Genomic DNA, 56076 nt, shown 5'->3' with positions numbered 1-56076 from the left:
GGTCACCTTCTACACGGCTCCGATCAAGGCGCTGGTCTCGGAGAAGTTCTTCGAGCTGTGCAAGATCTTCGGCACGGAGAACGTCGGCATGCTGACCGGTGACGCCTCGGTCAACTCCGACGCGCCCGTCATCTGCTGCACCGCCGAGGTGCTCGCGTCGATCGCGCTGCGCGACGGCAAGGGCGCGGACGTCGGGCAGGTCGTCATGGACGAGTTCCACTTCTACGCGGAGGGGGACCGCGGCTGGGCCTGGCAGATCCCGATCCTGGAGCTGCCCCAGGCGCAGTTCATCCTGATGTCCGCCACGCTCGGCGACGTCTCGATGTTCGAGGAGGACCTCACCCGGCGCACCGGTCGCCCGACCTCGGTGGTCCGCTCGGCGACCCGTCCCGTACCGCTGTCCTACGAGTACCGGCTCACCCCTCTCACCGACACCCTCACCGAGCTGCTGGAGACCCGGCAGGCCCCGGTCTACATCGTCCACTTCACCCAGGCGCAGGCCGTGGAGCGGGCGCAGGCGCTGATGAGCATCAACATGTGCACGCGCGAGGAGAAGGACCAGATCGCCGAGCTGATCGGCAACTTCCGCTTCACCACCAAGTTCGGCCGCAACCTCTCCCGCTATGTCCGGCACGGCATCGGCGTCCACCACGCCGGCATGCTGCCCAAGTACCGGCGTCTGGTGGAGAAGCTCGCGCAGGCCGGTCTCCTCAAGGTCATCTGCGGTACGGACACGCTCGGCGTGGGCGTCAACGTCCCCATCCGCACAGTGCTGTTCACCGCCCTGGCCAAGTACGACGGCAATCGCGTCCGCACCCTGCGTGCCCGGGAGTTCCACCAGATCGCGGGACGCGCCGGACGCGCCGGCTTCGACACGGCGGGCTTCGTCGTCGCCCAGGCCCCCGAGCACGTCATCGAGAACGAGAAGGCGCTCGCCAAGGCGGGCGACGACCCGAAGAAGCGCCGCAAGGTGGTCCGCAAGAAGGCGCCGGAGGGCTTCGTCGGGTGGACGGACAGCACCTTCGAGAAGCTCATCGCCTCCGAGCCGGAGCCGCTGACGTCCCGTTTCCGGGTGACGCACACGATGCTGCTGTCGGTGATCGCCCGTCCGGGCAACGCCTTCGACGCGATGCGCCACCTGCTGGAGGACAACCACGAGCCGCGCAAGCAGCAGCTGCGGCACATCCGGCGCGCGATCGCCATCTACCGCTCGCTGCTGGACGGCGGCATCGTCGAGAAGCTCGACAAGCCGGACGCCTCCGGCCGCATCGTCCGCCTCACCGTGGACCTCCAGCAGGACTTCGCCCTCAACCAGCCGCTGTCCACGTTCGCGCTCGCCGCGTTCGAGCTCCTGGACCCCGAGTCGCCGTCCTACGCCCTGGACATGGTGTCCGTCGTCGAGTCGACCCTGGACGACCCGCGGCAGATCCTCGCCGCCCAGCAGAACAAGGCGAAGGGCGAGGCCGTCGCCGCGATGAAGGCGGACGGCGTCGAGTACGAGGAGCGCATGGAGCGCCTCCAGGACATCTCGTACCCGAAGCCCCTGGAGGAGCTGCTCTTCCACGCGTACGACACCTACCGCAAGAGCCACCCGTGGGTGGGCGACCATCCGCTGTCGCCGAAGTCCGTCATCCGTGACATGTACGAACGGGCCATGTCCTTCACGGAGTTGGTGTCCCACTACGAGCTGGCCCGCACCGAGGGGATCGTGCTGCGCTACCTCGCCAGCGCGTACAAGGCGCTGGACCACAACATCCCGGACGACCTCAAGTCCGAGGATCTGCAGGACCTGATCGAGTGGCTCGGCGAGATGGTCCGCCAGGTCGACTCCAGCCTGCTGGACGAGTGGGAGCAGCTCGCCAATCCGGAGGTGATGACCGCGGAGGAGGCCCAGGAGAAGGCCGACGAGGTCAAGCCCGTCACCGCCAACGCGCGTGCCTTCCGCGTCCTGGTCCGCAACGCCATGTTCCGCCGCGTCGAGCTCGCCGCCCTCGACCACGTCGACGAACTGGGCGAGTTGGACGCCGAGCACGGCTGGGACGCGGACGCCTGGGGCGAGGCGATGGACAAGTACTGGGACGAGTACGACGACCTCGGCACCGGTCCCGACGCCCGCGGCCCCAAGCTCCTCGTGATCAAGGAGGAGCCGCAGAACGGCATCTGGCGCGTCCGCCAGATCTTCGACGACCCGAACGACGACCACGACTGGGGCATCAGCGCGGAGATCGACCTCGCGGCCTCCGACGCGGAGGGCCAAGCGGTCGTCCGGGTCACCGACGTCGGTCAGCTGTGAGTCGTCGGACAGCCGTGAACCAAGGAGAACTCCACGCATGACGAACCCGGCCGAGAGACTGGTCGACCTGCTCGACCTGGAGCAGATCGAGGTCAACATCTTCCGTGGCCGCAGCCCGCAGGAGTCCCTGCAGCGGGTCTTCGGCGGCCAGGTGGCGGGCCAGGCCATGGTCGCCGCCGGCCGCACCACGGAGGGCGACCGTCCGGTGCACTCGCTGCACGCGTACTTCCTGCGCCCGGGCCGGCCGGGCGTGCCGATCGTGTACGAGGTCGAACGGGTGCGGGACGGCAGGTCGTTCACGACCCGCCGGGTCACCGCCGTGCAGCAGGGCCGCACGATCTTCAATCTCACCGCCTCCTTTCACAAGCCTGAGGAAGGACCCTTCGAGCACCAGCTGCCGCCCGCCCGCAAGGTTCCGGACCCGGAGTCCCTGCCGACCGTCGCGGAGGAGGTACGGGCCCATCTGGGCGCGCTGCCCGAGCAGTTGGAGCGGATGGCGCGCCGCCAGCCCTTCGACATCCGCTATGTGGACCGGCTGCGCTGGAGCGCCGAGGACCTGAAGGGCGCCGAGGCGCGCAGTGCCGTGTGGATGCGCGCGGTCGGGCCGCTGGGCGACGACCCGCTCGTGCACACCTGCGCGCTCACCTACGCCAGCGACATGACTCTCCTGGACGCCGTCCGCATCCCGGTCGAGCCCCTGTGGGGTCCGCGGAGCTTCGACATGGCGTCGCTGGACCACGCCATGTGGTTCCACCGGCCGTTCCGCGCGGACGAGTGGTTCCTGTACGACCAGGAGTCGCCGATCGCCACGGGTGGCCGGGGTCTGGCCCGTGGGCGGATCTACGACACCGAGGGACGGCTGCTGGTGTCCGTGGTCCAGGAAGGGCTGTTCAGGGCGCTGTAGTTCACGGGTTTCTGCGCAACAGGCGACTCAGCAGGCCACGGGATCGCTCCGATTCCGGGTGGGCCGGGTCGTCGTGATGCGCAGGGACATCGTGATGTGCGGCTGGTGTCGGTGCCGTCGGATTCGCTGTCGGTCGCGGTGCCGGGTGGTCGAGGCGGGCCTCGCTCACCGCCTGTGCGAGGTCGGCGCGCAGCCAGCCGATCTCGTCCGGGTGGTCCGCCGTCATGATCCGCTCGGCGAGCTGCGCGGAGGGCGAGCCGGGGGTTCCGTGGGCCACCGGCCTGGGTCGGAAGCGGCTCAGATGGGAGCGCTCGTAGGGGTCGTGGACGATCTCCGCGACCTGGACGGGATCGAGCAGTGAAGCCACGGCCGCCGCGCGGGCCCAGGGGTGGCCGTCGGCCTGCCGGAGCAGGAACCCGAGGTGCCGTCCCCGCCAGTTCCGTGCCCGCAGATCCAGCCCCGCCTCCAACTGCTCGCGCAGTCCGGACGGTGTCGTGCCACTGAGCAGACCCGTGCTGTCCCCGTCGGCGGCGAACTGCCGCAGCTCCTCGGCGAGATACAGCCAGACCACGGCTCGGTAGCGGTTGAGGTAGAAGTTCACGGGCACGACCACGCCGAGCCTGGCCAGTCGGGTGAACCTGGCGGGTGTCACCTCCAGCAGGTCCGCCCCCTGCTTCGTGCCCACCGTTTCGACGCGCTTCCGCAGCGCCTCGGGATAGCCCTTCTCGGTGCGCAACCGGTCGATCTCGGTGCGGGTGACCCGCCGGCCTCCGCCCCCTTCGTCGGGCACGGTCCTGACACAGCCGAGGTGTACGGCGAGGTCGAACTCCCCTCGCCTGAGCTCCAGTTCCCTGGCCGCGCGACTCGGCGCGAAGGACAGGGACTGCGGTTTCGTGACGGTGTTGCCTGACATGCTCGTCTCCCCCGTGGAGTGAGGGGCCCGCGCCGTCCGCGTGGCCTCGGAAAAAACCGTAGCCAATTCGGCGAATCTCGTGGCGAGCCTGTGGATAACTCCGCGGGAGGGGACGAAATCGCAGGTCAGGCCTCTGCGACCGGTGATCGCTCGGGCTGCCTGACTTCCACGCCGAGATGCTCGCCGACTCGATTGACGAGCAGGGTCATCTCGTACGCGATCTGGCCGATGTCGGCGTCGGCCCCGCTGAGCACGCACAGGCAGCTGCCGGAGCCGGCCGCGGTGACGAACAGCACCGCGTCGTCGAACTCGACCATGGTCTGGCGTACCCCGCCCGCGCTGAAGTGGCGCCCCGAGCCCTTGGCGAGGCTGTGCAGTCCGGACGATACGGCGGCGAGATGCTCCGCGTCCTCGCGGCGCAGTCCCGTACTCGCGCCTGTCACCAGGCCGTCGTTGGACAGGACCAACGCGTGGCGTACGTGCTCGACCCGCTCGGTGAGGTCGTCCAGCAGCCAGCCGAGTCCCTCGTTCTGCACCATGTCTCCGACTCCCCGTGTGCCGACTCCCCCTCTTGGGAGGATCCCTCGCCAGCCTTCCCCACCACCGGCGCGCGAGCAAGGAGGATGGGCGCATGGCACAGAAGATGACCGATGAGGAATGGCGGGCCTTCGTCTCGCACGGCACCCGCACCGCGAAACTCTCCACCGTCCGGGCCGACGGCAGCCCGCATGTGACGCCGATCTGGTTCCTGCTCGACGGGGACGACATCGTGTTCAACACCGCGAAGACCAGCGTGAAGGGCCGGAATCTGGCCCGTGACGGACGGGCCGCGCTGTGTATTGACGACGATCGGCCGCCGTTCGACTACGTGGTGCTGCAGGGCCGCGCCCGGATCTCGGAGGATCTCGACGAGTTGCGGCACTGGGCCGGCCGTATCGGCGCGCGGTACATGGGTGAGGAGCGCGCCGCGGAGTTCGGGGAGCGCAACGGCGTGCCCGGGGAGCTCCTCGTCCGGATCGCGGTCGACAAGATCCTGGCGGAGAAGGCCGTCGCGAGCTGACTTCACGGCCGCATCGCGGCCGCGTCAGCCGACCGAGTCGAGCAGCCGGGCGGTGTGCATCCGCCCGGCGTACTCGACGAGCCGGATCAGCACCTCCTTCCCGGAGTCGCGGTCGCGGGCGTCGCAGAGCACCACCGGAGTTCCCCGGTCGAGGTCGAGGGCGCGCGAGACGTCCTGGGGGCCGTACCTGCGGGAGCCCATGAAGCAGTTGACGGCCACCACGAACGGGATGTGCCGGTGCTCGAAGTAGTCCACGGCCGGGAAGCAGTCCTCAAGGCGCCTGGTGTCCGCCAGGACGACGGCGCCGAGCGCTCCCTGTGACAGTTCGTCCCACAGGAACCAGAAGCGGTCCTGGCCGGGGGTGCCGAAGAGGTAGAGGGACAGGCCGGACCGGATGGTGATGCGGCCGAAGTCCATGGCGACGGTGGTCGTGACCTTGTGGTCGACGCCGTCGGTGTCGTCCACCAACTGGCCCGCCTCGCTGAGCAGTTCCTCGGTGCGCAGCGGCTTGATCTCGCTGACCGCGCCCACCAGGGTGGTCTTGCCCACGCCGAATCCGCCGGCGACCAGAATCTTCAACGCCAGTGCGGTCGTCTCGCCGCCCGCGGCATCGGAGTGCTCGGAGTCCATTGATCACTTCTCTCGGGAGTACGGGAGTACGGGCAACGTCGGATGAGGCTGAACTCGCCGTCGGATGGTCGTGAACTTCGGCTACAGCGCCCGCAGCCCCTCGATCACCTCGCGCAGAATCCGTTCGTCAGGAAGCTGCGCCGGTGGCACCGGGCGGCTGACGGTGACGCAGCCGCGCTCCAGCAGGTCGCCCAGGAGCACCCTGATCACGCCGACGGGCAGATCGGCGCCCGCGCCGAGTTCCGCGACCGACTGCGTCTCCGTGCGGCACAGGTCGATCAGGGCCCGGTGCTCGGGCCCGAGCGTGGGGTCGTCGTCGATACCGCGAGCGCTCGCGTCCAGGGTGACGAGGGCGATCAGGTCGAAGCGGACCCCGGCGGGTCCCGACCTGGTGCGTCCGCCCGTCATGGCGTACGGACGGACCAGCGGCCCGGCCTCACCGTCGTACCACTGGCTGCCCGGCTCGTGCGGGGCGCCTGTCCTGTCCAGGTTCATGTGCGCGGACCGCCCTCGGCCTATCCGGCGGCCGGGGGCCGCGCGGCGACGCGTGGTGCCGTGTACAGATGCTCGCCGACGCGCTTGACCAGCCGTGCCATCTCGTACGCGACCAGGCCGATGTCGGCGGTCACGTCGGTGATGAGGGCGAGGCAGGAGCCGTCGCCGGCGGCGGCGACGAACAGGAAGCCGTCGTCCATCTCCACCATGGTCTGGCGCACGCCTCCGGCGCCGAAGTGGCGGCCGGCTCCCTTGGCCAGACTGTTGAAGCCGGAGGCGACCGCGGCAAGGTGTTCGGCGTCCTCGCGGTGCAGGTCGGTCGAGGCGCCCACGGCGAGGCCGTCGTTGGACAGCACCACGGCGTGCCGTACCTCGCGCACGCGCAGCACCATGTCGTCCAGCAGCCAGTCGAGTTCACCCGACTGCGGGGCGGCCCTCATGCTCGGGTCCTTGATCATGCGGGATCTCCTTCACTGTCCCTGCGCGCTGTGGAATCCGGAGTGGCGCCACGCCCTGGCTGCCTGCCGCCGCCGCGGGCCCAGCCGTCGCGGTACGCCGCCATGCGTTCCCGTACGACTTCGGGGGTGCGGCCATCGTCGTGGTGGGGCGCGGCGGCCCGGTCGGGCTCTTCGGGGCGCTGCCTGCGCAGTTGCGGGGCGAGGTTCGCCTGGCGTACGCGGCGGGGCAGGTCGTCGGACTCCTCGACGTCGTCCGGGGGACGGTGCAGGCGCAAGGTGGTGACTCCGGGTGGTGGGGTTTCGGGCGCCGTCTCCTCCACCGCGGCCTGCGCGGTGGGCACCAGCGCGGGCCGTTCGGCCGGTGCCGGGACGGACTCCTGGCGGGAGGCGGCGCCCGGCACGCGCGCGTACTCGCGTTCCGCGAACCGCTCCCTGCCGGCGGCCTTCTCGGATGAACGTTCCGCCGCCGACCGTTCCGCCGCGCCACCGTGCAGCAGCGGGGTGGGCAGCAGGACGACCGCGGTGGTGCCGCCGTAGGGCGAGGTGCGCAGATGCACCTTGATGTCGTGCCGGGCGGCGAGCCTGCTGACGACGAAGAGGCCGAGCCGGTCGCTGTCGAAGAGGTCCAGTGCCTCGGACTGCTCGATGCGGCGGTTGGCCTCCGCGAGCGTCTCGCTGCCCATGCCGAGGCCGCGGTCCTCGACCTCGATCGCGTAGCCGTTGCCGACGGGCTCCCCGCTGACACGTACGCGTGTGTGGGGCGGCGAGAACTGGGCGGCGTTCTCGACGATCTCGGCCAGGAGGTGCGTGAGGTCGGCGACGGCCGTGCCGAGGACGGACGCCTCGGGGAGCTGTCGTACCTCCACGCGTGCGTAGTCCTCGACCTCGGAGACGGCCGCGCGCACCACGTTGGTCAGCGAGACCGGCATGCGCCAGGCCCGGCCCGGCGCGGCTCCGGAGAGGATGATCAGGCTCTCGGCGTGGCGCCGCATACGGGTGGTGAGGTGGTCGAGCCGGAACAGGTCGCTCAGTTCGTTCGGGTCGTCGGAGCGGCGTTCCATGCTGTCCAGCAGGCTCAGTTGGCGGTGCACGAGGACCTGGCTGCGGCGGGCGAGGTTGACGAACACTCCGGAGATGCCGCTGGCGAGTTCGGCGCGTTCGACGGCCGCGCGCAGGGCGGCACGGTGCACGGTGCCGAGGGCTTCTGCGACCTGGCCCGCCTCGTCCTCGGCGGGCGGTCCCGGCGGGGCCTCCACGTGGACGTCGATATCCTCGCCCGCGCGCAGCCGCCGCATCGCTTCGGGGAGCTTGCGCCGGGCGATCTCCAGGGCGCTGTTGCGCAGCCCGACCAACTCGACGACGAGGCCGCGGCCGATGCGTACGGAGATGACGAGCGAGGCGGCGACGGCGGCGAGGCCGAAGAGGACCGCGGCACCGGCCGGGGTGAGCAGACCGCGGGTGAACGGGTCGGCCCGGTTCGCGACGCCCTGCCCCGCCCGGTCCTCGATCGTCCGCATGCCGTTCTGCACGCGCGCGTGCGGTGTGTCCCAGCTGTTCGAGGGTGCCGCGGTGAGCGGGCCGGGGGTGCCGGCGAGGGCCTTGTCCTCCGCGGTGCCCAGGGCCGTGTAGGCGCTGCCCGCGGCAAGGTTCCGCCAGGCGCTGCGTTCCGGGCCGCGCAGGTCGGCGACGGCTGCGTCGGTGAGGGCGCGGCGCGTGTCGACGGCGCCGGTGAACAGCCGCAGCCGCTCGCCGTGCAGGCCGCCGGCGAGCCGCGCGCTGGCCACGAGTGCGTCCTCCTGGGCCAACGCCTCTCCCGCGCGGGAGAATTCGAGCAGTACGCGTGCGTCGGAGCCGAGGTCGGCGTCCTGGATGCTGGTGAGCGCGCCGCCCACCGCGAAGGCCGTGGCGATGGTGTCGGTGTACTGCTTGTAGGTCTCGTCCCAGCCCGTGCGTCGGTCGAGCACCGTCTTGCGCAGCGTGCGCAGTCGTTCGGCGCCGGTGACGAACGTGTCGAGCCGTCGGGCCACTCCTGGGGGCAGTTCTTCGCTGTCGGCGACGGTGTTGTCGTCGCCGAGCCGGAGTTCGGCCACGGCCCGGTCGGTGCGCTCCGCGAGCTTCTTGTAGTCGCTGCTCTGCCCGGTCGTCGGGTGGGTGGCGTACCGCATGGCGGCCGTGCGCTCGGCCTGGAGGGCGGTGACGGCCGTCGCGACGGGTGTGCGGATCTCGGAGTCCACGCGCTGCAACTGCCGCAGCCTGGCGATGTCCTGAGCGGTGCTGACGGTGGCGAAGGCCCACAGGGCCAGCAGTGAGACGACCGGCACCATCAGCAGGCAGACGATCTTGGCCCGAACGGTCCGCGGCCTTATTCGCCAGCCACTGGAACGCTCGGGTGCCTCCTCCGGCGGCGCACCCACGGGGTCCTCCGGGCCTTCTTCGGCCGGCGGTCCCGCGTGCGCGCGACGACCGCGCGCCGGAGGTGTGTTCGACGTCTCGGCGCCAAGTGCGGGCGTCCTACGGGGTGTACGCATGGCCTCCTCGCTCGGAAGTGGTTCGGGGGCGGGCCGTCGGGCCGCGGCCGCCGGGGTCGGCGACGCGCTCGCGACGGTGCCTCGGGGCGTGCCGTCGATCCGGTGGTGGCTAGCCGAAGGCGCTCTCGACCGGCCGCTGGGCGGAGGCGGACGCCTCGCGCTCCCCACTGGTCGGCGACAGTGCGACGAAGGCCGAGGTCAGGAAGAGGTAGGACCCGAGGCCGACGGCGAGGGGGAAGATGAACTGCATCGCCGTGGCCCCGGGCAGGGCCGCGCCGGAAGGGGTGACGTGGACGCGCACCGCGAACATGCCGGTGTAGTGCATGCTGGCGACCGCGGCCCCCATGATGAGCGAGGCGCCGAAGACGGCGACGGGCGACTTGATGTTGAGCCCCGCCCACAGGGCCGCCGTCGCGGCGACGACGGCGATCAGGACGGACAGGCCGACGAGCGCGGGGTCGTAGTCGACGTCGCCGTGCAGCCGGACCGCCGCCATGCCCAGGTAGTGCATGCTCGCGACCCCGAGCCCGGTGGTGAGGCCGCCTAGGAGGAGCGCGCGGGTGCGGTCCTTGCCGTAGCCCACGGCGAAGACGCCGGCACAGACGACGATCATGGCGACGAGCAGGCTGGCGATGGTGAGCGGCACGTCGTAGCGGATGTCGGTGCCGCTGACGCCGAAGCCGAGCATGGCCACGAAGTGCATGGTCCAGATGCCGGTGCCGATCGCCGAGGCCGCGGTGATGAGCCAGTTGCGGCGCGACCGTCCGGTGGCGCCGAGCGCGCGGACGGTGCAGCGCAGCCCGAGGGCTGAGCCGATGCAGGCCATCACGTACGACAGCACGGGGGTCAGCCAACCGAAGGTCGCGTGGTCCAGGTGTCCCATGACCCCGGGACGCTAGGAGGACAGGGGCGCACAAAGAGGGCGCATTTCGAAAGGTATTGAAATATGACACAGCGGTACCCCTGAACGATCGCGTCCAGCTCGAACGTGCGCACTGGGGCGTCATCCGTGTCGGTGAGGGATCATGCGGAGCATGAGCGACGACCACACGCATGTCCGGGAGTTCTTCACCGCGCGCGCCGCGGACTGGGACCGCCGGTTCCCCGACGACGGTCCCGCCTACGCGGCGGCGGTCGCCGAGCTGGGGCTGCGCGCGGGCGACCGTGTGCTGGACGCGGGCTGCGGCACCGGGCGGGCCCTGCCGCCGCTCCGGACGGCCGTGGGGCCCTCCGGAGCGGTCATGGGCGCCGATCTGACGCCTGCCATGCTCCAGGCCGCCGTAGCCGCCGGCAGGGACCGTCAGGGGCAGTTGCTGCTCGCCGACGTGTCCGCGCTGCCGGTGCGGTCGGGGTCGCTCGACGCGGTGTTCGCGGCCGGGCTCATCGCACACCTTCCGCATCCCACCGAGAATCTGCGGGAGTTGGCACGCGTCGTGCGCCCCGGCGGCACGCTCGCGCTGTTCCATCCGATCGGCAGGGCCGCGCTCGCGGCGCGCCAGGGCCGGCAGATCACCCCGGAGGACCTGCGCGCCGAACCCAACCTTCGCTCCCTGCTTGCCGGTTCGGGCTGGCGCATGACCTTCTACGTCGACGAGGACACCCGTTTCCTGGCGCTGGCCGTGCGGGAAGGCTGACGTAACGGCGGTTAGCCTTGGACCCTTCTTCTGCGGGAACTCCAACTCTACGTTGAGTAGCAGGAGATGAACGTTCAGTGAATGTCAACCACGTAGGGGGAAGGTGGTTCGCATGTGGGGCAAGGTGCGCAAGTCCGGTTCCAGAGTCCGCAACGCGTTGCGCGTGGAGGTGGACCCTGGCCGGGACAAACATCCGCACAATCTTTTCGAGGCCGCGGCCACTTACGTGTCGGCCCGCGCGGAGGACGACCAGGACCGGCAGGACGAGGCGTCGGGCTGGGTGTCACCGGAGGCACTGTCCTTCGGCGTGAGCGAGCTCGCGTGCAGGGCCGTCATCGCGCTGGCGCGGGAACGCGACGAGTCCCCTCAGACCGTGGCCCGCGCCCTCCTCGGGCTCCCCGCGGCCTGACACGCGGGGCATCGCGCGGTCGATTCGCCCCGTGCACCCGGAAAACTGCAGGTCCGCGTCGCTGGGCAGTCGTGACAAGCTGCTTCCGGTCGCATTAGGGTGCGCGCCGTTGGACGAACCGATGGGGAGGCTGGGATGGCCGGGACGGACGAGGACGCCGTCGCCGCCGAGGACGACGCGCTCTATGTGCTCACGGCGGTACTGCTGACGCCGGCGAAGTTCCCGAGCGTGCTGGGCGACGACTATCCGGAGGCCTGCGCGGCGCTCGGCCTCGCGCCGCTCGCCGACGGATACGGCCTGGTGCTCGGCCAGGACGGCGACGGCGCCCGGTGGACCGTCGTCGTCGACGACGTCTCCCTGGTCGCCGTGGCCATCGCGTCCTGGGACTGCGGCATGGAGTACGACCTGTCGCCCACCGAGCGCACGGTCGTCGCCGCCCTGCCCGGCTGGCCCCTGGCGGTCGCCGTCGCGGCTCCCGGAGTGCCGGAACCGCACGACCCGGGTCCCGACGTCGTGGACGGTCCCGCGCTGGCGCCGCCGGACACGACGACGTGGGGGCCGGCCCAACGGCGGCTCGGAGCCGACGAGATCGCCCTCCAGTGGGCCGTGTGGCGCGAGCAGATCGACGACGCCGACTTCCGGGTCCCCGAGGCCACCACGGACCCCGACGGGGCCGAGAAGGCCGATCAGGACCTGGACGAGGGCGCCGAGAAGAAGCCCGGCCACAGCGGCATCCGACGCGTCCTGTCGGAGGCACGGGGATACGTGGACTCCCCGCCGCCGCTGGGCCGGGTGCGGTCGTCCTTCGCCCCGGGCGAGGCGCGGACGCTGCGTGCCGACGGTCCCGGCTGGTCGCTCGTGGCCAGGACCGACGACATCGCGTTCGTACTGCTCGACGAGGAACCGGGCGAGGTCCTGCCGGTGGGCCGCGGGCCGGAACTGCCGGGCCTGCTGGAGGCGCTCGACAAGATGGCCGTACGACCCAGTTGAACGGCTGCGTCACGCGCGCGGGGAGCTCACGCGAGCAGGGGCGGGGACCCGGCATCGGCGAACCCGCTCACGCGTGCGTGCAACCTGACGCGGCTCGGCGTCACAGGTCCGTGTCGACGAGGAGAGCGCCCATCGCCGTGTCCGGGTCCTGGTGGGCTCGTAGCGCCTCGAGTTCGGCTCTCCAGGGTTCCTCCCAGCTCGCGGCCTGACCGCCTCCCCGGACGAACACAAGGGCCAACTGGCCGGAGTGGGCCGTGCCGTGGGAACCCAGAGCGCGTGCCGCGGCGAGGGCCGCCTCGCGCACGCGTGACCGCCCGAAGTCCATGGGCAGGTACGTGGGCACCGACAGGCGCGTCGGTGCGGCTTCGCACAACCGAGCCAGCCGCGCCCAGCGATCCGCCCGGTGTCTGCCGTGGCTCATGTCGCGCAGGGCCGCGTCCCAGGTGAGACGTGCGGCATCAGTCGCCAACCCGACCTCCTCCAAGATGTCGATCAGCGTGTCCAGAGCAGGGAGCACCAGCCGGTCGCCACCACCCGGCCGCACGTCGCCCGCCACCGCGTGCAGCCTGCGCAGGGCGTCGGTACGCACCAGAGGGTCCCGCGCGCGGGCCCGCTCCCCCAGCAGATCGAACGCGCGCCGGACAGCGGCCTCCGAGACCGGTCCGGGTGGCAGCCGCACCAGTTGGCGGGCCGCCGCGTGCCACACCCGGCCGGCTCGCTCCGGGTCCGCCACGGCGTTCGTGAGCACATGGATCCCGTCCGGCGTGTCCGCCCCGAGCCAGGACGGCAGGATGCCGCACGTGGCCACCGCGGACTCGTCGTCGCCCTCTTCGAGGATCCGCACCAGGAGCGCCGTGTATGCCAGCCTCTTGGGGGTGGGCACCGCACGTACGCGTGCGTGCACGACGGCTTCGCGTACGGCGCGTTCGTGAACCGAGCCCAGGAGGCGGTCGGTCACGCCGGGCCGGTCGATCGCGGGCAGCAGCGCGCGGGCCAGCTCGGCCCGGACATCAGGGTGCCCGCCAGGCTGGTCCCAGGCCGCGACGAGGGCCTCGAAAGCGTCGTCGCCCGACAGGGATCCCAGCACCCGTGCGACCTCCTTGCGGGTGCCGACCGGGGCGTCGGCGGCGCGGGCCACTGGGGCGAGCAGGCGCACCGTCTCGTCGTCGGGCAGTCGCGCGAGAAGCCGCCGGATCGCGGCCATCGCGGCCCGCCCCCGCACGCCTCCGGTCGCCGCGTGTCGCAACAGAAGATCCCGGAGGGCCACCGCGTCAGGCGCCTCCTCGGCCATCCGTACGGCGAGTTCACCGAGTGCGGTGAGGGCTGCCGCTGCCACAGGCTGCGGCGCCTCCGCGGCGAGCGCGGTCAACAGGGCGGGGTCCCTCAGGAGTTGTGCCGCGTCCGTGCGGACGTGCAGGGGAGCCGCCTCGTCGGCGGCCACGCGCGCGTGGTGCTCGCTCCACGCGTCCCGCTGCCGCGGCAGCCACCTGCCGACCACCCCGGGGTGCAGCCGCGGCGTCCAGGGCGTGGCGCGGGGGCGCAGGTGGCCTCTGAACTCCCCGCTCGCGGCCGCCAGTACGGGATCGAGGAGGACGGTCCGGCGTGTTGTGACGGTTCGCAGGACGAGAGGCACGGTGGCGAAGGTGGCGTCCAGGGAGATCAGTTCGGCACAGCGCTGTTCCCGCAGCCGCGGCGGCCACACCCAGGCAGTGGCGGCCCGGGCCGCGAGCACCGGGTCGTCGCACTCGACGGCGATGCCCCGCGCCTGCGCGTCGAGGTCCGGCAACTCGGTCAGATGCGTCCTGAGGAGTTCGGCGAGGGCCGTGCCCACCTCGGGCCGCTGGGGTGCGCTCTGCTCCGTGGCCGCCCAGATGGCGCGGGCGGCCACCTCGTCGACGCGCACAGGAGTCAGCGGGCCGGTGTGCCGGGGCGCGGACGCGACCTCGCCCAGGAGCGCGACGGCGATGACCGCGCGTTCGATGTCGCCGACTGCCGCCGCTCGTTCGACGACGCGGTGGAGCAGTGTTCGGGCCGCGTCGAGGGTGTCCGCCGTCGAGTCGCGCGACTGGACGGTGGTGCGGACGGCGTCGTGCAGGACCTGTTTGGGCAGGGCGGCGAGCAAGTGGGGTGCGGTGCCGGCGAGTTGCTGCAGTGCCGGGCGGCGGACCTCGTCCCGGTCGTGCCAGGCCCGTTCGCAGTCGAGGGCGACACGGGCGAACTCCGCCGGGTCGCCCTGGAGTTCCACACAGGCCAGCAGGGCGGGCCAGGCCTGGGCGCGATGGTGGACCCGGTGATTCTCGGCAAGTTCACGCAGGAGCGGCTCGCCCTGGGCCAGGGGCAGGGTCACCGCCCATCGGGCCGAGTACCAGGGCCTGCGGGAGTTCTTCAGTCGAGGCTTGATCAACGCCACACGGTCGGCGGGGTCCAGCGCGGCGAGCGCCGGACCGAGGGAGGCACTGTATCGATGGCGCGCGATCCGGCTCTCCACGACCCGCCTCCGTTCGACGGGCGCAAGGAGTTGCAACAGGGTGTCGGGAGCCACCTCTTGACGGCCTGGCCCCCTGTACCTGCTGTCGATGGCGGGGCAGTGCTCGGCGAGCACCAGGAGATCCGCCGCGGACAGCCCGACCAGGATCCGCCGTAGAGATGACGGCAACGGCCCTGCGGGAACGGCGTATTCGCGACGCCGGCCGTCCTCGCACGGCGGCGCCGCTCTCAGGACGGCCACCGCCTGCGCGGGCCGGTAGAGCGCGGAAAGGACTCCGCGCGAGGTGAGCAGGTCGGGGGCCCGCTCCAGGAGCAGGAGGGCCGCGTCGGGGTCACGGCGAGCGGCGACCGTCGCGGCCCCGCGATGACCCCGGTGGAAGGCGTACGACTCCTCCGCCGCCTGGTGCTCGCTCTGTGCCGCCAGATACGCGGCGAGGGCCTGGGGTGCCGTGCGGGCAAGGGAGTTGATCGTGCCGGCGGACGGTTCGACGCGGGGCAGCCAGGCCGCCACGGTCTCCGGAGGACAGGCGGGCAGCAGCTCGGCCGCTTCCCTGAGGCCGTGGCGTTCGAAGACGCCGGGCAGCAGTGCGGCGGCGAGGGCGTGGCGACGGCTGCGTCTGAGCAGCCGGTAGGTGTCGAGTCGAATAGCCCTGATGTCGCTCGACGCCAGTCGTTCCAGGGCCTGTTCGGGTATCGGGAGTCGGACGGCCGCCGCACGCGCGCGGCGGCCCAGCAGCGGGTCGGCCAAGGCCTCGGTCACCCGTTCCAGATCCCGGCGGACGACCGCCAGGAAGAGAGCGGTGTGCCGCTCGTCCCCGTCGCCGGTGTCGAGGGCGTGGTGCAGGGTCTCGTACGCGTGTGGAGTGAGCGTGCGGGCATAGCGAGCCAGGGCGCTCATGCGTGCCGGGAACGGCAAGGGGTCGAAGTGGGCCCTGAGCCAGGCCGGCGTCAAGGGCGCCGGCGACGTGTGGTTCTGGGGCTGTTCGGACGGCGTCCGGGACGCCTCGTATCGGGCCATCAGCGCTCACCGAGGAGTCGCTGGGCCTCCTTTCCATGCTTCATGCGGCCATGGTGATGTGCCGCCCGTCCGGCAGGCAAACGATTTTGGCACCGGACGCCGGACTGGGCGCCACCCGTCGTCCGGGGCCGTACGTCGCACGGTCCCCGGACGGCGATGTGACCAACTCCTGTGCGCACGCCGACCTCGCCGCCCGAGCGCGTCGGTGTGTCTCTGTGCCGGGGTACCTCCGTGTCCGTGCGGTCAGCGACCCAGCTCCTTGCGGCTGACCCGGCGCAGCCTGCGCCGCTGGGAAGGGTCCAACGTGAGGTACGCGGCGGTCGGGACTCCCAGGATGATCAGGAGCGTCGCCCACCACGGCAGCCAGATCAACAGGATGAGCCCGACCGCCACACCCCCTGCGGCGATCTTCGCCTTCTTCGACATGTACGTCGCCTCCTTCGCGGCCGGGGCCGCTCTCTGTCCTGAAAACGGGTCCGCGCCGCGCACAGTTCCGAACGGCGACCCTGAGACATCCCTGAGGCGCGACCCCTACTCGTCCCTGAGACCCTCCTACCCAATCCCGGACCCGGCCAGGTCACGGATCGGCCGCTCCGGTGGATCGTTCCCATGCTGTACCCTCGGCGACCTCAGGGCCTGGTAGTCAAATTTGAGGAGTTCGGTATCGCTGTGCAGAGCGTCCCTGCGGCAACGCCGTCCGAGACGGCAACACCGTCCGAGATCTCCGAACTTGCCCGCTGCTGCGCCGTCTTCGTCCCGGGCGATCCGGCCCGTAGCGGCAGAGTCGCCTTCTGGCGGCCCGACGGCACCGCTCCGCCCCTCGTCACGGCCGGGTCCGTCGAGGACCTGACCGTCATCGTGCCGGACGACGACGGCGTCCTGCCGACGAGTGTGCCCGCCGTCGTCCTGCCCGTACGGACGGCGCTGCCGGTGCTCACGCGTGCGCGTGCCGACGTGAACGGACACCGCGCGAGCGTGTTCTGGGGCGCGGCCTCCGTACTGGCCCTGCAGTTCGTGGCGCGGGGGTTGCTGCTCCCTGGTCTGTCCTCCGGCGACCACGACGCGTGGCGGGTGGGCCCACTGTCGACGGAGGACATCGACCGCGTCCGCCAGCTGGCCGCCACGATGCCGCCTGAGGCCCATGCCGTGGCGCTCGACGGCTCGGAGCCGCCACGGCTGCCCGACCCTGAGCCGCTGCTGCGCGCCTTCCTCGACGCGGTGGCCGACACGTTGCCCCGCTCCCCCGCCGCCCCGCTCGTGACGGGCGGGCCCGCCTACGCGGCGCGCGAGCCGAGGCACATGCCCGAGCAGCGCGCCTGGGCCGCCGATGTCTCCGCCGGTCACGACGCCGGCGTACGGATCTCGCTGCGGATCGAGGTGCACGGCCTCGCGGACCCTGCCCTGGACGAGGGGACGCTGTCCTTCCGGGCCGTTCCCCAGGTGCACGGCGTGACCGATCCGGGTCTCGTGGCCGACGCCACCGAGGTGTGGGGCGGGTCCGGCGTCTTCGGTCCACGCGCGCGTATGGACGCCCTGCTCGCGCTCCGTCGCGCCGCGCGGGCCTGGCCGCCGCTCGCCCCGCTGCTCTCGGCGAGCGTGCCGGACGCGGTCGAACTGGCCGACGAAGAGATCACCGAACTTCTCGGAACAGGCGCCCAGGCGCTCGCCACGGCCGGTGTCGACGTGCACTGGCCGAGGGAGCTCGCCCGTGAGCTGACCACTCGTGCCGTGATCGGTCCGCCGGACGACGCGCCGAAGTCCGGACGGTTGGCCTCGGACACGCCGTCGTTCCTGTCCGCCGACGCGCTGCTCGCCTTCGACTGGTCGTTCGCGCTGGGCGATCAGCGGCTCACGCGCGAGGAGCTGGACCGGCTCGCCGAGGCCAACCGTCCCGTGGTGCGGCTGCGCGATCAGTGGGTGCTCGTGGACCCGCGTGAGGTCCGTCGCGCCCGTGGTCGGCAGGAGCGCAAGATCACGCCCGTGGAGGCGCTGGGCGCCGCTTTGACGGGCTCCGCGGAGGCGGACGGCCAGTTGGTCGACGTACAGCCCACGGGGTGGCTGGCGGCCCTGCGGGAGCGGCTCGCGGATCCCGAGGCGCAGGATCCCGTGGCGCAACCCGCCGCGCTCGCGGCCACGCTGCGCGACTACCAGAGGCGAGGGCTGAGCTGGCTGGCCCGGATGACGTCCCTGGGGCTCGGCTGTTGTCTGGCGGACGACATGGGGCTCGGCAAGACGATCACGCTGATCGCGCTCCATCTGCACCGGCAGACGGAGGAGCCGTCGGCCGGTCCCACGCTCGTGGTGTGCCCGACGTCCCTGCTGGGCAACTGGCAGCGCGAGATCGAGAGGTTCGCCCCGGGTACGCCCGTGCGTCGCTTCCACGGGGCGCGGCGCGGTCTGGAGGGCGTGGCCGACAGGGAGTTCGTGCTCACCACGTACGGGACGATGCGCCTGGACGCGGCCCGGCTGGCCGAGGTGCCGTGGGGCATGGTCGTGGCGGACGAGGCGCAGCACGTGAAGAACCCGTACTCGTCGACCGCGCGGCAGCTGCGTTCCATCGGCGCACGCGCACGCGTGGCGCTCACCGGCACCCCGGTGGAGAACAACCTGTCGGAACTGTGGGCGATCCTCGACTGGACGACCCCGGGGCTGCTGGGCCGGCTCGGGACCTTCCGCACCCGGTACGCGCAGGCGGTCGAGGGCGGACAGGACCCGGCGGCCGGCGAGCGGCTCGCACGCCTCGTCCAGCCGTTCCTGCTGCGGCGCCGCAAGTCGGACCCGGGGATCGCCCCCGAGCTCCCTCCGAAGACCGAGACCGACCGTGCCGTGTCGCTGACCACGGAACAGGCGGGACTGTACGAGGCCGTGGTGCGCGAGACGCTCGCGGAGATCGCGGCCGCCGACAGCATGGTGCGGCGCGGACTCGTGGTGAAGCTGCTGACCGGGCTGAAGCAAATCTGCAACCACCCGGCACAGTTCCTCAAGGAGGAGCGGCCGAAGATCGCCGGGCGCTCCGGAAAGCTGGAGCTGCTCGACGAGTTGCTCGACACCATCCTCTCCGAGGGGGCGTCGGTTCTCGTGTTCACCCAGTACGTGCGCATGGCACGTCTCCTGGAGCGGCATCTGGCGGCCCGTGGCGTCGACACCCAGTTCCTGCACGGCGGGACGCCCGTCGCCGAGCGCGAGTCGATGGTGCGGCGCTTCCAGGACGGTGAAGTGCCAGTCTTCCTGCTGTCGTTGAAGGCCGCGGGCACCGGGCTGAACCTCACCCGGGCCGAGCACGTCGTGCACTACGACCGCTGGTGGAACCCGGCCGTCGAAGCGCAGGCCACGGATCGCGCGTACCGGATCGGCCAGACCAGGCCCGTGCAGGTGCACCGCCTGATCGCCGAGGGAACCATCGAGGACCGCATCGCCGAGATGCTCGACCGCAAGAGGGAGTTGGCCGACGCGGTGCTGGGCTCCGGCGAGGCGGCGCTCACCGAACTGACGGACACGGAGCTGGCCGCTCTGGTCGAGCTGCGAGGGGGCGGGCGATGAACGCGTACGACGGTGATGCCTACGACGACGGCACGGAGCGGACGTTCGCCGCGCTGCCGCCCGCGCAGGGGCGAGGCTTCGCACGGACCTGGTGGGGCCAGGCGTGGCTGAAGGCGCTGGAGGACACGGCGCTGGACTCGCAGCAGCTCAAGACGGGCCGCAGGCTCGCGCGCACCGGAGCGGTGGGTGCCGTGTCCGTGCGGCCGGGGCGGATCACGGCCGTGGTCCAGGGCCGGGACCGGACGGCTCACCGGGCCGATGTCCTCCTGGCGGAGCTCTCCGAGGAGCAGTGGGACCGCCTGCTGGAGATGACCGTCGAGCGGGCCGGGCACGTGGCGGCCCTCCTTGACCGCGAGATGCCCCCGCACCTGGTCGAGGACGCTTCGGCCGCGGGCGTCGAACTGCTGCCGGGCATGGGCGAGTTGGAGCCGGAGTGCGACTGCGGCGCCTGGGACCACTGCGGGCACACGGCAGCCCTCTGCTACCAGTTGGCGCGGCTCTTGGACGAGGACCCCTTCGTCCTGCTGCTGATACGCGGACGGGCCGAACGCGCCCTCCTGGACGACCTCCAGGCCCGTAGCGCCGCCCCCGCCGAGACGCCCGCCGGGCCACCGGGAGTGGACGCGGCCGAGGCCTACGCGGCCGGCGACATCCTGCCGACGTTGCCCACCCCGCCCGGACTGCCCGTGTCACCCGCCGTGGTGCCCTCTCTGGACACCGATGTCCCACCCGGACCGGGCGTCGATCCGGCCGCCCTGCGTCACTTGATCGCCCGGACGGCGGTCGAGGCACGGCGGCTGCTCGCCGACGCCCTCCGCGCCGGATCGGAACAGCCGGGCGGCGAACCGGAGTTGACGGTCGCCCAGGATGCCGTCCGGTTGGCCGTCGATGCCCCGGACGACGTGATCGTGGACCGGCTCGCCGTCGGATCGGAGCGCGGCCGGGAGGAATTGGCGCTTGGCGTTGAGGCCTGGCGCGTAGGTGGTGCCGCCTCGCTGTCCGTGCTGGAGGAGGAGTGGCCCGTCGCCGACGAAACGCTCGCACGCGCGCGTGCGGCTCTGGATTCGGCCTGGGACGAGGACGAGCGTCCGGCACTGCGGATGCGGGGCAACCGATGGACCGTCGTCGGTGCGCCGAACCAACTCCGCCTGGGACGGGACGGTCGCTGGTGGCCGTATCGCAGCGAACGGGGGCGCTGGGTGCCCGTCTCGGGCACGTCCAGGGATCCGGCGACCGCCTTGGCCGCTTTGGAGCCGACAGCCGCGGAGGAGGGCTCCTGAGACGGGCGCCACTCCGACGCAGACGGACGCCACCCCGGCACACATGGGCGGCACTCGATCCGTACCGGATGTGCCCGCCAGGGCCCCCACCAGCCTTACGGGCGGCCCGTGTGCTTGGGCAGCCGACGCCCCCAGTTCACCTCTTGGTAGCGGCGCGTTCGCCGGAGGGCCGAAATCTGGCCGCTGTCAACCAAGTTGTCACTCAGGAGGCCCGATGTCCCCGCACGCCACCGGCCCGCACCTCGTCAGACGTTCCGTCGCGGCAGGTGTTCCGCTCGCCGTGATCGCGGCCCTCGTGGCGGCTGGTCCGGCCACCGGCGCTCCGTCGCGGACCGCGCACGTCGTACAGACGGCCACGCTCGGCGACATCCCGCTCGGGACGTTCAGCAACTCCCTGCTGCCCGGCACCGTGGCCAATGACCGGGGCGTCGACCTCGGCGGCATCGGCAGCGACATCTACCCGGCGGGCCGCAAGGGCGAGTTCTGGACGGTCACGGACCGCGGGCCCAACGGCCAGATCAAGGTGTCCGGAAAGAAGCGCCGTACGTTCCCGGTGCCCGGGTTCGATCCGGCGATCGTGAAGATCCGGGTGTCCGGCAGCTCCGCGAAGGTGCTCGACGCGCTCCCGATCACCACGTCCTCCGGGAAGGCCGTCACCGGGCTGTCGAACCAGGAGGGCCGCGACGAGGCGCCGTACTCCTACGACGCCCAGACCCCGTTGTCGTACAACCCGAACGGGCTGGACACCGAGGGCATCGTGCGTGCCGCGGACGGGACCTTCTGGCTCGTCGACGAGTACGGGCCCTCGATCGTCCACGTCTCCGCGCGCGGGAAGGTGCTCACACGGTACGTCCCCAAGGGGCTGCACCTCACCGGCGCCGACTACCCGGTGGTGGAGGCCCTGCCGGCCATCTACCTGAACCGGCAGGTCAACCGCGGCTTCGAGGGACTCGCCCAACTCCCGGGCGGCGACCTGGTGATCGCCCTGCAGAGCCCGCTGTCGGTGCCGGACGGCGACACCGCCGAGGGCTCGCTCAACACCCGTCTGCTGCGCTTCTCGCCCAAGAAGAAGGCGGTCACCGCCGAGTACGCGTACCGCTTCGACCCGGTGAACATCGTGGACCCGAGTGAGGACGACACCTCCGAGCTGAAGATCTCCTCCGTCGTCGCCCTGGACGGTGACCGTCTCCTGGTCGAGGAGCGCACCGACAAGGCCGCGCGACTGCAGGTCGTCAAGCTCGGGCGGAGTGCGAACATCCTGGGCGGCGCCTACGACGACGCCTCGACGTCGCCCTCTTATGAGGAGCTCGCCGACCCGGCGGCCGCCGGTGTCCCGGTGCTCGCCAAGAAGCTGGTCGTCGACCTGGGCACGGTCGCCGGTGTGCCCCAGAAGATCGAGGGCGTCGCGCGCGTGGACTGCGACACGATCGCCCTCATCAATGACAACGACTTCGGCATGACGGACGGCGCGGAGGCCTTCGACGCGCAGGGCCGGCTGGTCGACAGCGGGATCGAGACGAAGGTCACCTACGTGCGGCTGCCGCACGGCATCTGAGCCGACGTCACGGCAGGTCGATGTCCCCCAGGGACGGGATCAGCGACTCGATCTCGCTCGGGATGCCGCTCGGCAGCTCGGTGGGCAGCTTCGAAGGGAGCCCGCTGGGCAACTCGCTCGGCAACGTGGTCGGAAGGCTGAAGGACGGCGAGGGCGAGCTGCTTGAGGGCGCGCCGCTCTCGGCGGGTGACTTCTTGTCGGACGAGTCGTCGTTGCCGGAGGCCATCCACAGGACGACGGCGACGACGGCCCCGACCGCCGCGATCCCGATCAGGAGGAGGAAGAGCGGGTTCCGTCGCCTTCTGGGCGGTTCCTGCGGCGGCTGCCAACTCACCTGGGTCGGCGGCTCGTAACCCCCTCCGTTCCCATAAGCCCCGTAGCCGGGGCCGAAGTCGTCCGAGGGCGGTCCGAAACCACCGCCCGAAGGCGGCGTACCACCCGGCGGTCCGGGCGGCTGAGGCGGTACGGGCGGCATGGCCATACCGTCCAGAGTCGCCTCGCAACGGACATGAGGCGACCCCCACGCGGAAGTTGATACGGGCCCATGCCGTGGACCGCACGATTCCGCAGCAAACGCGCACGCACGCGTGTGTGCATCACCTCAAGCACACACGCGTGCGTATGCGGCACGGGCCGACAGCGTCAGCCGCGGGCGCCCAGAAGGTGGTCCATCGCCAGCTGGTCGAGGTGCTCGAAGGCCATCCCGCGCGCGGCGGTCGCCTCGACGTCGAACTCCTCGAAGGCGCCACGGTCCGCGAGCAGAGCCTGCAGCCCGTCCGCGGCGGTCGGCTGCGCGAGCTCGTCCAGACGCGAGGCCTTCAGGGCCTCCTGGACCTCCGGGTCGGCGCGGAAGGCGGCGGCGCGGTCCTTGAGGATGAGGTAGTTGCGCATGCAGCCCGCCGCCGAGGCCCACACGCCGTCGAGGTCCTCGGTCCGCGGCGGCTTGAAGTCGAAGTGGCGGGGACCGGCGTAACCGGCGGTCTCCAGGAGGTCGACGAGCCAGAAGGCGGCGCGCAGGTCGCCGGCGCCGAAGCGCAGGTCCTGGTCGTACTTGATGCCGGACTGGCCGTTGAGGTCGATGTGGAAGAGCTTGCCCGCCCACAGGGCCTGCGCGATGCCGTGCGGGAAGTTCAGCCCGGCCATCTGCTCGTGCCCGACCTCGGGGTTGACCCCGTAGAGCTCGGGGCGCTCCAGGCGCTCGATGAACGCGAGGGCGTGGCCGACGGTCGGCAGGAGGATGTCGCCGCGCGGCTCGTTCGGCTTGGGCTCGATCGCGAAGCGCAGGTCGTAGCCCTGGGAGACGACGTACTCGCCTAGGAGGTCGAAGGCCTCCTTCATGCGGTCGAGGGCCACGCGTACGTCCTTGGCGGCGCCGGACTCGGCGCCCTCGCGGCCGCCCCAGGCGACGTAGGTCTGCGCGCCGAGCTCGACCGCCAGGTCGATGTTGCGGATGGTCTTGCGCAGCGCGTAGCGGCGCACGTCGCGGTCGTTGGCGGTGAACGCGCCGTCCTTGAAGACCGGGTGGGTGAAGAGGTTGGTGGTGGCCATCGGCACCTTCATGCCGGTGGCGTCGAGGGCCTGGCGGAAGCGCTTGATGTGCGACTCGCGCTCGCTGTCCGAGGACCCGAAGGGGATGAGGTCGTCGTCGTGGAAGGTGACGCCGTGGGCGCCGAGCTCGGCCAGGCGCTGCACCGACTCTACGGGGTCGAGGGCACGCCGCGTGGCGTCGCCGAACGGGTCCCTTCCCTGCCAGCCGACGGTCCACAGCCCGAAGGTGAACCGGTCGTCGGGGGTGGGCTGGTAGCTCATGCCGCGGCTCCTTGATTGCTTGCGACTGCTCACTGATTGCCGGTGACTGCTCGCTTGCGACTATTTCGTCATGGCGGTTTACAAATTAGTATGCGGACGCATCCCTGGGAAGGGACAAGATGTCCCCGAAGGGGTGCGGTCCGGGTCACCAAGGCCCTGGCACCCTCGAAACAGCAGGTCAGAGCCCGCAGAGCCGCGGAAAAAGGGAGAGCCCGATGTCAGCAGCCGAGGGTCCGCTCGTCGTCGGCGTGGACACGTCCACCCAGTCCACCAAGGCGCTCGTCGTCGACGCGGCCACCGGCCGGATCGTCGCGAGCGGTCAGGCGCCGCACACCGTCTCCTCCGGAGCGGGCCGCGAGAGCGACCCCCGTCAGTGGTGGGACGCCCTGGTCGAGGCGTTGCACCAGTGCGGCGACGCGGCGCACGAGGCGGCGGCGGTGTCGATCGGCGGCCAGCAGCACGGCCTGGTGACGCTGGACGAGCGGGGCGAGCCGGTGCGTCCGGCCCTGCTGTGGAACGACGTACGCTCGGCGCCGCAGGCCCGCCGACTGATCGAGGAGCTGGGCGGCCCGAAGGCATGGGCGGAGCGCACCGGAAGCGTGCCCGGCGCGTCCTTCACGGTCACGAAGTGGGCCTGGCTGGCCGAGCACGAACCGGAGGCGGTCCGTGCCACGAAGGCGGTGCGTCTCCCCCACGACTACCTCACCGAGCGCCTCACGGGACAGGGCACGACCGACCGCGGCGACGCCTCCGGTACGGGCTGGTGGGCGGCCGGGACCGAGTCGTACGACCAGGAGACCCTCGCGCACGTGGGCCTCGATCCCGCGCTGCTGCCGCGCGTGGTGCGGCCCGGCGAGGTGGCGGGGACCGTGCGGGACTGCCACGAACTGCCGTTCTCCAAGGGCACGTTGGTGGCTCCCGGTACCGGGGACAACGCCGCCGCCGCGCTCGGTCTCGGGCTGCGTCCCGGCACGCCGGTGCTCAGCCTCGGCACGTCGGGCACGGTGTACGCCGTCTCCAGGCGCCGGCCCGCCGACCCGACGGGCACGGTGGCGGGCTTCGCCGACGCGCACGGGGACTGGCTGCCGCTGGCCTGCACGCTGAACTGCACACTTGCCGTCGACCGCGTGGCCGCCCTGCTGGGCCTGGACCGCGAGGCCGTCGAACCCGTCTCCGGGGTCACGCTCCTGCCCTACCTGGACGGCGAACGCACCCCGAACCTGCCGAACGCCTCGGGCCTGCTGCACGGGCTGCGCCACGACACGACCGGGGGCCAGGTGCTGCAGGCCGCCTACGACGGCGCGGTGCACTCCCTGCTCGGGGCGCTGGACCTGGTCCTCGACGAGGACGCGGACCGCTCGGCCCCACTGCTGCTGATCGGCGGCGGCGCCCGGGGCGCGGCCTGGCAGCAGACCGTACGCCGTCTTTCGGGCCGTGCCGTCCAGGTGCCCGAGGCAAAGGAGTTGGTGGCGCTCGGCGCCGCCGCGCAGGCTGCGGGCGTGCTGACCGGTGAGGACCCGGCCGCCGTCGCCCGGCGCTGGAACACGGCCGCGGGACCGGTCCTCGAAGCGGTGGAGCGGGACGAGGCGACGCTGGCCAGGATCGCCGGGGTACTCTCCGACGCGGCCCCGCTGCTGGAGCGGGGGACGGACTGAGCTCCCCGACGGACGGCGACCGAGGACTGACCCAGGCATGACCGCACCGCTGCACGAGGCCCACCCCGACGGCCCGGGGCGGCCGTCGCACGAGGCCCGTCCGGTCGGTACCGGGCGGGTCCTGTCCGACACGCAGCAGGGCATGCGCCGCCGCAATCTCGCCCGGGTCATGCACGCCGTCAGCGCCGAGGGGCCGCTCTCGCGGGCCGCCGTGTCCTCGCGCATCGGCCTGACCCGGGCTGCGGTATCGACCCTCGTCGACGAGCTCATACGCTCGGGACTCCTTGAGGAGCTGGGCCCCGAGCGGCCCGGCCGGGTGGGCCGTCCCGGCTCGGCGCTCGCCGTCAGCGGGCAAGGTCCCGCCGGGATCGGCGCCGAGGTCGGCGTCGACCACCTCGACGTGTGCGCGGTCGATCTGCGCGGGCAGGTGCGCGCGCGAGCCGTGCGGCACGGCGCCAACCGCGGCCGCTCCCCCGGCCCCGTGATCGAGGAACTCACCGAACTGGTACGCCGTGTTGTCGCCGAGGCGGAGCACGAGGGGCTGTGGCCCGCGGGTCTCGCGGTGGCCGTCCCGGGCCTGGTGGCGCGCGACGCCCGCACCGTCGTGCGCGCCCCGAACCTCGACTGGCACGACACCGACCTCGGGGCCCTGCTGCCCGCGGACTTCCCGCTGACCGTCGACAACGAGGCCAACTTCGGCGCGCTCGCCGAACTCTGGCTCGGCCAGGACACACCGCTGGACTTCCTGCATGTGTCGGCGGAGATCGGTATCGGCGCGGCGGTCGTCGTGGCCGGCGGGCTGCTGCGCGGAACGCGCGGTTTCGCGGGCGAGTTGGGGCATGTGCCGGTGTGGCCGGACGGACCCGGCTGCGCGTGCGGCGGGCGCGGATGTCTGGAGCAGTACGCCGGTGAGGAGGCGGTGCTGCGCGCGGCGGGCCTGGCACCGGGCGAGGACCGGGTCGGGCTGCTCGCGCACCGGGCGGCCGAGGGCGACGAGGACGTACGGCGTGCGCTGCGCGACGCGGGCACGGCGCTCGGCATCGCGCTGACCGGGGCGGTCAATCTGCTGGACCCCGAGAACGTGGTCCTCGGCGGCGCGCTGGCCGGGCTCGCGCCCTGGCTGCTGCCGTCGCTGGAGGCCGAGTTGGACCGGCGTACCGCGGGGCCCGCCTGTCCGGTGTCGGTCTCACAGCTGGGGTCCGAGGGGCCGTTGCTGGGCGCCGCGCACTCGGTGGTCCGGGCGGTCCTCGACGACCCGACGGCGGTGGCGGGACGGGGCTGATCCCGGCCTCAATCTCCGCTGAATGCACTGCTGTTCACCCCTGTGGGTGACCGAGTTATCCACAGTCACGGCGTCGTCCACCGAAGCACGCTGTGCCCTTCTGCCCAACCGGCGGGCGCCGTACCGTGATTCACGCGAAGCCCACCCGTCCCGCTCCCTAGCGCAGACCCGACACCGCCCGGGTCCACCTCGACGACCCCACCCCGAGCAGCCCTCGGCAGACTCGACGGCCCACCTTGAGCAGTCCTCGGCAGAACGGAGCAGCACAGCGATGAACGACCCCCGGATCCTGACCGTACGGCCCGAACCGGGCGAGTACGCCTGGACGTTCGGCGGCGCGCCGCCCGTCGCCCGGATCGTGCCCGGCACGGTTCTGGACCTGTACACGGAGGACTGCTTCGCGGGGCGGGTGCGGTCCGAGAAGGACCTGGTGTCCGAGGTGTGCGAGTTCCCGTTCCTCAACCCGCAGACCGGCCCCTTCCACATCGAGGGCGCGGAGCCGGGCGACACCGTGGCCGTCCACTTCGTGTCGATCGAGCCGGCCCGGGACTGGGCGGCGTCGACCACGGTCCCGCTGTTCGGCGCGCTCACCTCCACACACACCACGGCCACGCTCCAGCCTCCGCTGCCGGAGACCGTCTGGATCTGGCAGCTGGACCGGACGCGGCGCACGGCGTTGTTCCGGGCGCACGACAGCGACTTCGAGGCCGAGCTGCCGATGGATCCCATGCACGGCACGGTCGGCGTGGCCCCCGCCAATATCTGCAATAGCACCGTGTCTGACAGGACCAGTCTACCCCTGTCGGCGGTCGCCGGACAGGGCACGTGAGGCGCCAAAACCGCAGCTCAGAGGAACTGCCGCGTGTCGAACATCCCTCCGCCCGCAGTCGCTTGCACGTCGTCCAGGCAGACGGAGAAAAGGCCGATTGATCTACCGCGCAGACTGACGCTGTGCCAGCACTGGAATCGCTGCGATCTTGTCCGCCGTTAGGTCGTTCCAGACAAGGCCGCTCGGCCGCCTGCGATTAGGACAGGGGATCACGGCGTCGGGCGTGACGATGTAGTCCACGCTGAAATCGTGCTCGGTCTCAGGGATGTCGTCCTCGACGACCTGGAGCTGATGAACTGGCGCGACGATCACCGTCTGATCCGTCACGAGGCCCGCCTCGATCAACAGCGCAACCTCAAGGTCGGAGTACCCAGCACCCTTACCGATGCGGGCACCCGACCGGTTCACGGCGACACTGCCGCACACCACGAGGTCGATAGGTCGCATGTCTTCAACGCCGAGCCGGCGGGCCACCTGAGCCGCGCCCTTCTTGTCGGCAGCTTCCTCGACGGAGATTTTCAACGTCTCGGGATCAAGCAGGAAGAACGGTTGCAGACTCGCCATCCTCGGAACGGCCATGTAGAGAAGCTTGCCGTCCTTCAAGGCACGGACACGAACGGGATGCTGTGCCCAGTCGGGATTCGCCTTGACGGTGGTGGCACCTCGCCACTCATCCAGAGTTGCCAGCTGTTCGGCTGTCGCCTCCGCTCCGTAGAACCCGGGGATCTTGCCGTACGACTCGGCAGGTGCACCACCACCGTCAATCAGTCGTCGCCACACCCGCTCGCGGACGGCCTGCTTCGCCTGGTCGATGTCCGTCAACACTCCACCCGTTCTACATCAGGGCGAGCAGACGATCGTTAATCTCCTGCGCCCATGGTTCGGTTCGCCACTGCCGCAGCTCACGCCCGGCAGAGAACGCCAGATTAAGTCCGCCGCCGCCACGCGTCAGCTCTACGGCATCAATGGTGCGGTGCATGGTCGCGGCAGCTTCGTCCAGTTTGCCTTGACGGATGAGTGCCAACGTCAGGTTCCCCAGTGTGATCGCCTGGCTCTTCTTCTTGGCAGCCAGCGCTCGGGAAGTCATGCGCAAGATGGGTTCGGCGCGCTCGGGGAGATCAAGGAACAAGTAGCAGGAGCCAGCCAGCCGGTTGAACTCGTTCACTGTGTAGTACGGCGCGGCCACGTCATCGGGATGGGCGCGGTCAAACTGGGCCTCGGCCTTCTTCAGGGCGTCTTCACACTCAGAGAGCGCGCCAGTCATGGCGTGTCCCTCGGCAACGTGAAGCAGGCTCAACCCAGTGAGCGACGGACTGACAGATTGAGCGGCGTCGGCAGCTTGTTCTGCGAGAGTCACACCTCGGACAGGGTTCTTCTCGCCGTACAGCGCAACGAAGCTCATGCGGAGCGTGGCGTACGACTCAGTAGATGGGTCTCGGGCGTGACGCGCAGCCGCGACAGCTTCCTTGAAGTACCCGAGCGGGGCTTGGTGGTCGCGACGCTGGGAGACGTCCCAACACAACTGTCCCATCAAGGTGCTTGAGTCGGCCTCGACTTCGTACAGCGCCCGGCGCACGCGTGGGTTCGCGACGTTCTCGCGGAGGAAGCGCACCTGGCCGTGAAGCTGACCGGCACGACCCAACAGGGCGGTTGACGTTTCTTGGTCGTATGCCTCATCCAGCTTCCGCAACTGCTCATGGATGTAGGCGACCACCATGAGATCGGCCACTGCTGGATTCTCCAGGGCATACGTCACCCGCTCACTGGGTCGTGAGTCGGTGACAGTGATGTCGTCGAGCAGTGCTTGAAGCTCGTCGTTCGAGACCTTCAGCGCCACGGCCAGCTTTGGCCGTAACCATGCTTGCGGCTCCGTCTCGGCTGATTCCCAACGACCTACTGTCGAGCGTTCGACACCAAGAAACTCGGCAAGGCTCTCTTGGGTGTGGCCTGCCGCTTTGCGGCGCCGGACGAGACCCATCCGCTTCGCTGGCATCGCCCATCCCTCCGTGCGGGGGCGAGCTTCACCATAACGGTGCAGGCGGCATCCGTGCGGGCCAGCGCCAGGAATCCCTCACCAATGCGGCAAGAGTGCCGCACGTTTGCTGTGGTGTCTTTGCAGGTCAACCCGCTTCTCTTACGGGCAGGTTGGCGAGTAGTTGGAGCCCCCGTGCCACTGCTCGCCAGCCGCTCCAGTCCCCCAGGAGGAACGGATGCGACCGCTCATGTTCGGCTACATGCGACTCGCCGCAAGCGATGATCCAGATGAAAACGCGGCAATCGAAGGAGAGTTGAGGCGCTACACCCAGGGCGAAGGCTTCGAGTTGGAGCGGTTGTTCATCGAACGGCTCGGTGTCAGAGATGAGTCCGCGTTCTTCGCGCTCGTCGATGCGCTCAAGACGACGGAGATCAAACACGTCATCGTGCCGTCGCTGTGGCACTTCGCACGGCTTCCTGGCCTCCAGGCAGCTATGCGTGACCACATCGAGGGTGAGCTTGGCGCCCGGCTTTGGGTCATCCAGAACACCATCCAGCAACCGGGAAGTGTTGCGTCATGAGCGCCGACGACGTGACACCGATCCCGCTTCTGACCTCCTCCATCCGCTTGAACGCCATCCCTCAAGCCGTGGCTGCTGCACGGTTGTTCGTGCGGCACAACTTGAGGCTCTGGGAGTTGGAAGAGCACGTCGAAACCGCGACGCTCATCATGAGCGAGTTGGCCACTAACGCCGTCAGGGCAAGTACCGCGAGCGCCCCGCAGATGATGACCGAGGAGACCACTGACGAGCTGGTCATCGGCGCGCAGCTCCGTGCCATCGAAGCCAGTTTGTTTGTCGAAGTCTGGGACAGAACGAGCGCGACGCCCGTAAGGAAAGATCCCGACCAGGACACCGAAGGTGGACGCGGACTGCTGCTTGTCGACGCCGTTGCGAAGCAATGGAACATCTACCGGCCAAGCGCCGGTGGCAAGATCGTGTGGGCTGAACTGCCGCTCGGCTTCGCTCTGGAGCCGTCTACTTGCATCTACGAGCGGACACCTCTGATTCTGCCCCAGGGACTCCGGGCGAAGCACAGCCCAACTGAACACCAAGCTCGCCGGGCGCTCCTCGACAGCCTCCTCAGCACAACGCTCTCGACAACCCCGATGATGCGGATGACCGATGCGACCTGACAGTCGTGGCCGGCGCACGGTTGATGCCTCCGATCAACGACGCCCTGACGCCCGATGAAGCCGCAGCAGATATGGGACCTGTTCGACTGGTATCAAGGGACCTGCTTCCGCTGCGAAGCTCTCGGCGTTCCAGTGGCTCACGTTGGGGAGATGGTCGTCCGGGACACGGAGCTGTCGCTGTTCGCATGTCACCACTGCATCTTCCGCATGCAGCAGTCGCACTGGTTCAGGACGACAAGGAAGGCATGGCCGCTGCGTCGGTTGCAGCTCCCTAGGTCGACAGAGCCACGAGCGTGACGTCCTCAACTTGGCCGCTGGTCACTGTTTGGCCGGAGGCGGAGGGGGAGGGGGAGGCACCGGTCTAGCGGGTGATCCGCGGGAGCTTGGTCGAGCCGATCTACGGGCTGTGGCCGGCGCGCGGTAGAAGGGGGGAAGCACGTGACAACTTCAGAGAACGAAGAACGCCCCGTGACGATGGTCGTGGGGCGTTCTTTGTTGAGGGCGAGGGCTTGGTCGGGCTGAGCAAGCGGTGCTGGGCCAGCAATTCGCACTCCTGTTCCATATAATCAGCGCGTGCCTCTGTCTTGAAAGAGTTTGTCGGTTCTGCCCCTGTAACTGTTGTGTCGCCTGCTACGCTCCTTTGCACTTGTTCGCAGGCGTGCGGTGGGGGCGCCAGTGACGGAGTGATTCCGTCAATTGAGCTAGCGCTCGCTTTCGGGTGGTGAAAGATTTAAAATGGGGGATATATGCTTTCGAAAATCGTCATCCAGAACTACCGTGCGTTTCGCAACTTTAAACTCGACTTCGACCCCAAGATGAACATCTTGGTCGGAGATAACGATGCCGGTAAGTCGACGATTCTGGAAGCTATCAGTCTTGCGCTTACGGGCAGGTTGGGAGGTCGACTCCTCGCCCAGGATCTCTCGCCGTATCTCTTTCACAAAGAAGCGTCGGACGAGTACATTGCTGCCCTGCAAAGTGGACGGGAAGCGAAACCACCCGAGATCATCATTGACTTGTTTCTCGACAGTAAGACGGCGCCTGCTGAGCTAATGGGAACCAACAACCTACTTAGGGCCAATGAGCCTGGTGTACGTATTCGTGTTGCGTTGAACCCAGACTATGAGCCTGAATACAAGGAGTTCATCAAAGACACGGCGCAGGTTCGATTGGTTCCCACCGAGTACTACAAGGTGGACTGGCTGGCCTTTTCGGGGAACGGCATCACCTTTCGTAGCATCCCCGCCACAGCCTCCCTGATTGACGCATCTAACATTCATCTTCAGAGTGGTGTCGACTACTACTTGAACGGCATCATCAACTCGCATCTTGCGCCGGACGAACGCGTGAAGCTAACACGCGCCTATCGTAGCCTCCGCGAGAATTTTGCAGCGGACGACTCAATTGTGAAGATCAACGAGAAGCTGCGTGGCGCTCCAAGCGATGTAAGTGACCGCGAATTGACGCTTGGTATCGACGTGTCACAAAAGTCGAGCTGGGAAAGCAGTATTGTTCCGCATCTCGACGATCTGCCCTTTCAGTACGTCGGAAAGGGAGAGCAGAGCACGCTCAAAATCCTTCTTGCTCTCAACAAGAAGGTGGAAGACGCTCACATCGTTCTGGTTGAGGAACCGGAGAATCACCTGTCATTCTCCAACTTGGGCAAGCTGGTTAAGAAGATCAGTGATAAGTGCGACGGCAAGCAGGTCTTCATTACCACGCACAGCTCCTACGTACTGAATAAGCTAGGGCTCGAAAAGCTTGTCTTGCTCTCAGCGACGGAGGGATTTCGACTCGACAGTCTCCCGGCTGACACGCAGGATTATTTCCGCAAGCTGTCGGGTTACGACACGCTGCGCCTTGTACTTGCTCGACGGTCAATCCTCGTGGAAGGCCCATCGGATGAACTCGTTGTCCAGCGGGCTTACAAGGACGTCCATGGCTGCCTACCTATCGAGGACGGCGTAGACGTAATCAGCGTCCGCGGTTTGGCATTCCGACGATTCCTTGACATTGCATCACTCACCGGAAATGTGGTTGCCGTCGTAAGGGACAACGATGGTACCGAGGCCACAGAGGTGCAGCAAAAGTACGCCGCTCACACTGCCTTCTCGAACATCTCTGTTCACGTCGGGCAGGATAAGGCGTACAAAACCCTTGAGCCGCAACTCCTAAAGGCGAATGGTCTAGCTGTAATGAACGCCATCCTCGGGGAGGATTTCACTTCCGAAGCAGACTTGCTTGAGTATATGGAGGATCGGAAGACGACCTGCGCCTTGACGATCTTCTCTAGCGACCAGACCATCACTATGCCGGAGTACATCAGGGATGCAGTCGCCTAATAACCTGGCCGTCATCGCAGCGGCCGGCTCGCGGAAGACCCAGCACATCATCGATTGCGTCATCGCTGATCCCAGTAAACGTGTACTGGTGACGACTTACACCAACGAGAACCTGTATCAGATCGTAAATCGGCTCAGCGCGGGCACCGGTGTACTTCCGAGCCACGTCACGGTGATGGGCTGGTTCACCTTTCTTTTGAACGAGTGTGCTCGTCCGTACCAGAGTTTCGTTCTCGATGAAACGGGAATGATGGGTGGGCTCAACTTCGTAGGGCAACGGTCAAGGTACATCCCCAAGAGTAAGCCTCAGCAGTACTACCTAGACCGTGGTAAGTCTGTCTATCGAGACGGTGTCTCGGCATTTTCCTTCGAAGCCAACAGGCTGAGCAAGGGAATGGTGGTCGACCGGCTCTCACGGATGTATGACCACATCTACATTGACGAAATCCAGGACATGGCGGGGTATGACCTGGAGCTTCTTGAGTTGCTGATGAAGTCGCCGATTGCTGTCACCGTCGTGGGTGACCCCCGTCAGGCTACCTTCGCGACCAACAACGCCAATAAGAACAAGAAGTTCAAGGGAAGCGGAATCGTTGACTGGTTGGGCGAGCGAGCTGACCTCTGCCTCGTGGAAAGCCGCGTAGAAAGCTATCGCTGCCACCAAGAAATCTGCGATTTTGCGGATGACTTGTACCCGGACCTGGCACGTACGGTTTCCAAGAACACCGAAGTTACCGGACATGATGGAGTCTTCGCGATTAAGAAGTCAGAGGTGCGGGAGTACGTCGAAAAGTATGCGCCGGTCGTACTGCGCTACAACAAGAACTCCGATACGTGTGGGCTGGACGCGATGAACATGGGTTCCGCGAAGGGAAGCACCTTCGACCGGGTGCTCATCTTCCCGACGGTTCCCATTGGTAAGTACTACAAGACGAGGGACCCCGACCAAGCAGGAGACAAGGCGAAGCTCTATGTAGCAGTGACACGAGCGAAGTACAGTGCCACGTTCGTCATGCCGTAGAGCGCTGAAATCCGGTGGAGCCCGCCATGCCCAGCCACTACCGTTGACCCATGACAGGAAATCAGCACACGAGAGGTGTGTCCCATGGAAAACGGTAAGTCGACGGAAAGTCCCTGGGATTCACCGATCTTCCAGCCGCTGTTGCATGAGGCCGGTCTCGCAGCCCACACCTTGTGCATCGGACTCACCACCTTGAGAAAGGCGAACTACCAGCAGACGGAGAGGTATTATGGAGGTTTCTTCAACTACACCATCGGGCTGGAACGCGTAATGAAGCTGACCATCCTGCTCGACTCTCTTGTGGAAGACGGAAAATTTCCCAGCAATAAGCAACTTAAAGATGCCTACGGTCATGACCTGAACAAACTACTCAGGGCCGTCCAGGAGATCCGAGCGAAGCTCGACCAGAGCGAGCTTCGTTGGCAGCTACCGCACCCAGACATCATCGATGACGCGGTGACATTCCTTGCTGAGTTTGCCAAGACCACCCGCTACTACAACCTTGATGTCCTGTCAGGCAAGGCACCGTCTCTTGACCCTGTGGCCCGATGGTTCCAGGTCGTTGGGAAGCCACTGCTTGCTAAGCGGCCTACGCGGCAGACACGCCGGAGCGCGGCGTACGCCAGCGCTATCCAGGAACTCATGGGGGACAAGCTGATCATCCGATCCATGAGAGAGGATGGCACCCCAGTAACGAGCGCTGAAGAAGCCTCCGTTGCCGAGCACGACAGCGAGTATGTAGCGAAGGAAGGCACCTTCCTCTGTACAGCTCTGGCGAGGTACGTCATTGAAGCGCTTCGTGACCGGGGATATGCGGCACGGGGCGCGGGCCACGTGGTTCCTGCTTTCGGCGACTTCTTCGCCTTGTTCAACAACCGTGACGATCTCCTCAAGAATCGCAAGTCATTTGTAATGAGGTAGACGAAGTGTGAGGGCTGGGCAAGAGAGATCGAAGCTCGGCGGGGTGCAGCACTACCGAAGGCAGCTCGGGCATGAGGTCACTCCACCGCCTTGACTCATCCGGCCTAGCGCAGGCCGGCCACGGGCGGTAAGCCGGTCGATTCCAACCCAGCTCGGCCCTCAGACTGATCGTCGTGTCCTCGGAGGATACGAGCACTGCGGCACGTCAGCAGGAAAGTGATGGAGGTTGTCAGACCCGACGTCTACCGTTGGTTCATGACGGACGATCAGCTCATGCCGCACACCAGACGCACGCCGCTTGATCCCTACAGTTCAAGCATGCCGCACCTGGTCGGCATCGTGGACACGAACACCCTTCTGTCGAGCATCGACAACGACTGTCGGAATGAGGGGTGGAGTTCGCGGCTGCGCCGGATGACCACGAGCGGTGCGACCGTGTTGTACGCGGCCGACCACGTCCTTGAAGAGGTGTACGAGCACCTGCCGACGATCGCTGAGTTCAGTCCAGTACCGCTTGCCGACCTCCGCACGCGCTTTGAGGAGTACTACCTACCCGCGCTGCGGTTCGTGACGGTTTCGGATGTGGATGCTCCGGATGCTCAAGTTATGGCGATCACGGACCCGGACGACGTGCCGACAGGGTGGTTGGCCAAACTCATCTCACCGTGCGTCGTGTTCTCAGATGACCGTCACCTCAAGAAGCCGGGGTTGGCTCCGAAGCGGTGGCTCGACGCGGCAGAGGCAGCGGTCAATGTCGCCGAGGGCTTCCAGGGCCAGGTCGTCACCGTGAACGTCGCTGCCTTGCCCATCAGGGGCGTGGTCGAGCTGGTCTCCCTCTCGGGGCGAAAGATTGGCGTCTCCCCCTGGGTGATTGGTGTCGTTGCCCTTGGCGTGACCGCACTCCTCTTGAAGAAGGCAGATCGGCGTAAGACTGCCGCCTTCGTTGCGGGTACGTTCATCGAAGCTGTCTGCAACCAACTTGCCGTCGATGCGGCGCAGGAGCAGCGAGGCATCGAGCGTCTGCGTGACGTCATCCTGCCTGCACCGACACGGCCAACGATCCGCCAGCAGGTCGCGATCACGTTGGCGCGGCAGAACGAGCCGCTGCTTGCTGCCGAGGTGCACGAGCTGATCCAGGAGCACTTTCCGGATGAACCGATGGTCAGCCTCCAAAAGGTACGAGCAGTCCTCGAAGGGGGAACGGAGTTCGTCCGGGTACGCCGATACCGGTGGCAGCTCGGGCGTGAGGTCGCTCCGCGGTCGTCCTGATTCATCTGACCTAGCACAGACCAGCCGTGCCTCATGGTCGGGTTGATCAAGTGCGCGCCGGCCACAAGCGGTTGGTCGCGCCGTTCTAACGGACGTCCGTGACGTTCCCGCCCTGCTACTTTGAACGCCCCTTCGCTTGCAGGAGGTCTCATGCCCACAGGCCCAAAACACCAACGCTTTGTTTTCGTCGAGTTCAACGAAGAAGGGCAGAAGTGCGGCTACGAAGAGGATTGCCGTTGCACGATCGGCGAAGACCATGACGCCGAGGGAAGCGACGAGTCGCTAAGCGTGCACGACGCGGCAGACATCTGGCTGTCGAAGGGGATGGATGAGGATCACATGTTCGGCTACAGCGACGCCGAGTTGAGGCGCGCGGCTGATCTCAGCTGACCCAACCCTCAAGGATGCCGTCAAGAACACGGCGACCTAGGCCGCGCCGGCCGCGGTTGATTGGTCTGGTGGACCTAGTGCTCTTTGTGTTGATATGAAGTCAGCACGCACTACATTTTTCCGCCTGGAACCCGAAGAAGGACGAACCGACGATGGCACAGCAAACCATTATTCAACTGCTTGATGACCTCGACGGGTCCGAGGCTTCCGAGACGGTCGTGTTCGGCCTTGACGGCAAGACCTACGAGATCGACCTGAACGAGAAGAACGCGGCCAAGCTGCGCAAGGCCCTTGAGCCGTACGTCGACAAGGGCAGGAAGCTGAGCCAGACGCGAGGTAGTAGGCGCGGAGGCGCAACGCAGGCAGCTACATCCAGCGGTGACACTGCCCTGATCCGCGCGTGGGCCAAGGAGAACGGCTACGAAGTGAACGACCGTGGTCGCGTCCCGGCGGACATCAAGGAGGCGTACGCCAACGCGAAGGTCGCGTAACGCCAACTCAACGAACCCCAGAAATGAGAAACACCCCGCCAGCCTGAACGGGCAGCGGGGTGCTCTCGTTTCAGGGTGATGCAGGGTGGTGATTGTGCCGACGCGGTTACGTCAGCGGTCGAGGATGGTGTTGCACGCGCCGAGGATGGCACCGAGTTCATCGGCGGCACCGTCGACCACGTTGGCCAGGCCGGTCTGTCCGTCCTCGCGGCACCGATCGGCGGTGGCACGCAGGTTGGTCAGAGGATCGCCGGTCCTCGGCGCGCGGGCCGGGAGGGTGATGCCACCGAACTCCACGGAAGCCTTGCCACCGAGCATGGCGTCCACCAGCGTGAGGTTACGTCCACGCGGCTGGCCGTCGAGGCCAAGTTCACCGTTCATGGGGTATTCCCTTCATGAGTCCTCATGGCGAAGATGAAATCTAATTCGCCGGGACGTATTATGAAGGATTTGTTCTATTTTGCAAGCATGAGCAATTTAATCCGACGCCCTAGCCCTGGATGCAATGAACGCCCCGCACCCGCCATAGGTACGGGACGTTCCCGATGGGGCCGGGCGGATATCGAAAATCAGCGGTCGCGGTCGCGCCCCATGAACGCGTCGAAAACGGCGTCAAAGCGTGCTGCATTTTTCGCATTGCCAATTCGAGCAGTAACGTCGAGCGCACTCATGCCCAATTCTCTTACCGAGGACAGCAATTCGCTACATACCCGTTCGGTCACATTGGTGGGCGCATTCTCTGACGGGTCTCGGTACAAGCCCATCAGCAGCGCCTCAGAGTGATAGAGCGCCGTCGAGGCGTCCCAAGACGAGCCAAAGGTTGCCAGTATCTCGTATGGGTCACGAGCAAGCGGTGCCACGTTGAGGATCGGCCATAGGCCAAGTGCGATGTGTCCAGCAGGGTGGTAGTCGTCGCTATGGCGCGCATTGAGCGCCCGATTCTCTTCGGGCGGGATGTCGAAGTAGGCGCGGATCATCGACACCGTGAGCGCACGGTTGTCGTGGCTCAGCTTCGCGACGCCGTAGATGTACCGAATCAGTTCATGCACGCCGTTCTGCGGCTGGTAAACCCCAGCCTTCTTTGCCCCGATGACCGTGTCGACCACAGGGGATAGCAACCGGTCGTACGCCGCCTTGAGCACTTCGTACTTGGTGTGGAAGTTGTTGACGATGGTCGCGGTACCGACCTCAGCCTCTTCAGCGATCTGTCCAAGCGTGTAGTCACCCTGCTTCTGATCTTTGAACAGGTCGATCGTGGCGTTCACGATGCTCTCCCTTGTTCGTCTGCGCTTCGTCTCGGCAGCTCGCTGCCGAGGTCCAGGTTCTTCCTCGTCCATGACGCCATACTAGCCCAACGGCTTCTCATGCCAAGTGGGTACTTGTGCTCAGTGAGCATCCATACTACTTTGAGTTTGACGAGCCGGCCACCCGGTGGCTCGCTGTTGGTGCCGGGCATCTACCGCCCCAGCACCGCGACTTGGAGGAGGGGCACTTCATGGGCAGCGAACTGATGCTCGGCGGCTTCGGCCAGTCCGAGGGCCGCAAGAACGTGATGCGGGTGTCCAAGGCTGAGCGAGTGATGCAGCAGCGAGAGCAGGAGGCAGCCGCGAATCTTCTGTTCGAGGCGAGGAAGCAGGAGTTCACCGCTGCGCTACGGCAGCGGATCACGGAGAACGCGATGCACGACGTACACGACGTCGGCACGACGGCCCGGGATCTTGCAGATGGCGACCCGTTTCTTGCCAGCCTGCTCATCCCGCTTGTCGAGGAGTTCACGCGTCAGACTGTTCGGGACGTGCGTACCTTCGGCAACGGCCTGAGCTTCTGATGGCTGTAGTACTCCTGCTTGCTCTCGCTGTCATCGTCCCCGCCGTTCTCTTCGGTACCGCCTACTTCATGGAGCGAGCCGAAGAGCGCCGAGACAGGCGTCGCCAGCAGATGCGCTTGGTGAACAAGGCGATCCACCTGGACATCAAGGCGCGGGATCGCAAGCACAACACCATGCGCGAGATGCGCCGTATCGCCCGCGAGTACCGACGCTAACCGCTCGCTGTCAGCGGGTCAGGAAAGGCAGCCAAATCAGCCAGCGCCACCCCAACCACTGACTGCCCGTTGATCCGCTCCTCCCAGTTCGCCGCCGGCCCCGACCGTGGGTCGGCGGTATCTACCCCGAGTAGATCGAGAGGAGGTGATGAGCATGGCGAACAAGGTCTGTTCCGAGTGTGATGGCAACGGTCTGATCGCTCCGCCCGGTGTCGAAGAACCGATCGACTGTCCGACCTGCGAGGGGGACGGCTTCGTACGCGTAGAAGACGACGAGGACGAGTAGTCCAAGCCATCCCGAGCGGCGGCTCAGGCCGCTCGGGATGGGGCGTCGTCCTTCGTGCAGAAGAACTCGGCTTTCAAGAACTCGGTGAAGGCGTCGAACTCTTGACGCTGTCGCTCCACCAGCTTCCGACGCTCAACCTTGGTTGCCATCGTCACCAGGTCGGCATCTTGGGTTGAGAGCCGATACCCGATCAACCCGAAGCCCTGACAGATAAGCCGTTGCCTTAGTGGAACGTCCCGGTCGGCGTAGAAGTGTTCCAGATACCTGAGCAAACGGCCGAGCTCCGCGGCGTTGCGTTGAATCGCTCGACGCTTCCGACGTAAGCGGGTCGTTTGGTCGGTGGCCTTCTCGATGTGCTGTCGGTCGTCCGCGTTGGTCACAGAGCGGAACGTGACGTACGGGCTGATGACTCGGTCGACATGTCCGCCGCAAGACGCATCCGTGTGGATGCCGGTCAAGCGAAGCGCGGCCACCACGTCGACAACCCGGCGGTCGACCGGCTTACCGAGACCGTCTCGAAGCTGACGAACAGCCCGCTTCTCCCGTTCCCAGATGTGCTTTTGATCCTCCGTCATTTCTAGATCCATTTTACGCCTAGATGCCCGCCTTTACGATCCCCGCCGGCCGCGACCGCGGGTTGGCGGCATCTACCCGAGGAGGCCGCAGTGAGGAAAACCCGCAGTCTTCTGCTGACGCTGTTGCTCGCAGCGTTCACCGTCAAGGTGCTGTGGTGGGTGGTCGCACCCTTCATCCCGTACCTGGTGAGTCTGCTCGCCATCGTGATGGTGCTCGGCTTCATCTACTACCGCATGACGCGGTGGTAGGAGGCCGCCTGGCGAAGCCCGCGCTGTTCCGCACGGGCTTCGCCTTCTTCTTGTCTGCGTCGACCTTGGTTCCAGGAGACTTCCATGCCCGCAGTAGACCGATCTCGTCACGCGTACCAACTGACGTTCCCCTCCGACTTGAAGGCCGACCAAGTAGCAACGTGGCTGCGGGCGGTGAGTGGCACGCTCATGAGCGGCCCGCGGCGGCTGCTTGGTGTCTCGGCCATCGTGTTCGAGGTCGAGGCGTCGGAGCAGGGGATCATCCACCGCCTGGTGGTGCCGGAAGAGACCGCCGACTTCGTCGTCAGTCAGCTCCGCTCCCTTATCCCCGGTTCTACCGCTACGCCGGCGGGGACGGATGGACCGCGCCACCAGTGGACGGCCGCGATGGAGTTGGGGCAGACGAACTCACGGATGAGCCTCGGCGACGTGGACGCCGAGGCGCTATCGGCGAGCATCCTCACGAACATGCAGGGGCTCGCTCGCAGTGAAGCGCTTCTCATTCAGTGGGTGGTGTCACCGGCACTGAGGGAGCGACCGCCACAGCAGCGCGAGGAGCGGATAGTCCCGGGTGCTACGGGACGGTTCTTGAGTGGCCAGAACAACCGCGACCAGATCACCGACCGCCGCGCCAAGCTGAGTGAACCCAACTTCCTCGGGGTGCTGCGGGTGGCAGCGAAAGCGGGCAGTGAGGAACGCGCCGGGGCCTTGCTTGGACGGATGCGGGCCAGTGTCGCCAGTACGGGCGGCACGTACAACAGGTTCAAGAAGCGACTGACGACCAGTGGCCGGGTAATCGGGCGCATCTACGAGGCCGCCGTGCCGACGATGTTTCCAGCCGTCCTCACTGCCTCGGAGTTGGTTGGGCTCATGGCCTGGCCGGTCGGCAGTCCGCATGTCGCCGGACTACCACAGGGGCGAACACGTCAACTGGCAGCCACGGGCGCAATCCCACGAACCGGTCGGGTGGTCGCTCGCTCCAACTTCCCGGGGGCGGAACGACTCCTCGCTCTGTCGCCCGAAGAGTCGACGTGGCACATGCAGGTTGTCGGCCCGACCGGTTCCGGGAAAACAGCCCTACTTACCAACCTCATCTCGCAGGACATGAACGCGGGCCGCGGAGTCATCCTGATTGAATCCAAGGGCGACCTATTCCAAGCGGTTCTCGACCGTGTCCCTGAAGGCCGGCTTCAAGATGTCGTGCTGCTCGACGTAAGCGACACGGACTACCCGGTCGGCTTCAACATCTTGCAGGGCAGCCCCTTCGTGGTCGCAGCCGACATCCAAAGGCTGTTCGACCATCTCTACCCGCAGGACGCCCGAGGTGTCCGCGTCAGACAGGGGTTCTACCACCTGATCCTCACCCTCATGATGAGCGCCGGGACCTCCGCCCCGATGACGTTCGCGGATATAGGTCCGCTCGCTGTACCCAGGGCGGATCAGGTGGAGTTCTCGAAGAATCTGGTTCGCGGCGTCGCTCACATCGAGGACCTGGCCGCGTGGTGGGCCGGGATAGATGACCGGATGCGTCCTTCGCATTTCCAGCCACTCATGGATCGGATCTGGCAACTCAACAACCGGCCATCGATCCGGAACATCATCGGGCAGAGCCAAAGCACAATCGACCTACGCGACGTGATCCGGGGAAACAAAATCCTGCTCGTCAACCTCGGTCGGGCGACGGAGGGGAAGGACACAGCCGGACTGCTGGGCTCGCTCCTCCTGAATGCTGTCTGGAGCATGGTACAGGCAGGGGCCGCTAATCCGTCCCGTCCTACGATGCTGTACCTCGATGAGTTCCAGGACTTCATCAACCTCCCGATCGCGCCCGCCGACATGTTCGCCCAGGCCCGTTCGCTCGGCCTCGCGATGACGGTGGCACACCAGCACCTCGGGCAGCTCACCCGTGAACTCCAGGACGCCACCCAGAACAACGCGCGGTCGACGGTGGTGTTCCAGACCTCGGCGGACGAAGCCCGTTCGTTTGCGCGGCAGTTCGGCCGCAGCGTCACGGAAGAGGACTTCCTGAACCAACGGCGGTTCGAGGTCTTGATGCGGCTTGCCACAAGCGACGGGGTGAGTGCGCCGGTAACTGGCGTGACGCTGCCGCCCGTGGATGCGACCGGCTTCGCGGGCGAAGTACAGCGCCGGTCGAGGGCGGCTTACGGCCGTTCCGCGGTGGCAGTGAACGAGGAGATTAAGCAGCGGCGGGGCGGTCAGCCGGCCCCGGCAGCTTCCACGAGGCGACCGCGCTTCGGTGGGCCGAGGAGTTCAAGCAATGCGTAGCGTACAGAACCTGCTGTCGGAATTGGCCTACGTCAGCCGAAGCATTGAATACCTCGGGGATGTCCTCAGCGACATCGAGGCGGTTGCGGAGCGGCTTGGTCGACGCCAAGGAGATGACCCGCTCCTTGAAGGAATGGTCGAACACGAAACCAACGTGTGGGCCGCCGCCATGAAGCACCAGTGCGATGCCGCGACGCGTACCGCCGAAGCCTGGCGCGAACGGATGGAAGGGCTGGAGACGTAGGCCAGCCCAGGGAGTTACCTCCCCAGCCACGATCTACAGCCGAACGACCATTCGACAGATGACTTCCTGTCAGGCCGTTGTGTCACTAGACAGCAACGGATCAAAGCACCAGGAGTGATCATGTGGGGCTTTGGCGAACATGAGGGCAACCATCATCCCGCCGACCGGGCGGGACCATAGTTCTGGGGGGGGAACCGTGAGTACTGACACAAGGCCAGCGTGGGCAAGCGCCGCGGTCGCAACACTCGCTCTGGGTGTCTCTATCACCAGTCTGATTGTGGCATGGCAGGTGAAGGATGCCACGGACGAACTACGTGCCAAAGAAACTCGCGAAGCTCAGATCAAGCAGATCACCTATTCGATTGAGAACAGCGAAAAGGGTATTTACGTAACCAACCCGAGTTCGGCACCTATCCGAGACATCGTCGTTCGCCTCTCTTACGCACAGAACCAATATCGCTACGTCACTCTCAAGACGCTCGAAGCGTGTACGCGCTGGGAACTCACAGACGCCAATCTCAATGCCGCTGATCCTAAGCTTCCGCCACTTCCCGGCGGCGCGACCGGGTTTGTCAGCGGCAGCAACGATGCCGCCTTGGAAATTTCACTCACGGATGCCAGGGGGGTGGTATGGACCCTGTGGAAGCGGCCGTATCGCTCCGGTGGCTATTGGGAGACTAACTACAACACCGATCACCAAACAGGTTCGTTTGTGCAGAACAAGACGACGCTGTCTTCCAAGAGCTGGAAAACTCTCGAAGGCTGCTCCGTCTGAGACCGGTGACGCTTCGCTCCGGAAAGTGGTCAATTCGTGCCCTGAAGGAGCACAAGCAGTCCTCGTGAAGTGTCCGGTGTAGGCGAACCTTGCAGGCCAGGGGTAGGCCGACTGTAGGTCTACCCCTGTACCTGTAGCCATCCTGACCAGCGAAGACGCCGTGACTTATCCGGACGGAGGACGGACGGTGGAGCTGACCGCCCGCGACTACGACGTACTCAAGCTCACCCGAGACTTTTCCCAGGTGGCCTCAACCCACATAACAGAGCTGCTGTTTGCCGACGTATCGCACAGCGTCCCGGACAGAGTGCTTGGGCGGTTGGTGCGGCTCAGCTACCTCTCCCGGGTTGGTCGGAGAGCGACTAGCGCCAAGGGCGGCGCGGGGGCGTTCGTGTACCAGCTCGGCCGCGCTGGCAGTCTCCTCCTGGAGGTCGAGGGGCGCCTATCCCCCAACGTCAATAACCACGCCCTGATGATGGCCGACACCTACTTGGAACTGCGGCGAGCGGAGAAGGCGGGCATCTTGTCGATGCCGGCCTGGGAGGTAGAACGACGTGTTCCACCGAGCGTCCGGGCGGATCTGTTTGTGTCCCTGGACTTCCCGCAACAAGGGCGGAGTAGTGCGTACTTCCTTGAGATCGACCTGAGCACTGAACAACCGGCGCGCATCCGAGAGAAGGTCGCCGGGTATTGGCGGGCCGTCGAGGCTAGCACCGCTGACTACTTCCCGTACGTGGTCTTCGTGGTGCGGTACCAGGTGCGAAAGAACGAGCTGACGCGTATCTTCCGACAGCTCCCAGAGGAGCAACAGGACATGATGCGGGTGTTTTTGATCGGGGAGCTGATACCTGAATTGATGCAGCTCTAGGTGTTGTCGATAGTACGGCGGTAACAGAGGTCGGGAGGCTTGATCAACAGGGGTTGAAGGAGGATAATAAAGGCAGAGATAAACTGAGGAATCAGCCCATGGCACGACGACCGCGAAAACCACTACTTCCGAAACTACTTTGGGGACCACGAAAGCGGACGCTTCGCAGGGCTGCCCGAGTCGGTGTCGTACGCGTTCCAGTATCACCAATGATACGTAGCCAGACGATCGAAGACTTTGCCGTGGCTGCCGTTCTAGGAGTTTCACTGACCGTCATCATGCTTCGATGATTGATCCAACATTAAAACTATGTAGCACTTCAAGGAGACGTATCGTGGGCGAACCGACTTACCAAAATATCACCGCAACCGTGCGTCCGCCCCGGTGCGCCATATTTATCAACAAGAACAGTGAATATTGGCAGACGGCAGCCAACGTTGCTATCACCCAGGCATCTCAAGTATGGGGTGGCCGCAACTTCCTGATTGTGCCTACGGATGGAGAAAAGATCGAAGACAAGTTTTGGGAGTTGCTTGAAGCTTACAGCCCTGACTATCTCGCAGTTTGCGATCTAACGTTCACGGATTTCGAAGAAGCTAATCCGGATCGATATGCGGAGATCAAGCACCTTCACAAAAATGGCGAGCCAGCCAAAGAATGGAGTGATGCAGAGTTCGAAGATTGGTTTGCGGGTAGCGCTGCGCAGTCTCGGATTGATGAGCTCACTATCAGTGAAGCCTTGAGCAGTGAGCTCATCTATCGACTGAGCCCGTTTCACCACAGTGATGCGGTCGACCAGTATCTGACCAGTAAGTCCGGCTTCGGGTATCCCTTCACGAAGATCGCAAAGATTATCTCGGCGACAACCAGACACATTGGTCTCGTGAGGCTTCCCCCTATAATTAACGACTCGACGTTCAAGCTACTCATCCATTCTGAGACGGGAGTGGGGAGCAGAGAGTACATCGACGAGATCAGCGAAGCTGGGTTCACTACAAAGCGAGTGCCGGACACGTATAAACTGACGAACGTTTTGACCCACGTGCAAGGACCGCAACGACCATTTCTAAGCGAGCATGAAGAGCCTCATCTAGATGAAAGTTTTCTGCCAAATACTCCGTTCGGCCTGAGCATGCTGCACCTGGGCCAGTATTACAGGGCTGACAAGCACCGTTCAGATAAAGAACCAGTGGTGGTTGTGCTTGGCGACTCTGTAGAGGACTTTTGTTTCTACTACTCGCTGTCCCGCATGCATGAGGGCATTAAGTGGCTCCCGCAAGCCTGGTTGCGCTCTTCCACTAAGGCACGGAATGCAGCTAGGAAACGTAGTCAGCAGGGACAAGAAGTAGATCCATTTACGCTAGAGCAGCAAGGCGCTCGCGAGCTGGTCAGCGTCGTCTCCTCCCTGATTCGTTACGGGCACAGCACCAAACATGTTCAGTTGTGCAGCATGAGCCTTAGTCAGCGACAGCTCGTTGCCTATCGAAGCCAGATTGGAAGGCTGACATATTTTGAGCCGGCCAAGTTCGTTTCCAAGATTGAATGTGTGCCCATCGACTCCGTCTCTACTTCTTGCGTGCTTCGGGTTTACGAGACCGACAACTACGTCAACCATCGCAGTATGATCTTTGTCGATGGGAAGAGCGTCAGCCCCTTTGATACACCGAAGCCCAAGAGCTTTAGCTCGATCAGGCTTCCCGACCACTATTGGCTGACCTCTCTACAAATCGAGGGTTATCAGCCGCCGTCGCTACCAACGTTGGGGCCCAAGCTTGCCAATCTCCACAACTCGACCACTGAGTCTCGTGTGGCAAACGACGGCATCGCCTACCTCTGTCCGAACTCTATGATTTTTAGCAATGACCTTGACGCTATTTTGGTTCGGCCCAAAATCGAGATCCTGGACACGATGTCGCTCTTCGATACCTATTTTGAAGGTGTCGGCGTCAAGGTGCGATACTCAGACAAGGGGAATTATTTTAACGACACGCTCCGACGGTTTGGGGGTCTGGACGCTACCGGCAAGTTCATCAAGGCTGCCACCACCAGGTCGATCCTGGACAAGTTCATGTCGAAGAGGGTTGCCGAAGGCGGCAACATCATCTACTTGGAAAACGACCAGAGGGCTTACATAAATCTTGACTCCATTACGGCTAGCTTGGGAGATGAGAAGACTGCTGCCGATCTGGTAGACGACCTTGTAGGAAAGCAGGTACTTCATCGCGGCTACATCTTCCAGTGTGAACGATGCCGTCTGGTTTCATGGTACGGAATCGATGTGCTCACGACAGAGTTCACATGCAACCGCTGCTCGCTGAACCAACAGTTCACGCGAGGACACTGGAGGAGCCCGGTTGTACCCCACTGGTATTACAGGCTCGCGGAGACGATTTACCAGTTCTATCGAAATAACTCGCATCTGACTGCACAAGTCCTGTACAAGCTGAAGAGCGAGTCGAAGGTCGCTTTCCACTATGCCCCCGAGATTGATCTGGTCAACTTTCCTCGGAGAGGCAAGAATCGAGAAATGGACGTAGCCTGCATCGTTGATGGCGCGATCATATTTGGTGAGTGCAAGACTGATTCGTTGAAGGCCGAGGCTCTAGAAAAGTTTGAAGTTTTGGCCAAGATGCCCCTCAAGAATCCTGCCAGAGCCATCTTTGCAACAACGCAACCTGTCTCAGATGAGTTCAAAGAGCAGATGGGCAGACTGCCGAATGCAGAGCTGATGGTCCGCGGAGATTTGTACAATGACTAGCACCATTTTCACAGCATCTGCGGTTGCGTCCTGGTGGCGCCCATCAAGGCGCCTTCAGGTATACGGCTAGAACCAACTTAATCCAAACGGCTATGACCGGCCAAACCTCGATAGAGGGGCGTCTGCTGTCGAACTGGTGGCTGGTAAACATCCGCAGTCATGTGGCAGGTGCGGAGAGGTCACGCCGAAGTACGTCGGAGTAGATCATGTGAGGCATGTAATACCCGCTGGTCTCCGTGACTTCAGCGCCGTAGCCTGCTGGGATGAAGCCGAGAGATGTGGTCGCCATCCTCAACGTGCCCAAGGCTGAGCGGTTTGGACTCATCGCTGAGGGCCTTGGACTGCTCGCCGAACATGTTGGCACGCTTCGGGATGACCTCATTCATCTCCAAGAGGCTGGGCGCAGTCGAGGCGCGGCGGTGATCGATGGTCTCGCCAGCGAGGAGGCAGCCAAGATGCTAATCCTCCTCGACGTCGTGCGTATGGGCTGGTCGGACGCCGAGGCAGTGCGAGACCAGCTGCGGCAGTTCTACAGTCACCTTGCTCGTGGCATCTATGTACGCGTCATTGCGGGACGTCCGGCAGACCGTGCCGAGGTGCGGCGCTACACCGAGACTCTGCGTCGAAGCCTCTATCTCGACGGCCCCAATGATGTCGACTGGATCTTTCGGAACAACATTGAGGCTGACCGTGAAGAGCGGCTGTACGTCGACTACGTGACGAATGAGGGCGACAGCGCTTGGATCACCCCGGCTGCCGTCGATGACCAGTGGCTGTCTCACTGGCCGAGCATGGTGATTGACCTGGCTCTTGCTCTCCATCGCTTTGGCTGTACGACCAAAGAGGGCCTGGAGATCATCGCTAAGGAGTGGTCGGGCGTGGCTCTGACCGACGACACGCACTGGGGTGTGGTGGAGACGACCAACCAGAGCATTCTGGAGAAGCTCGAAGGTGCCGGTCTCTTCAGCGCTGACCTGACGCAGCGGGACCTACACCTGGCTCGCGAGCAGTGGACGTTCCCGCTCGGTGGCATCGATCTCGGCGCCATCAAGGTGACGAAGACGGAGCTTCTCGCTGAGCGGGAGCGTTGGGTTGCTGATCAGTGGTACTAGAGTCTGCCAGTCACTGATTGGCGCAAGCCCGCAGACCGGCTACTGCTGCACGACTGGTGGCGATGAAGCCTCAGGTCACCTTGCAGTCGTCGACCCTGCTGAACGAGCTGTACCACGCCGCGTCGGCGAGCCAACGCACGCGAAGACCCCGCCAGCAGGGCACGGGGTCTGTTTGTGTCTGCTCGACCTACCGTCTCCGCTGGCGCGCCGCTAGATCAGGCCGACCTAAACGAGCCCGCGGCAGACGATGTCGCATGGACTTACTGGCCACCTCGTGCATGGTTGTTCCTGTCGTGCTTCGAGACATGGCCGGCGCAGGGTTGAACGACGCGAACTACGCTGCAAGGTCGACGTTGACGACGTTGGGTATTTTGACAGCAGCGCTGACAGCTACGCCACCGAGCAATAGCAGTTGCCGACGTACTTTTAAGGACTCGTCTACCTCGGTTACGCGCTCGGCCAAGGTGATCTGCTTTTTCTTGCCAAGGAAGAGGTCCCGGGTTAGAGTCCCGGTACTCGCACCAGAGGTAGAGCCCGACCACCAGGTCGGGTTTTCCCTTTGTTGACAGCTATCTTGACAGCTACCGTTGCTGTCAATGAATTCCGCCAGCGATCTTTGCCTCTCGATTTGGGCTGGCGCAGGCTCGGACAGTAGGCGCTTCTCCACAAGTTGGATGGCTTCCTGTTGTCCTTCATCCTCGTCACCAAGCACGTAGATTTCTGTTGTGCTCATGCGTGAGTGTCCGAGGATGTGCTGAATGGTTCTCATAGGCACCCCGAGATAGCGCAGCAATGTTGCTTGAGTGCGGCGCATGTCATGAACGGTGATGACCCGCAAGTCGTTTCGCTTGCAGAACCGTTGAAACATCTTAAGGAAGTTCTTCGGGTCGATAGGCTCGCCGCTGGTTGTCGTAAAAACAAGCTCCGATGTAATCCCTCGCACTTTCTGTTCTTCGTAGTGTTCACGCAGGGCATCAAGCACAGGGGCTATGAGCGGTAAGTCGCGGCGACTCTTCTTTGTCTTGAGCGGCCCAATGTGCATCTTCTTTCCCGAACCGGTCAACTGCTGTTGTAGGTGGATGAGTTTCCGGGAAGCGTCGACGTCTTGCCAACGCAATCCCAGCAGCTCACCTTTTCGTGGTCCGAGCGTGGGCAGTATTAGATAGGCGGCGTAGAGGCGCTCTGCGCGGATAACCCTTATATACCGCTGAACTTCTTCGAGGCTCCACGGTATCGGTTCCTTCTTCTCTCCCGGGTCAGACGGAAGCTCGACGAGACGAGCCACATTGCGGGGGATCAGTTCTTCCCGCATTGCTCGCGTCAGAGCTGCGCTTAGCACCTTTCGTATGGTGCCTATGTAACTTACCTTTAAGCCAGCAGCACGTAAGTTAGTGAAGTACACCTGAGTGGCGGGTACTGAGAGCTTGTCAAGGTATCGGTCGCCAAGACCTGGCTTCAAGTAGAGGCGGACGATTGTCTCGCATTGGTCGTATGTGTTCGGTCGGCGATTTGGTCTGACGAATGCCTCAAGCCAGTAATCCAGGTAGTCCCCGAGTTTTCGGTTCTTGTCTGCTGTCAGAATGCCCTGGCTGACTTTGGTTTTAAGTTTTGTGAGTTCCTCGTGAGCCTCGGCGCGGGTCTTACCGTACGCATAGACCCGCTTGGTTCTTCCGCTCGTTGTGTGGACTTGAATGGAACCGACCCACCGTCTATCGCTTTTGCGTTGGTAGAGCGAGCCTTCGCCGCTTGCATTACGGCGAGCCATCAGGCTAATGACTCCTTCCAACCCTTCAAGACGTAGGCTTCAATCGATTGCAGTGGTATTAGCGTCCGCCGTCCAATCTTGACGGCTTCGAGCTGTCCCGACCTCAACAGGTCGTATAGCTTCCACTTGCTGATTCTGAGCTTCATGTACGCTTCGCGGACAGTCAGCAGGATGACGTTGTCTCCGCCAGAAGTTGGCTGCTTGATTACTTCATTCATAGGAATTCCCTCCTTGTCTCTATCTATTTAATCTCAATTGGTTGAAGTTGTTAACTATTTTGGCGGACTTCGACCGTGTGAAATCGACATCATGCGGAGGCTCCTTGGTTGCTACCACTTAACAACCGCGGGCCGTCATCGAGGAGCCCGACATCAAAGAGCGCTTGGCTGTCGAGGGCGAGCTTCCCAATCACGCTCGCGATCCGTTCACGTCGACGCTCGGTTTCTACGAGCCACACGACCTTCGGAAAGACGCCGCGCCACTGTTGCTCCATGCCGCTCCGCCAGTAATCGACGTACCGCTGCGACTTCTTCTGGATAGTGGGCAGCGTCTCGGTGGACAGGTCGACCTCGATGAACGCGCTGTACTCCATGGCCGCTCGACCTATCCGCACGTACGCGTCCGGCTTGATCTGGACGAGTTCGCCACCGGCACCGGTGAAGTGACGCCAGTTGGCAGGCTCCGCGTCGTAGGCCAGTAACTCCGTCGTACCTTCGCGGTGGCGCTCGACCAGTTGAACGTAGAGTTCAGCGACGGCGAGCATGTGGTCTTGGAAGTATGGTTTCGACTCCCACACCCGGCGACGTCTACCGCCAAGTGGCCCGTCCGTGTTGAGGACGGCTTGGCCAAGACCGCTCAGGCCGTAGATGTAGCCGGACGATCCCGCCCACACACCCCCAATGATCCGGGAGAACCGCACCACGACGCCGAGACCTTTAAGCCGGGTCATCATGAGCTGCGCGCGACGGGTGCGAGCACGAGGCGATCCATCCGTCACGGCCAGGCGGCGAATCTGGTTCAGGCTCAGGAGCCGCACACGGTCGAGAGACGCCAGCACCGCAAGGTCACGCGGACTGAGCCGAGCACGCAACCGCTCGCCCCGCGCCGTGGGAATGGAGAGTGGTCTCACCATAGGAACGCTCCTGGTGGTGAGAGTTTCTTTGGTGCCTCCTCTCCAGTAACAGAGGAGCACCGACCACCGCGTACGACACGATGCGAAGCACGGAGCGAAGAGCAGTTCATGCCGTCCTCCGTGGCTGCTGCCCGATCGGTCCGTCAGGTGATCGGTCCTTGCCTTGCCAGCGCTGACGAAGGGTCGCGTCGAGCTGGGCACCGTCGACCCCGTACCGCGCCGCGCTTTGGTGTCGTAGGTCGGTGGGATCATTGAGCGGCTGTGCGTCCGGCTGACGCGTACGGATAAGGAACGGTTTGCTTGGCTGGTGGTTCACCAGGACTTCGGCGTACGCCTCGTGCGCCCCGAGGAGCGCGAGGTCGTCCGCGACCAGGCCGCCACCGAGAACGCTCGCCAGCACGGAACCGTCCTCGCTGCTTGGACGGAAGACAACACGGTTGCGGGCGTTGGCGATGAGTCCGGCCCGCATCTTGGGCGACAGCTGCCCCATGTGCTGATGTGCCACAGTGAGCCCGACACCAAGGCCGCGCGCCTGGGCGAACATGTCGCCGAGGTCTACGGGGAGCCGCAGGTAATTCTGAACCTCGTCAATGACCACCATGGCCGGCTGCCGGTGGGTCGAGGGCATCAAGGCGCGACGCTGCATCGCTTGCCAGAGCTGCGTCACCAGCAGCGCCCCGATCATCTGGGATGTCTCGCTTCCGATGACTCCGGTGTTCAGGTTCACGAGGACGATGCGGGGACGGTAGAACAGCTCGTCCAACCCGAACCGCGGTGAGGCTTGGCCGAGAAGTCTTCGGATGGCGGTGCGACTGAGGAAGGCGCGCGTCTTGTTCAGGACGGGCGCAACAACCTGTTGCCGCTCCGCTTCCGACAAGCCGTCATACCAGGAGAAGAACGGAGCCAGCACAAGGGGATCGTTGACGGCTGCGAGCACGCGACGGCGGAACGCGGCGTTGGTCAGGATGACCGGTAGATCGGCGAGCGTGCTTTGGTCGCTGCGGGCTAGTGCCACCAGGGCGTGCATGAGGACATCGGCACTACGTGGCCCGAGACTCGTGCCGTACAGCTCGCGGAATAAGTGCAAGAGGTGGTCGGCGCGCTGCTCCGCGTTCTCGGTACTTCCGGCGAGCGGGTTGAACCCGACGACTTCGCCGGATGCTCCCGGCTCGATGATGACGACGTCCTCACGACGCTCCGCGGGCACGCCGGCCAACACCTCTTCTACGAGGTCGCCGCGTGGCTCTAGGACGAAGACACTTCGCCCCGCGTGCACGTCAGCACGAAGGAGCTGTGCCAGCAAGGTGGACTTGCCGCTTCCCGTTGGTCCGACGACGTGTAGGTGGTGAAGAGAACTCGCCGTCGGCAGCGTTACGAGTAGAGCGCGCTGACTTGGGTGCAGGCCGGCGCCGAGGACGCGGTCGTGCGGTTGGTGGTGCCGTTCTACCGGCGCGGTGATCTGCGGTGGTGCTGGATACTGGCGACCATGCGCCGTGCGCATTGAAGCCGCTCCGTCTACTGGCCACCCGATGACGGCGGCGAGTTCGGCAACATTGAGGACGGCCGACCAACCGGACAGGGCGACTTGGTCGAGCTGGTGAGCGTCACGAACCGTAGGTCGCTGCACGCGTAGTTCCGCGTGCTCAGCACCCGTCAGTTGGATCGCTTCACCCAGCATCCGCACGATGGCGTATGACTGGCGAGGATCAGGAGTACGGGCACCGATCCGGCCGCGTACGGCAAACAGCGGCTCGGCTGCCTTCTGCTTCCAGAGTCTCCGGTCGTCGCCCGTCTCCTTGGCGACGGCGACTAGGCCCAGGGCGCGGGCCACGTTGAACGGCTCCGGCTTCTGCTGGCGCGACTGCGCTGGTCCGATGACCCACTGAACAACGGCGGATTCGCCCTGTTGAAGGGCGTTCATGATTTCGAGCAGTCCAGCGGTAACGCTGGCTGCCATGTCTGTACGGAGCGGTTGCAGGGGGTTCGAGAGACCAACATCTGAGGCGAAGCGCGTCGCCGCACGGTCGGGATGATCCAGAGGGATCAGCGACAGTCCGGGGAGCTGCGCCCGTAGTTGGCTTGGCAGTTCGCCGCTGATCCGTTGGTCAACGCCGATCAGCCAACGCAGCTCACCGCCCGATGAACCGCGCGTCTCAAGGACGACGGCCGGCGTGCGCTTGATCCAGCCGAGAAGCGGTCGGTAGGCGAGTGGCTGAAGCCCCTTGATCACCTGCGCGACGCTCAGCTCGTGAGGGAAGTGCACCTCGAACCAGACGAGGCCGGTGTGATCCGGCGGCCCTCGGCGCTTGATAGTGGGGTTTTGTGCCATGGCATCCCTCCTTCCAGTTACACGGGTTCTTGGAAGTTGAGGGCATCAGGAAAAAGGCTGAACGCCTGGGTTCAGGGAATCTGCGCTGACGTGATTACTCAACTTTCCGTTTGGGAGCAATCTCGTCAGGCTCTAGCGGTCTGCTGTCGATCGGGGTGGTTGCTCTTACCTCTTACTATGCCTGGTCGGCATTGGGGTGAGCTGAGATAGGGCGGAAGGGACGGTGAGGTGGTGACTGAAATCAGAAGATCCACCGCATAGAGCAGTGGATCTTCAAGCAGAGGATCTACTCGGTTGGCGCTGGCAACACCAACTCCACGAGTGGTAACTCAGGTAGGCCACGGGCTTTAGAAAGTTCATCCTCTATTTCTCGACCTGTAGGTATAAATCCAAACCGTTCATAGAAACCAATGGCGTGGTGATTGTAAGCAACTACCTGAAGGTAAACGTCTGATTCGCCGCCGTGCCACTCAAGCGCCGCGAGGAGCAATGCCGCTCCGTACCCGTTTCCCTGTGCGTCAGGTGAGACATAGATCGGGCCCACACGGCGCTTACCGTTCACTAGAGATTTCGGATTAACAAACCCTACGACCTCGTCATCGACTTTAGCCACGAACACTTCGTGGCTCTCTCCGCTCGACTCGATGGCCTTTCGCCACCGCTCGGTCTTCCGCTCGATCAGCTCTCCGTTTAACCCATCGGTGCGGAACTGGACGTCCTCTAGAGTAATTCCGAGTTCTTCGTTGACGTAGGTTTTCTGCCAGGCCCTACGCGACACATCATTTATTGCAGCAGCGTCAACAGGCTCAGCTTTCTCAATCTTAAATCCAGGATGAAGATTCTCCATAGCTTTGCTCCAGAGGCTACCCCTGACAGACGAAACACTTAGCCCATTCGAGATCGAGTTCCTGAACGTTGCCGAAGGTTTCCCGGAGAGCGTCTCGGATCTCGCTTTCATCAACACTAATCGGCGTAGCAGTGTCGACGGAATCGTGAACCTTGGTAATGAGTACGAGTCGTCCGCTTGCGCTTAACAGGCTTCGCATCTTCTCCAGACACACACGCTTGTCTTGAAAGAACGCGTAGACCAGTTTGCACGTGATGAGAGAGTACGCTTCTTCCTCTAGGGCGACGCTCTCAAAGTCATCATGTATATAAGTTAGGCCACGACCTAAGTAGACCGTGGCAGTTTTGGCGCGTTCGATAGCTGACGATGACGGATCGATCCCCGTTGAGGTGTAGCCACGGTGGAACATTTCTCGCGTCAATCCACCCGTACCAGACCCGATGTCTAGATGTTGCTTTTCTTCATCGTCTGGAAGGAGAGCAAGGATGCGATCTAAGTCGATAGGGAACAACGGGCGGAAATCTTTACCCCCGTCATACGCCTTGCTCCAGTTTTCATCAATCTTTTTCATAATTCTTAGTTGCAGGTACTCACCCCTGCCACCTCCGATGGGAGGCGACAGGGGTGAGCTGGCGAGGCTTGATCAGCCTCAGCCGTTGGACGAGCAGCAGCCCGCCTCGCAGTGGACCTTGCCGACCCAGAGCGACTCGTCGACCGAGAAGCCGTGCGCCTTCAGGGCCGCGACCGTGCGGTCGAGGTTGCCCTTCTGGTACACGACGCCGGGGACGTCGCTCGGGTCGTGGTGGATGAACCCGCCCATCTTCTCGCAGAAGGCCGCGTAGGCCTTCGTGTAGAGGATGAACGTGTGCCAGCCGATGTCCACGAGGGGCGACGGGCTGTAGCCACCGTCCTTGTCCGTCGCGCTGAGCGCGAGGAACGCCAGGGTCTGGTCCATGATGCGCTCCGCGAGGGAGGGCTCCATGTTCTCGTCCTTGACGATCCGGCCGACGAGTCGGTCCCAGAGCTGGGTGTCGATGAGGTGCTTGTTGGTCAGCTCGTGACCAACGGGCGCCTCGGCGACGGAGGTGTTCACGGTCATTACCGCGATCCTTCCACTTGGAGTAGGCCAGCGAATGCTTGCCTGGTACATATTTATGACAGGTTTCTCTATTTCTGCAAAGATGTAGAATTTACAACAAGCAATATCTATGAATGAGCGTGTGATACGTGAGCCTATAAATTGAGAAACCCCCTCCTCAGAGGGGGTGTCCCACGGCTCACTGAAACTGCTATGCGCCAATGACCCTGGCGCTCCAGACGGTGGCGAACGTTTCCTCGTGCCTATCGCGCCGACGAGCGTTCGGTGCGCGCGCACTACACCGCCGTCGCCGAGGTCGGCATCGACATCGTCGCCTACAACAACCCGCACGACACC

At 65.5% G+C, this 56076-nt stretch carries 52 protein-coding genes and 2 pseudogenes (1 of these 54 only partly in view); 31 read left to right on the top strand and 23 right to left on the bottom strand.

Features of this window, described 5'->3' with window-relative positions:
• Together ACWDR3_RS23335 and ACWDR3_RS23330 are read left to right on the top strand one after the other, a co-directional pair.
• Positions 1-2293 carry the 3' portion of a DEAD/DEAH box helicase gene (locus ACWDR3_RS23335; RefSeq protein ID WP_450354465.1) on the top strand. Its footprint begins 221 nt before the window's first position, so the window shows 2293 of its 2514 coding nt (coding positions 222-2514); the start codon falls outside the window, past its left edge; the stop codon is at positions 2291-2293.
• 37 nt (positions 2294-2330) lie between these two features.
• Positions 2331-3197, top strand: coding sequence for an acyl-CoA thioesterase (locus ACWDR3_RS23330; protein WP_450354464.1), 867 nt, complete (start codon positions 2331-2333; stop codon positions 3195-3197).
• Position 3198: 1 nt separating this feature from the next.
• Here ACWDR3_RS23330 and ACWDR3_RS23325 read toward each other — a convergent pair whose 3' ends face one another.
• Entirely contained in the window at positions 3199-4110 is a 912-nt protein-coding gene (locus ACWDR3_RS23325; RefSeq protein WP_450354463.1) for a DUF6397 family protein, read from the bottom strand.
• A gap of 125 nt (positions 4111-4235) precedes the next feature.
• A complete protein-coding gene (locus ACWDR3_RS23320; RefSeq protein ID WP_450354462.1) occupies positions 4236-4649 on the bottom strand; it encodes a roadblock/LC7 domain-containing protein in 414 nt (137 codons plus the stop codon).
• A gap of 92 nt (positions 4650-4741) precedes the next feature.
• Between ACWDR3_RS23320 and ACWDR3_RS23315 the strand changes: the two genes are divergently transcribed.
• Positions 4742-5170, top strand: coding sequence for a PPOX class F420-dependent oxidoreductase (locus ACWDR3_RS23315; RefSeq protein WP_450354461.1), 429 nt, complete (start codon positions 4742-4744; stop codon positions 5168-5170).
• Between the two features lie 24 nt (positions 5171-5194).
• On the opposite strand, the gene ACWDR3_RS23310 is transcribed toward ACWDR3_RS23315, so the two are convergent.
• The 5 genes from ACWDR3_RS23310 to ACWDR3_RS23290 form a co-directional block, all read right to left on the bottom strand.
• A complete protein-coding gene (locus ACWDR3_RS23310; protein WP_450354460.1) occupies positions 5195-5800 on the bottom strand; it encodes a GTP-binding protein in 606 nt (201 codons plus the stop codon).
• Positions 5801-5881: 81 nt separating this feature from the next.
• Positions 5882-6295, bottom strand: coding sequence for a DUF742 domain-containing protein (locus tag ACWDR3_RS23305; protein WP_450354459.1), 414 nt, complete (start codon positions 6293-6295; stop codon positions 5882-5884).
• Positions 6296-6315: 20 nt separating this feature from the next.
• The gene (locus ACWDR3_RS23300; protein ID WP_450354458.1) at positions 6316-6753 is read right to left on the bottom strand and encodes a roadblock/LC7 domain-containing protein; all 438 of its coding nucleotides are present in this window, start codon (positions 6751-6753) and stop codon (positions 6316-6318) included.
• Positions 6750-9281 (bottom strand): sensor histidine kinase, encoded by a 2532-nt coding sequence (locus ACWDR3_RS23295; protein ID WP_450354457.1) that lies wholly within the window; start codon positions 9279-9281, stop codon positions 6750-6752. The genes ACWDR3_RS23300 and ACWDR3_RS23295 overlap by 4 nt, the downstream gene beginning before the upstream one ends.
• Before the next feature lie 109 nt (positions 9282-9390).
• Complete coding sequence (locus ACWDR3_RS23290) at positions 9391-10164, bottom strand: MHYT domain-containing protein (protein WP_450354456.1); 774 nt, start codon at positions 10162-10164, stop codon at positions 9391-9393.
• Positions 10165-10315: 151 nt separating this feature from the next.
• Between ACWDR3_RS23290 and ACWDR3_RS23285 the strand changes: the two genes are divergently transcribed.
• From ACWDR3_RS23285 to ACWDR3_RS23275, 3 genes are all read left to right on the top strand, one after another.
• Positions 10316-10915, top strand: coding sequence for a class I SAM-dependent methyltransferase (locus ACWDR3_RS23285; protein WP_450354454.1), 600 nt, complete (start codon positions 10316-10318; stop codon positions 10913-10915).
• Positions 10916-11027: 112 nt separating this feature from the next.
• Positions 11028-11324, top strand: a complete 297-nt coding sequence (locus tag ACWDR3_RS23280; protein WP_450354453.1) for a hypothetical protein — start codon at positions 11028-11030, stop codon at positions 11322-11324.
• 135 nt (positions 11325-11459) lie between these two features.
• The gene (locus ACWDR3_RS23275) at positions 11460-12314 is read left to right on the top strand and encodes a hypothetical protein (protein WP_450354452.1); all 855 of its coding nucleotides are present in this window, start codon (positions 11460-11462) and stop codon (positions 12312-12314) included.
• A 100-nt stretch (positions 12315-12414) separates the two neighbouring features.
• Here ACWDR3_RS23275 and ACWDR3_RS23270 read toward each other — a convergent pair whose 3' ends face one another.
• Positions 12415-15699, bottom strand: a complete 3285-nt coding sequence (locus tag ACWDR3_RS23270) for a hypothetical protein (RefSeq protein ID WP_450354451.1) — start codon at positions 15697-15699, stop codon at positions 12415-12417.
• A gap of 363 nt (positions 15700-16062) precedes the next feature.
• The gene (locus tag ACWDR3_RS23265) at positions 16063-16245 is read right to left on the bottom strand and encodes a hypothetical protein (protein WP_401726133.1); all 183 of its coding nucleotides are present in this window, start codon (positions 16243-16245) and stop codon (positions 16063-16065) included.
• A 183-nt stretch (positions 16246-16428) separates the two neighbouring features.
• Here ACWDR3_RS23265 and ACWDR3_RS23260 point away from each other — a divergent pair, with 183 nt between their 5' ends.
• From ACWDR3_RS23260 to ACWDR3_RS23250, 3 genes are all read left to right on the top strand, one after another.
• Positions 16429-19359 (top strand): DEAD/DEAH box helicase, encoded by a 2931-nt coding sequence (locus ACWDR3_RS23260; protein ID WP_450354450.1) that lies wholly within the window; start codon positions 16429-16431, stop codon positions 19357-19359.
• On the top strand, positions 19356-20639 hold the full coding sequence (locus tag ACWDR3_RS23255; protein WP_450354449.1) for an SWIM zinc finger family protein: 1284 nt from the start codon (positions 19356-19358) through the stop codon (positions 20637-20639). Before ACWDR3_RS23260 ends, ACWDR3_RS23255 begins: the two co-directional genes overlap by 4 nt.
• 214 nt (positions 20640-20853) lie before the next feature.
• Positions 20854-22194: an esterase-like activity of phytase family protein gene (locus ACWDR3_RS23250; protein WP_450354448.1), complete on the top strand. Its 1341-nt coding sequence runs from the start codon at positions 20854-20856 to the stop codon at positions 22192-22194.
• 7 nt (positions 22195-22201) lie between these two features.
• Here ACWDR3_RS23250 and ACWDR3_RS23245 read toward each other — a convergent pair whose 3' ends face one another.
• The gene (locus tag ACWDR3_RS23245) at positions 22202-22669 is read right to left on the bottom strand and encodes a hypothetical protein (protein ID WP_450354447.1); all 468 of its coding nucleotides are present in this window, start codon (positions 22667-22669) and stop codon (positions 22202-22204) included.
• A 167-nt stretch (positions 22670-22836) separates the two neighbouring features.
• Entirely contained in the window at positions 22837-24003 is a 1167-nt protein-coding gene (gene xylA, locus ACWDR3_RS23240) for a xylose isomerase (protein ID WP_124000744.1), read from the bottom strand.
• 215 nt (positions 24004-24218) lie between these two features.
• Here xylA and xylB point away from each other — a divergent pair, with 215 nt between their 5' ends.
• From xylB to ACWDR3_RS23225, 3 genes and pseudogenes are all read left to right on the top strand, one after another.
• Positions 24219-25658 (top strand): xylulokinase, encoded by a 1440-nt coding sequence (gene xylB / locus ACWDR3_RS23235; protein ID WP_450354446.1) that lies wholly within the window; start codon positions 24219-24221, stop codon positions 25656-25658.
• A 37-nt stretch (positions 25659-25695) separates the two neighbouring features.
• Positions 25696-26940 carry an ROK family protein gene (locus tag ACWDR3_RS23230; RefSeq protein ID WP_450354445.1) on the top strand — a complete coding sequence of 415 codons (1245 nt, stop codon included), beginning with the start codon at positions 25696-25698 and terminating at the stop codon, positions 26938-26940.
• A gap of 271 nt (positions 26941-27211) precedes the next feature.
• Positions 27212-27703 (top strand): annotated as a pseudogene (locus ACWDR3_RS23225) (acetamidase/formamidase family protein); the annotation flags it as partial.
• A gap of 168 nt (positions 27704-27871) precedes the next feature.
• On the opposite strand, the gene ACWDR3_RS23220 reads toward ACWDR3_RS23225, so the two are convergent.
• Together ACWDR3_RS23220 and ACWDR3_RS23215 are read right to left on the bottom strand one after the other, a co-directional pair.
• On the bottom strand, positions 27872-28591 hold the full coding sequence (locus ACWDR3_RS23220) for a 5-formyltetrahydrofolate cyclo-ligase (protein WP_450354444.1): 720 nt from the start codon (positions 28589-28591) through the stop codon (positions 27872-27874).
• Positions 28592-28604: 13 nt separating this feature from the next.
• The gene (locus ACWDR3_RS23215; protein ID WP_450354443.1) at positions 28605-29762 is read right to left on the bottom strand and encodes a helix-turn-helix transcriptional regulator; all 1158 of its coding nucleotides are present in this window, start codon (positions 29760-29762) and stop codon (positions 28605-28607) included.
• Positions 29763-29979: 217 nt separating this feature from the next.
• Between ACWDR3_RS23215 and ACWDR3_RS23210 the strand changes: the two genes are divergently transcribed.
• The 8 genes from ACWDR3_RS23210 (at position 29980) to ACWDR3_RS23175 (ending at position 37372) form a co-directional block, all read left to right on the top strand.
• The gene (locus ACWDR3_RS23210; RefSeq protein ID WP_450354442.1) at positions 29980-30324 is read left to right on the top strand and encodes a recombinase family protein; all 345 of its coding nucleotides are present in this window, start codon (positions 29980-29982) and stop codon (positions 30322-30324) included.
• Positions 30321-30938 (top strand): ATP-binding protein, encoded by a 618-nt coding sequence (locus ACWDR3_RS23205; RefSeq protein ID WP_450354441.1) that lies wholly within the window; start codon positions 30321-30323, stop codon positions 30936-30938. The genes ACWDR3_RS23210 and ACWDR3_RS23205 overlap by 4 nt, the downstream gene beginning before the upstream one ends.
• 746 nt (positions 30939-31684) lie before the next feature.
• Positions 31685-33280 carry an ATP-dependent nuclease gene (locus ACWDR3_RS23200; protein ID WP_450354440.1) on the top strand — a complete coding sequence of 532 codons (1596 nt, stop codon included), beginning with the start codon at positions 31685-31687 and terminating at the stop codon, positions 33278-33280.
• Positions 33267-34301, top strand: coding sequence for a UvrD-helicase domain-containing protein (locus ACWDR3_RS23195; RefSeq protein WP_450354439.1), 1035 nt, complete (start codon positions 33267-33269; stop codon positions 34299-34301). The genes ACWDR3_RS23200 and ACWDR3_RS23195 overlap by 14 nt, the downstream gene beginning before the upstream one ends.
• 84 nt (positions 34302-34385) lie before the next feature.
• A complete protein-coding gene (locus tag ACWDR3_RS23190) occupies positions 34386-35222 on the top strand; it encodes a hypothetical protein (RefSeq protein WP_450354438.1) in 837 nt (278 codons plus the stop codon).
• Between the two features lie 255 nt (positions 35223-35477).
• Positions 35478-36491, top strand: coding sequence for a hypothetical protein (locus ACWDR3_RS23185; RefSeq protein ID WP_450354437.1), 1014 nt, complete (start codon positions 35478-35480; stop codon positions 36489-36491).
• A gap of 150 nt (positions 36492-36641) precedes the next feature.
• Positions 36642-36881, top strand: coding sequence for a hypothetical protein (locus ACWDR3_RS23180; RefSeq protein ID WP_450354436.1), 240 nt, complete (start codon positions 36642-36644; stop codon positions 36879-36881).
• 152 nt (positions 36882-37033) lie between these two features.
• Positions 37034-37372: a histone-like nucleoid-structuring protein Lsr2 gene (locus ACWDR3_RS23175; protein WP_450354435.1), complete on the top strand. Its 339-nt coding sequence runs from the start codon at positions 37034-37036 to the stop codon at positions 37370-37372.
• Positions 37373-37483: 111 nt separating this feature from the next.
• Here the strand turns inward: ACWDR3_RS23175 and ACWDR3_RS23170 are convergent, their stop codons facing one another.
• On the bottom strand, positions 37484-37753 hold the full coding sequence (locus ACWDR3_RS23170) for a hypothetical protein (RefSeq protein WP_450354434.1): 270 nt from the start codon (positions 37751-37753) through the stop codon (positions 37484-37486).
• Between the two features lie 188 nt (positions 37754-37941).
• Positions 37942-38637, bottom strand: a complete 696-nt coding sequence (locus ACWDR3_RS23165) for a hypothetical protein (protein ID WP_450354433.1) — start codon at positions 38635-38637, stop codon at positions 37942-37944.
• A 230-nt stretch (positions 38638-38867) separates the two neighbouring features.
• On the opposite strand from ACWDR3_RS23165, the gene ACWDR3_RS23160 reads away from it, so the two are divergent.
• The 3 genes from ACWDR3_RS23160 (at position 38868) to ACWDR3_RS23150 (ending at position 39701) form a co-directional block, all read left to right on the top strand.
• Positions 38868-39200 (top strand): hypothetical protein, encoded by a 333-nt coding sequence (locus ACWDR3_RS23160; protein WP_450354432.1) that lies wholly within the window; start codon positions 38868-38870, stop codon positions 39198-39200.
• Positions 39200-39415 carry a hypothetical protein gene (locus ACWDR3_RS23155; protein ID WP_450354431.1) on the top strand — a complete coding sequence of 72 codons (216 nt, stop codon included), beginning with the start codon at positions 39200-39202 and terminating at the stop codon, positions 39413-39415. Before ACWDR3_RS23160 ends, ACWDR3_RS23155 begins: the two co-directional genes overlap by 1 nt.
• A 154-nt stretch (positions 39416-39569) precedes the next feature.
• Entirely contained in the window at positions 39570-39701 is a 132-nt protein-coding gene (locus ACWDR3_RS23150) for a hypothetical protein (RefSeq protein WP_450354430.1), read from the top strand.
• A gap of 23 nt (positions 39702-39724) precedes the next feature.
• Here the strand turns inward: ACWDR3_RS23150 and ACWDR3_RS23145 are convergent, their stop codons facing one another.
• Entirely contained in the window at positions 39725-40276 is a 552-nt protein-coding gene (locus ACWDR3_RS23145; protein WP_450354429.1) for a hypothetical protein, read from the bottom strand.
• Between the two features lie 90 nt (positions 40277-40366).
• Between ACWDR3_RS23145 and ACWDR3_RS23140 the strand changes: the two genes are divergently transcribed.
• The 7 genes from ACWDR3_RS23140 (at position 40367) to ACWDR3_RS23110 (ending at position 48568) form a co-directional block, all read left to right on the top strand.
• On the top strand, positions 40367-40525 hold the full coding sequence (locus ACWDR3_RS23140; RefSeq protein WP_450354428.1) for a hypothetical protein: 159 nt from the start codon (positions 40367-40369) through the stop codon (positions 40523-40525).
• 84 nt (positions 40526-40609) lie between these two features.
• The gene (locus tag ACWDR3_RS23135; RefSeq protein ID WP_450354427.1) at positions 40610-42811 is read left to right on the top strand and encodes a type IV secretory system conjugative DNA transfer family protein; all 2202 of its coding nucleotides are present in this window, start codon (positions 40610-40612) and stop codon (positions 42809-42811) included.
• The gene (locus ACWDR3_RS23130) at positions 42804-43055 is read left to right on the top strand and encodes a hypothetical protein (RefSeq protein WP_450354426.1); all 252 of its coding nucleotides are present in this window, start codon (positions 42804-42806) and stop codon (positions 43053-43055) included. The genes ACWDR3_RS23135 and ACWDR3_RS23130 overlap by 8 nt, the downstream gene beginning before the upstream one ends.
• 196 nt (positions 43056-43251) lie before the next feature.
• Complete coding sequence (locus ACWDR3_RS23125; protein WP_450354425.1) at positions 43252-43830, top strand: hypothetical protein; 579 nt, start codon at positions 43252-43254, stop codon at positions 43828-43830.
• Positions 43831-44017: 187 nt separating this feature from the next.
• Entirely contained in the window at positions 44018-44698 is a 681-nt protein-coding gene (locus tag ACWDR3_RS23120) for a replication-relaxation family protein (RefSeq protein ID WP_450354424.1), read from the top strand.
• Between the two features lie 334 nt (positions 44699-45032).
• Positions 45033-47456 carry a hypothetical protein gene (locus tag ACWDR3_RS23115; RefSeq protein WP_450354423.1) on the top strand — a complete coding sequence of 808 codons (2424 nt, stop codon included), beginning with the start codon at positions 45033-45035 and terminating at the stop codon, positions 47454-47456.
• Positions 47457-47719: 263 nt separating this feature from the next.
• Complete coding sequence (locus ACWDR3_RS23110; protein WP_450354422.1) at positions 47720-48568, top strand: hypothetical protein; 849 nt, start codon at positions 47720-47722, stop codon at positions 48566-48568.
• Between the two features lie 334 nt (positions 48569-48902).
• On the opposite strand, the gene ACWDR3_RS23105 is transcribed toward ACWDR3_RS23110, so the two are convergent.
• The 7 genes from ACWDR3_RS23105 to ACWDR3_RS23075 all read right to left on the bottom strand — a co-directional run bounded on the left by ACWDR3_RS23105 (position 48903) and on the right by ACWDR3_RS23075 (position 55740).
• On the bottom strand, positions 48903-50333 hold the full coding sequence (locus ACWDR3_RS23105) for a tyrosine-type recombinase/integrase (RefSeq protein WP_450354421.1): 1431 nt from the start codon (positions 50331-50333) through the stop codon (positions 48903-48905).
• Positions 50333-50551 (bottom strand): helix-turn-helix domain-containing protein, encoded by a 219-nt coding sequence (locus tag ACWDR3_RS23100; RefSeq protein WP_450354420.1) that lies wholly within the window; start codon positions 50549-50551, stop codon positions 50333-50335. The genes ACWDR3_RS23105 and ACWDR3_RS23100 overlap by 1 nt, the downstream gene beginning before the upstream one ends.
• An 89-nt stretch (positions 50552-50640) precedes the next feature.
• Positions 50641-51465, bottom strand: coding sequence for a replication-relaxation family protein (locus ACWDR3_RS23095; protein WP_450354419.1), 825 nt, complete (start codon positions 51463-51465; stop codon positions 50641-50643).
• Between the two features lie 106 nt (positions 51466-51571).
• Positions 51572-53794, bottom strand: coding sequence for a type IV secretory system conjugative DNA transfer family protein (locus tag ACWDR3_RS23090; RefSeq protein WP_450354418.1), 2223 nt, complete (start codon positions 53792-53794; stop codon positions 51572-51574).
• A gap of 286 nt (positions 53795-54080) precedes the next feature.
• Positions 54081-54641, bottom strand: coding sequence for an N-acetyltransferase family protein (locus tag ACWDR3_RS23085; RefSeq protein WP_450354417.1), 561 nt, complete (start codon positions 54639-54641; stop codon positions 54081-54083).
• A 16-nt stretch (positions 54642-54657) separates the two neighbouring features.
• Complete coding sequence (locus ACWDR3_RS23080) at positions 54658-55212, bottom strand: class I SAM-dependent methyltransferase (RefSeq protein ID WP_450354416.1); 555 nt, start codon at positions 55210-55212, stop codon at positions 54658-54660.
• Between the two features lie 78 nt (positions 55213-55290).
• Complete coding sequence (locus ACWDR3_RS23075; protein ID WP_450354415.1) at positions 55291-55740, bottom strand: glycine-rich domain-containing protein; 450 nt, start codon at positions 55738-55740, stop codon at positions 55291-55293.
• Between the two features lie 234 nt (positions 55741-55974).
• Between ACWDR3_RS23075 and ACWDR3_RS23070 the strand changes: the two are divergent.
• A pseudogene (locus ACWDR3_RS23070) lies at positions 55975-56076 on the top strand (dihydrodipicolinate synthase family protein); the annotation flags it as partial.

It is taken from the genome of Streptomyces sp. NPDC001002 (assembly GCF_053599215.1).
Note: the sequence above shows the minus strand (reverse complement) of the source record. Positions and strands in the feature narration are given on the sequence as shown.

What these genes read in the sequence shown, in the direction of transcription:
- ACWDR3_RS23330 (WP_450354464.1), top strand. Translation starts at nt 2,331, where the DNA reads ATGACGAACCCGGCCGAGAGACTGGTCGACCTGCTCGACCTGGAGCAG.
- ACWDR3_RS23325 (WP_450354463.1), bottom strand. Translation starts at nt 4,110, where the DNA reads ATGTCAGGCAACACCGTCACGAAACCGCAGTCCCTGTCCTTCGCGCCG.
- ACWDR3_RS23320 (WP_450354462.1), bottom strand. Translation starts at nt 4,649, where the DNA reads ATGGTGCAGAACGAGGGACTCGGCTGGCTGCTGGACGACCTCACCGAG.
- ACWDR3_RS23315 (WP_450354461.1), top strand. Translation starts at nt 4,742, where the DNA reads ATGGCACAGAAGATGACCGATGAGGAATGGCGGGCCTTCGTCTCGCAC.
- ACWDR3_RS23310 (WP_450354460.1), bottom strand. Translation starts at nt 5,800, where the DNA reads ATGGACTCCGAGCACTCCGATGCCGCGGGCGGCGAGACGACCGCACTG.
- ACWDR3_RS23305 (WP_450354459.1), bottom strand. Translation starts at nt 6,295, where the DNA reads ATGAACCTGGACAGGACAGGCGCCCCGCACGAGCCGGGCAGCCAGTGG.
- ACWDR3_RS23300 (WP_450354458.1), bottom strand. Translation starts at nt 6,753, where the DNA reads ATGATCAAGGACCCGAGCATGAGGGCCGCCCCGCAGTCGGGTGAACTC.
- ACWDR3_RS23295 (WP_450354457.1), bottom strand. Translation starts at nt 9,281, where the DNA reads ATGCGTACACCCCGTAGGACGCCCGCACTTGGCGCCGAGACGTCGAAC.
- ACWDR3_RS23290 (WP_450354456.1), bottom strand. Translation starts at nt 10,164, where the DNA reads ATGGGACACCTGGACCACGCGACCTTCGGTTGGCTGACCCCCGTGCTG.
- ACWDR3_RS23285 (WP_450354454.1), top strand. Translation starts at nt 10,316, where the DNA reads ATGAGCGACGACCACACGCATGTCCGGGAGTTCTTCACCGCGCGCGCC.
- ACWDR3_RS23280 (WP_450354453.1), top strand. Translation starts at nt 11,028, where the DNA reads ATGTGGGGCAAGGTGCGCAAGTCCGGTTCCAGAGTCCGCAACGCGTTG.
- ACWDR3_RS23275 (WP_450354452.1), top strand. Translation starts at nt 11,460, where the DNA reads ATGGCCGGGACGGACGAGGACGCCGTCGCCGCCGAGGACGACGCGCTC.
- ACWDR3_RS23270 (WP_450354451.1), bottom strand. Translation starts at nt 15,699, where the DNA reads ATGAGCGCCCTGGCTCGCTATGCCCGCACGCTCACTCCACACGCGTAC.
- ACWDR3_RS23265 (WP_401726133.1), bottom strand. Translation starts at nt 16,245, where the DNA reads ATGTCGAAGAAGGCGAAGATCGCCGCAGGGGGTGTGGCGGTCGGGCTC.
- ACWDR3_RS23260 (WP_450354450.1), top strand. Translation starts at nt 16,429, where the DNA reads ATGCTGTACCCTCGGCGACCTCAGGGCCTGGTAGTCAAATTTGAGGAG.
- ACWDR3_RS23255 (WP_450354449.1), top strand. Translation starts at nt 19,356, where the DNA reads ATGAACGCGTACGACGGTGATGCCTACGACGACGGCACGGAGCGGACG.
- ACWDR3_RS23250 (WP_450354448.1), top strand. Translation starts at nt 20,854, where the DNA reads ATGTCCCCGCACGCCACCGGCCCGCACCTCGTCAGACGTTCCGTCGCG.
- ACWDR3_RS23245 (WP_450354447.1), bottom strand. Translation starts at nt 22,669, where the DNA reads ATGCCGCCCGTACCGCCTCAGCCGCCCGGACCGCCGGGTGGTACGCCG.
- xylA (WP_124000744.1), bottom strand. Translation starts at nt 24,003, where the DNA reads ATGAGCTACCAGCCCACCCCCGACGACCGGTTCACCTTCGGGCTGTGG.
- xylB (WP_450354446.1), top strand. Translation starts at nt 24,219, where the DNA reads ATGTCAGCAGCCGAGGGTCCGCTCGTCGTCGGCGTGGACACGTCCACC.
- ACWDR3_RS23230 (WP_450354445.1), top strand. Translation starts at nt 25,696, where the DNA reads ATGACCGCACCGCTGCACGAGGCCCACCCCGACGGCCCGGGGCGGCCG.
- ACWDR3_RS23215 (WP_450354443.1), bottom strand. Translation starts at nt 29,762, where the DNA reads ATGCCAGCGAAGCGGATGGGTCTCGTCCGGCGCCGCAAAGCGGCAGGC.
- ACWDR3_RS23210 (WP_450354442.1), top strand. Translation starts at nt 29,980, where the DNA reads ATGCGACCGCTCATGTTCGGCTACATGCGACTCGCCGCAAGCGATGAT.
- ACWDR3_RS23205 (WP_450354441.1), top strand. Translation starts at nt 30,321, where the DNA reads ATGAGCGCCGACGACGTGACACCGATCCCGCTTCTGACCTCCTCCATC.
- ACWDR3_RS23200 (WP_450354440.1), top strand. Translation starts at nt 31,685, where the DNA reads ATGCTTTCGAAAATCGTCATCCAGAACTACCGTGCGTTTCGCAACTTT.
- ACWDR3_RS23195 (WP_450354439.1), top strand. Translation starts at nt 33,267, where the DNA reads ATGCAGTCGCCTAATAACCTGGCCGTCATCGCAGCGGCCGGCTCGCGG.
- ACWDR3_RS23190 (WP_450354438.1), top strand. Translation starts at nt 34,386, where the DNA reads ATGGAAAACGGTAAGTCGACGGAAAGTCCCTGGGATTCACCGATCTTC.
- ACWDR3_RS23185 (WP_450354437.1), top strand. Translation starts at nt 35,478, where the DNA reads ATGACGGACGATCAGCTCATGCCGCACACCAGACGCACGCCGCTTGAT.
- ACWDR3_RS23180 (WP_450354436.1), top strand. Translation starts at nt 36,642, where the DNA reads ATGCCCACAGGCCCAAAACACCAACGCTTTGTTTTCGTCGAGTTCAAC.
- ACWDR3_RS23175 (WP_450354435.1), top strand. Translation starts at nt 37,034, where the DNA reads ATGGCACAGCAAACCATTATTCAACTGCTTGATGACCTCGACGGGTCC.
- ACWDR3_RS23170 (WP_450354434.1), bottom strand. Translation starts at nt 37,753, where the DNA reads ATGAACGGTGAACTTGGCCTCGACGGCCAGCCGCGTGGACGTAACCTC.
- ACWDR3_RS23160 (WP_450354432.1), top strand. Translation starts at nt 38,868, where the DNA reads ATGGGCAGCGAACTGATGCTCGGCGGCTTCGGCCAGTCCGAGGGCCGC.
- ACWDR3_RS23155 (WP_450354431.1), top strand. Translation starts at nt 39,200, where the DNA reads ATGGCTGTAGTACTCCTGCTTGCTCTCGCTGTCATCGTCCCCGCCGTT.
- ACWDR3_RS23150 (WP_450354430.1), top strand. Translation starts at nt 39,570, where the DNA reads ATGGCGAACAAGGTCTGTTCCGAGTGTGATGGCAACGGTCTGATCGCT.
- ACWDR3_RS23145 (WP_450354429.1), bottom strand. Translation starts at nt 40,276, where the DNA reads ATGACGGAGGATCAAAAGCACATCTGGGAACGGGAGAAGCGGGCTGTT.
- ACWDR3_RS23135 (WP_450354427.1), top strand. Translation starts at nt 40,610, where the DNA reads ATGCCCGCAGTAGACCGATCTCGTCACGCGTACCAACTGACGTTCCCC.
- ACWDR3_RS23130 (WP_450354426.1), top strand. Translation starts at nt 42,804, where the DNA reads ATGCGTAGCGTACAGAACCTGCTGTCGGAATTGGCCTACGTCAGCCGA.
- ACWDR3_RS23110 (WP_450354422.1), top strand. Translation starts at nt 47,720, where the DNA reads ATGAAGCCGAGAGATGTGGTCGCCATCCTCAACGTGCCCAAGGCTGAG.
- ACWDR3_RS23105 (WP_450354421.1), bottom strand. Translation starts at nt 50,333, where the DNA reads ATGGCTCGCCGTAATGCAAGCGGCGAAGGCTCGCTCTACCAACGCAAA.
- ACWDR3_RS23100 (WP_450354420.1), bottom strand. Translation starts at nt 50,551, where the DNA reads ATGAATGAAGTAATCAAGCAGCCAACTTCTGGCGGAGACAACGTCATC.
- ACWDR3_RS23095 (WP_450354419.1), bottom strand. Translation starts at nt 51,465, where the DNA reads ATGGTGAGACCACTCTCCATTCCCACGGCGCGGGGCGAGCGGTTGCGT.
- ACWDR3_RS23090 (WP_450354418.1), bottom strand. Translation starts at nt 53,794, where the DNA reads ATGGCACAAAACCCCACTATCAAGCGCCGAGGGCCGCCGGATCACACC.
- ACWDR3_RS23085 (WP_450354417.1), bottom strand. Translation starts at nt 54,641, where the DNA reads ATGGAGAATCTTCATCCTGGATTTAAGATTGAGAAAGCTGAGCCTGTT.
- ACWDR3_RS23080 (WP_450354416.1), bottom strand. Translation starts at nt 55,212, where the DNA reads ATGAAAAAGATTGATGAAAACTGGAGCAAGGCGTATGACGGGGGTAAA.
- ACWDR3_RS23075 (WP_450354415.1), bottom strand. Translation starts at nt 55,740, where the DNA reads ATGACCGTGAACACCTCCGTCGCCGAGGCGCCCGTTGGTCACGAGCTG.